This is a genomic window from Shewanella sp. FeAMO (genome assembly GCF_053653955.1).
Genome location: NZ_CM132201.1, coordinates 747,018 through 804,688, shown reverse-complemented (window position 1 = coordinate 804,688; position 57,671 = coordinate 747,018). Strand labels below are relative to the sequence as shown.

Annotated in this window: 44 protein-coding genes; 18 read left to right on the top strand and 26 right to left on the bottom strand. The window is 52.5% G+C overall.

Annotated elements, in window-relative coordinates; genetic code table 11:
- Window positions 1-204: 204 nt before the first annotated feature.
- The 5 genes from ACWAU4_RS03685 to ACWAU4_RS03665 all read left to right on the top strand — a co-directional run bounded on the left by ACWAU4_RS03685 (window position 205) and on the right by ACWAU4_RS03665 (window position 6,798).
- Complete coding sequence (locus ACWAU4_RS03685) at window positions 205-462, top strand: DUF2999 family protein (protein ID WP_025011260.1); 258 nt, start codon at window positions 205-207, stop codon at window positions 460-462.
- A gap of 681 nt (window positions 463-1,143) precedes the next feature.
- Complete coding sequence (locus ACWAU4_RS03680; RefSeq protein WP_208125509.1) at window positions 1,144-1,749, top strand: hypothetical protein; 606 nt, start codon at window positions 1,144-1,146, stop codon at window positions 1,747-1,749.
- Window positions 1,749-4,274 carry a hypothetical protein gene (locus ACWAU4_RS03675; protein ID WP_208125508.1) on the top strand — a complete coding sequence of 842 codons (2,526 nt, stop codon included), beginning with the start codon at window positions 1,749-1,751 and terminating at the stop codon, window positions 4,272-4,274. The genes ACWAU4_RS03680 and ACWAU4_RS03675 overlap by 1 nt, the downstream gene beginning before the upstream one ends.
- Before the next feature lie 213 nt (window positions 4,275-4,487).
- The gene (locus ACWAU4_RS03670; protein WP_107352408.1) at window positions 4,488-6,413 is read left to right on the top strand and encodes a peptidase U32 family protein; all 1,926 of its coding nucleotides are present in this window, start codon (window positions 4,488-4,490) and stop codon (window positions 6,411-6,413) included.
- Window positions 6,414-6,423: 10 nt separating this feature from the next.
- Complete coding sequence (locus ACWAU4_RS03665) at window positions 6,424-6,798, top strand: PH domain-containing protein (protein WP_208125507.1); 375 nt, start codon at window positions 6,424-6,426, stop codon at window positions 6,796-6,798.
- A 12-nt stretch (window positions 6,799-6,810) separates the two neighbouring features.
- On the opposite strand, the gene ACWAU4_RS03660 is transcribed toward ACWAU4_RS03665, so the two are convergent.
- Entirely contained in the window at window positions 6,811-8,502 is a 1,692-nt protein-coding gene (locus tag ACWAU4_RS03660) for an ATP-binding cassette domain-containing protein (RefSeq protein ID WP_208125506.1), read from the bottom strand.
- Window positions 8,503-8,830: 328 nt separating this feature from the next.
- Window positions 8,831-9,862 carry an IS630-like element ISSen5 family transposase gene (locus ACWAU4_RS03655; protein ID WP_208124907.1) on the bottom strand — a complete coding sequence of 344 codons (1,032 nt, stop codon included), beginning with the start codon at window positions 9,860-9,862 and terminating at the stop codon, window positions 8,831-8,833.
- Window positions 9,863-10,168: 306 nt separating this feature from the next.
- Here ACWAU4_RS03655 and hipB point away from each other — a divergent pair, with 306 nt between their 5' ends.
- Window positions 10,169-10,417 carry a type II toxin-antitoxin system antitoxin HipB gene (hipB, locus tag ACWAU4_RS03650; protein WP_025011264.1) on the top strand — a complete coding sequence of 83 codons (249 nt, stop codon included), beginning with the start codon at window positions 10,169-10,171 and terminating at the stop codon, window positions 10,415-10,417.
- The gene (locus ACWAU4_RS03645; RefSeq protein WP_208125505.1) at window positions 10,417-11,718 is read left to right on the top strand and encodes a type II toxin-antitoxin system HipA family toxin; all 1,302 of its coding nucleotides are present in this window, start codon (window positions 10,417-10,419) and stop codon (window positions 11,716-11,718) included. Before hipB ends, ACWAU4_RS03645 begins: the two co-directional genes overlap by 1 nt.
- 140 nt (window positions 11,719-11,858) lie before the next feature.
- Here ACWAU4_RS03645 and ACWAU4_RS03640 read toward each other — a convergent pair whose 3' ends face one another.
- Entirely contained in the window at window positions 11,859-13,226 is a 1,368-nt protein-coding gene (locus ACWAU4_RS03640; RefSeq protein WP_028781110.1) for an L-cystine transporter, read from the bottom strand.
- A gap of 303 nt (window positions 13,227-13,529) precedes the next feature.
- Between ACWAU4_RS03640 and ACWAU4_RS03635 the strand changes: the two genes are divergently transcribed.
- On the top strand, window positions 13,530-15,557 hold the full coding sequence (locus ACWAU4_RS03635) for a S9 family peptidase (protein WP_071237209.1): 2,028 nt from the start codon (window positions 13,530-13,532) through the stop codon (window positions 15,555-15,557).
- 77 nt (window positions 15,558-15,634) lie between these two features.
- Here ACWAU4_RS03635 and ACWAU4_RS03630 read toward each other — a convergent pair whose 3' ends face one another.
- On the bottom strand, window positions 15,635-16,219 hold the full coding sequence (locus ACWAU4_RS03630) for a LysE family translocator (RefSeq protein WP_117200305.1): 585 nt from the start codon (window positions 16,217-16,219) through the stop codon (window positions 15,635-15,637).
- A 108-nt stretch (window positions 16,220-16,327) separates the two neighbouring features.
- Between ACWAU4_RS03630 and ACWAU4_RS03625 the strand changes: the two genes are divergently transcribed.
- Both ACWAU4_RS03625 and ACWAU4_RS03620 read left to right on the top strand, forming a co-directional pair.
- On the top strand, window positions 16,328-16,771 hold the full coding sequence (locus ACWAU4_RS03625) for an Lrp/AsnC family transcriptional regulator (RefSeq protein ID WP_144158747.1): 444 nt from the start codon (window positions 16,328-16,330) through the stop codon (window positions 16,769-16,771).
- A gap of 118 nt (window positions 16,772-16,889) precedes the next feature.
- Complete coding sequence (locus ACWAU4_RS03620; RefSeq protein ID WP_208125504.1) at window positions 16,890-18,632, top strand: sensor domain-containing diguanylate cyclase; 1,743 nt, start codon at window positions 16,890-16,892, stop codon at window positions 18,630-18,632.
- 32 nt (window positions 18,633-18,664) lie between these two features.
- Here ACWAU4_RS03620 and ACWAU4_RS03615 read toward each other — a convergent pair whose 3' ends face one another.
- Complete coding sequence (locus ACWAU4_RS03615) at window positions 18,665-19,867, bottom strand: NupC/NupG family nucleoside CNT transporter (RefSeq protein ID WP_107005583.1); 1,203 nt, start codon at window positions 19,865-19,867, stop codon at window positions 18,665-18,667.
- Window positions 19,868-20,498: 631 nt separating this feature from the next.
- Here ACWAU4_RS03615 and ACWAU4_RS03610 point away from each other — a divergent pair.
- On the top strand, window positions 20,499-21,701 hold the full coding sequence (locus ACWAU4_RS03610; protein WP_045284007.1) for a porin: 1,203 nt from the start codon (window positions 20,499-20,501) through the stop codon (window positions 21,699-21,701).
- 46 nt (window positions 21,702-21,747) lie between these two features.
- Here ACWAU4_RS03610 and mtgA read toward each other — a convergent pair whose 3' ends face one another.
- From mtgA to ACWAU4_RS03580, 6 genes are all read right to left on the bottom strand, one after another.
- A complete protein-coding gene (mtgA, locus tag ACWAU4_RS03605; RefSeq protein ID WP_037475400.1) occupies window positions 21,748-22,464 on the bottom strand; it encodes a monofunctional biosynthetic peptidoglycan transglycosylase in 717 nt (238 codons plus the stop codon).
- Between the two features lie 206 nt (window positions 22,465-22,670).
- Window positions 22,671-23,339 (bottom strand): lipase family alpha/beta hydrolase, encoded by a 669-nt coding sequence (locus tag ACWAU4_RS03600; RefSeq protein ID WP_208125503.1) that lies wholly within the window; start codon window positions 23,337-23,339, stop codon window positions 22,671-22,673.
- Window positions 23,315-23,740: a thioredoxin TrxC gene (gene trxC / locus ACWAU4_RS03595; RefSeq protein WP_028781103.1), complete on the bottom strand. Its 426-nt coding sequence runs from the start codon at window positions 23,738-23,740 to the stop codon at window positions 23,315-23,317. The genes ACWAU4_RS03600 and trxC overlap by 25 nt, the downstream gene beginning before the upstream one ends.
- 80 nt (window positions 23,741-23,820) lie before the next feature.
- Entirely contained in the window at window positions 23,821-24,561 is a 741-nt protein-coding gene (locus tag ACWAU4_RS03590) for a sporulation protein (RefSeq protein ID WP_044733691.1), read from the bottom strand.
- Between the two features lie 253 nt (window positions 24,562-24,814).
- Window positions 24,815-26,005 (bottom strand): class I SAM-dependent rRNA methyltransferase, encoded by a 1,191-nt coding sequence (locus ACWAU4_RS03585; RefSeq protein ID WP_144216899.1) that lies wholly within the window; start codon window positions 26,003-26,005, stop codon window positions 24,815-24,817.
- 163 nt (window positions 26,006-26,168) lie between these two features.
- A complete protein-coding gene (locus ACWAU4_RS03580; RefSeq protein ID WP_208124179.1) occupies window positions 26,169-27,221 on the bottom strand; it encodes an endonuclease/exonuclease/phosphatase family protein in 1,053 nt (350 codons plus the stop codon).
- Between the two features lie 542 nt (window positions 27,222-27,763).
- Here ACWAU4_RS03580 and ACWAU4_RS03575 point away from each other — a divergent pair.
- Together ACWAU4_RS03575 and mgtE are read left to right on the top strand one after the other, a co-directional pair.
- Window positions 27,764-28,420 carry a hypothetical protein gene (locus ACWAU4_RS03575; protein ID WP_107005525.1) on the top strand — a complete coding sequence of 219 codons (657 nt, stop codon included), beginning with the start codon at window positions 27,764-27,766 and terminating at the stop codon, window positions 28,418-28,420.
- Window positions 28,421-28,442: 22 nt separating this feature from the next.
- Window positions 28,443-29,798 (top strand): magnesium transporter, encoded by a 1,356-nt coding sequence (gene mgtE / locus ACWAU4_RS03570; protein WP_096141966.1) that lies wholly within the window; start codon window positions 28,443-28,445, stop codon window positions 29,796-29,798.
- A gap of 57 nt (window positions 29,799-29,855) precedes the next feature.
- Here mgtE and ACWAU4_RS03565 read toward each other — a convergent pair whose 3' ends face one another.
- Window positions 29,856-31,343, bottom strand: a complete 1,488-nt coding sequence (locus ACWAU4_RS03565) for a DUF6892 domain-containing protein (RefSeq protein WP_208125502.1) — start codon at window positions 31,341-31,343, stop codon at window positions 29,856-29,858.
- A gap of 282 nt (window positions 31,344-31,625) precedes the next feature.
- Between ACWAU4_RS03565 and ACWAU4_RS03560 the strand changes: the two genes are divergently transcribed.
- The 4 genes from ACWAU4_RS03560 (at window position 31,626) to ACWAU4_RS03545 (ending at window position 37,871) form a co-directional block, all read left to right on the top strand.
- Window positions 31,626-32,090, top strand: coding sequence for a hypothetical protein (locus tag ACWAU4_RS03560; RefSeq protein ID WP_167716086.1), 465 nt, complete (start codon window positions 31,626-31,628; stop codon window positions 32,088-32,090).
- 143 nt (window positions 32,091-32,233) lie between these two features.
- Window positions 32,234-36,457: an ankyrin repeat domain-containing protein gene (locus ACWAU4_RS03555; protein WP_208125501.1), complete on the top strand. Its 4,224-nt coding sequence runs from the start codon at window positions 32,234-32,236 to the stop codon at window positions 36,455-36,457.
- A gap of 1 nt (window position 36,458) precedes the next feature.
- A complete protein-coding gene (locus ACWAU4_RS03550) occupies window positions 36,459-37,286 on the top strand; it encodes a hypothetical protein (protein WP_208125500.1) in 828 nt (275 codons plus the stop codon).
- A 39-nt stretch (window positions 37,287-37,325) separates the two neighbouring features.
- Entirely contained in the window at window positions 37,326-37,871 is a 546-nt protein-coding gene (locus ACWAU4_RS03545; protein ID WP_208125499.1) for a hypothetical protein, read from the top strand.
- Window positions 37,872-38,018: 147 nt separating this feature from the next.
- On the opposite strand, the gene fdhE is transcribed toward ACWAU4_RS03545, so the two are convergent.
- The 5 genes from fdhE to ACWAU4_RS03520 all read right to left on the bottom strand — a co-directional run bounded on the left by fdhE (window position 38,019) and on the right by ACWAU4_RS03520 (window position 45,936).
- Window positions 38,019-38,918 carry a formate dehydrogenase accessory protein FdhE gene (gene fdhE / locus ACWAU4_RS03540; RefSeq protein ID WP_045284015.1) on the bottom strand — a complete coding sequence of 300 codons (900 nt, stop codon included), beginning with the start codon at window positions 38,916-38,918 and terminating at the stop codon, window positions 38,019-38,021.
- 2 nt (window positions 38,919-38,920) lie between these two features.
- Window positions 38,921-39,544 carry a formate dehydrogenase subunit gamma gene (locus tag ACWAU4_RS03535; protein WP_208125498.1) on the bottom strand — a complete coding sequence of 208 codons (624 nt, stop codon included), beginning with the start codon at window positions 39,542-39,544 and terminating at the stop codon, window positions 38,921-38,923.
- Window positions 39,541-40,446: a formate dehydrogenase subunit beta gene (gene fdxH / locus ACWAU4_RS03530; RefSeq protein WP_144131916.1), complete on the bottom strand. Its 906-nt coding sequence runs from the start codon at window positions 40,444-40,446 to the stop codon at window positions 39,541-39,543. The genes ACWAU4_RS03535 and fdxH overlap by 4 nt, the downstream gene beginning before the upstream one ends.
- Before the next feature lie 2 nt (window positions 40,447-40,448).
- A complete protein-coding gene (fdnG, locus tag ACWAU4_RS03525) occupies window positions 40,449-43,466 on the bottom strand; it encodes a formate dehydrogenase-N subunit alpha (RefSeq protein ID WP_208125497.1) in 3,018 nt (1,005 codons plus the stop codon).
- A gap of 706 nt (window positions 43,467-44,172) precedes the next feature.
- Window positions 44,173-45,936: an alkaline phosphatase D family protein gene (locus ACWAU4_RS03520; protein ID WP_062793737.1), complete on the bottom strand. Its 1,764-nt coding sequence runs from the start codon at window positions 45,934-45,936 to the stop codon at window positions 44,173-44,175.
- A gap of 247 nt (window positions 45,937-46,183) precedes the next feature.
- Here ACWAU4_RS03520 and ACWAU4_RS03515 point away from each other — a divergent pair, with 247 nt between their 5' ends.
- Window positions 46,184-46,603 carry a CBS domain-containing protein gene (locus ACWAU4_RS03515; protein ID WP_025011287.1) on the top strand — a complete coding sequence of 140 codons (420 nt, stop codon included), beginning with the start codon at window positions 46,184-46,186 and terminating at the stop codon, window positions 46,601-46,603.
- Window positions 46,604-46,698: 95 nt separating this feature from the next.
- Here ACWAU4_RS03515 and ACWAU4_RS03510 read toward each other — a convergent pair whose 3' ends face one another.
- From ACWAU4_RS03510 to ACWAU4_RS03470, 9 genes are all read right to left on the bottom strand, one after another.
- Entirely contained in the window at window positions 46,699-46,983 is a 285-nt protein-coding gene (locus tag ACWAU4_RS03510) for a heavy-metal-associated domain-containing protein (protein WP_025011288.1), read from the bottom strand.
- The gene (locus ACWAU4_RS03505; RefSeq protein ID WP_123117165.1) at window positions 46,980-47,297 is read right to left on the bottom strand and encodes a mercuric transporter MerT family protein; all 318 of its coding nucleotides are present in this window, start codon (window positions 47,295-47,297) and stop codon (window positions 46,980-46,982) included. Before ACWAU4_RS03505 ends, ACWAU4_RS03510 begins: the two co-directional genes overlap by 4 nt.
- Before the next feature lie 16 nt (window positions 47,298-47,313).
- On the bottom strand, window positions 47,314-48,456 hold the full coding sequence (locus tag ACWAU4_RS03500; protein ID WP_167716080.1) for a transglutaminase-like domain-containing protein: 1,143 nt from the start codon (window positions 48,454-48,456) through the stop codon (window positions 47,314-47,316).
- Window positions 48,457-48,730: 274 nt separating this feature from the next.
- On the bottom strand, window positions 48,731-49,951 hold the full coding sequence (locus ACWAU4_RS03495) for a hypothetical protein (protein ID WP_025011290.1): 1,221 nt from the start codon (window positions 49,949-49,951) through the stop codon (window positions 48,731-48,733).
- Complete coding sequence (locus ACWAU4_RS03490; RefSeq protein ID WP_025011291.1) at window positions 49,948-50,598, bottom strand: hypothetical protein; 651 nt, start codon at window positions 50,596-50,598, stop codon at window positions 49,948-49,950. The genes ACWAU4_RS03495 and ACWAU4_RS03490 overlap by 4 nt, the downstream gene beginning before the upstream one ends.
- Window positions 50,598-54,269, bottom strand: coding sequence for an ATP-binding protein (locus tag ACWAU4_RS03485; RefSeq protein WP_454290452.1), 3,672 nt, complete (start codon window positions 54,267-54,269; stop codon window positions 50,598-50,600). The genes ACWAU4_RS03490 and ACWAU4_RS03485 overlap by 1 nt, the downstream gene beginning before the upstream one ends.
- A gap of 173 nt (window positions 54,270-54,442) precedes the next feature.
- Window positions 54,443-54,640 carry a YheV family putative zinc ribbon protein gene (locus tag ACWAU4_RS03480; protein WP_025890053.1) on the bottom strand — a complete coding sequence of 66 codons (198 nt, stop codon included), beginning with the start codon at window positions 54,638-54,640 and terminating at the stop codon, window positions 54,443-54,445.
- Between the two features lie 499 nt (window positions 54,641-55,139).
- Window positions 55,140-55,472, bottom strand: coding sequence for an Imm3 family immunity protein (locus ACWAU4_RS03475; protein ID WP_028779714.1), 333 nt, complete (start codon window positions 55,470-55,472; stop codon window positions 55,140-55,142).
- 2 nt (window positions 55,473-55,474) lie between these two features.
- Window positions 55,475-57,439 (bottom strand): deaminase domain-containing protein, encoded by a 1,965-nt coding sequence (locus ACWAU4_RS03470; RefSeq protein ID WP_208125495.1) that lies wholly within the window; start codon window positions 57,437-57,439, stop codon window positions 55,475-55,477.
- Window positions 57,440-57,671: the final 232 nt, after the last annotated feature.

Genomic DNA, 57,671 nt, shown 5'->3' with positions numbered 1-57,671 from the left:
CAAAAGTGCTCGTCGGCTATCGAGTGGAACTGCTTAATATTTGCAATGTAGGCAATTGGTTAGCCACCAATTGCCACTATGAATAGGGCTGATGTAATCGGTATCCTGCTTCATTTTCTTTCACTAGTAAGGAAATACCTATTCGGGTCTGTTTCTTCTGTTAAAATCAGCGCAAATTGAATATTTCAAACCAATGAGGAGCTTATGAATCCTATTATTGCCCTGCTGAAAGAGCACAATATCAGCGATGAACAAATAAACAGCCTGTTCCAGAGCCTGACCGAAAATCCCCTGATGGCCATGGGCACTCTGGGGCAGTTGGGATTACCGCCGGAAAAGCTGCAGGGGTTGATGATGCAAGTGATGCAGAACCCGGCACTGATCAAAGAAGCCGTGGAAGAACTGGGACTGGATTTCTCCAAGGTTGAAGCCGCCAAAGCCCAAATGAACAAGTCTGTTTAATCTTGTGCGCCCTCAAGGCCTGACTCATTTGGCTTTGAGGGCCGATGTCATGTTCTGTCATTCATCAGGTATTAGGCTGACAAATTGGCTGTGCCATCAGCTCAGTTCGCTGCAACGCTTACCATTTTGATAGTTCTCTGAAGCAATACCCGTATCAAGCGCCCGGCAATTTCTGCAATAACTTTGATGCCCGTCCGGATTGGCCGCTGTCACTCGTGCCGGCGTATTACCAAAATCAGCGGGATAGGGATGAAATATATGTTCCTCACCATGAGCCGTTGAACAGTTGGGACACGACTTAAACTTCCGACCGCTTCCCGGCTCCTGCTTACGTAACATTCCGTTATTCAAACGCCCACCACAAAAGTTACAGCTCATCAGCACTCTCCATGTTATTAACTGATATTCAGCATGGCAAACAGCTCACGCTGAGCAAAAGATAACCAAAGGTGTGTTGAAAGCCAATCTATTCCCTCTTGTCTCTCCGCCATCGCCCTCACCTAACACAAGATTGAGACAAACCGTGTGCGCTTAACAAAAACGCTACAAAACGCTACATCATTTGCCGTGCCTCCCATTGAGTCGGCGTGCTTAAGTAGGTGCTCGGTCAATATTCGGCCAAGGAAGTATGGGTCGATGATCGAAAGCTGAATTTATCCCAATCATACAGGAGGTATTACAGTGACAAGATCTCAGTGGTTCCAGCGTCTATCGGCGCTATGTCTCGTCTCAGCCAGTTTGCTGCTGACACCGGCAGCCGTGGCCCAAAAACATCTCAAACAAAATCTCAGTCAATTGACCAGTCAGGCGTCCAGCATAGTCTCGGGCCAAGTGGTGTCTGTGACCGATGGCTTTGATGAGCGCAAACGCCCCTATACCCAGATCACCATTCGGGTAGGTATGGATGCCAAGAACAAACATAAGGCAGGCAGCGAATATACCTTCCGCCAGTTTGGTTTGCTCAAGCCCCGTTCCATGGGTAACGGCAAAGTCTACCTGGGCGTATCTCCCGAAGGCTTCGCCCGCTGGTCGGTTGGCGAGCAGGTAGTGGCCTTTATGAATCCGGATCTCGGTGCAGGCCTGACTTCTACCGTAGGGTTGGAACAAGGCAAATTCATTGTGCAAAACGGCAAAGTCAGCAATCAACTGGGCAACATAGGCCTGTTTGATGGCATGAACACCCAGTCGCTCAGCCCTGAAGAGCAGAGCCTTATCACCACGGCCGGCGCTGTGGATGCCGCCGCATTTATATCTCTGGTTGGCAAACTGGTACAGGAGGCCAAATAATGAAGCTTTCAAGAATTGCCACGGCCTTACTGTTGGGCTCAGTCTCCTCTGCCGCGCTGGCCGGTGGCCCGCTGTATATTCACGAACCCACAATGCAGCCCTATAAGTGGGATACTTCCAAGGGGGCGATTCCCGTCTATACCGACGGCGGCCCAGTGATTAAAAACAAGGATGGGGTTGACGTACAAACCTTCACCATTCTGGAAAAGGGGCAGGTGTTCAATCTCGACATCACACTGCCGGACGGCACTGTTATCCCGGCAGGTACAGTGCTGGACCGGGATTACACCTTCCTCAGCATAGCTCAGGCCAATGCCATTACCGCCAAGGCCGTGGGCGAATGGTCAGCGGTGGAAACCTCCACCTTTGAGATGTCGGTGCAGGGCACCATTGAACAGCAAATCGGCATCCAGGACGTCAATCAAACCAATGTCGACCAGATCTATTCCGCCGTAAACGGCTATGGTTTCTGGGTCAACTATGACACCGACGGCCAGATACTGGAACAATATTTCGGCGTACCACGCAGCCAGGTCCTGGGGATAGCCTTCCCCGAGTGGGCCGATGAAGAAACCGGTGAAATCCTCGAGGCCACCGCCTTGATGAACGGCTGGTACGTGGGTATAGATGACACAGAAGGCGAAATGATTGCCGGGGTATTTACCCATGAATTCGGCCACGCCCTCAACATGTCGCACTCCCAGGCCAATGGTCATCTCAGCTATATGTCGGCCTCTTACAGCCCGCAATATGACGGGGTACCGGGCTGCGCCATCACCAATCAATACACCAGCGCCAGCCAGATAGCGCCGGACACTATTGAAACCATGTTCCCCTTCATCAATGTGTTAGGAGTTCAGGGTGCCGAGCAATCAACGGTCAATGTGCGCGACGATATAGTCAACCTGTCCGACCTCTATCCAACGGCGGAATATCGTTCAGGCTACGGCTCGATTTCCGGCACCTTGTACACCAAGGAAGGAGTGGACTATTCGGGTATGAACATGGTGGCCCGCAACCTGGATAACCCTCTGTACGATGTGGTCACTCAGCAGTCAGGCAACCTGACTCAAGGACTGGTAGGCCCGGATGGAAAGTTCACCATCAATGGATTGACTCCCGGCGGCCGCTATGTGCTCTATATGGAGACCATCAAGGCCGGTGGTTATCCTACCCGACAAACCGCCCTCTTGTCAGAGGCCGAATACTGGAACAGCAATGAAAGCAGCAATCCGGCCAGCGATAGAGCCTGTGATTTCACTCCTATCATTGCCGAAGCCGGGGTGACCAAACAGGCCGATATCTATTTCAACGGCTATAGCGATGGCATCCAATATACCCCACTGGTAAGCGCCTTTGTGCTGGATCATGCCAAGAACGGCAAACGTGCCATGGGGATAACCGGCACTACGCCTTTCCTCTATGACAGCACCAAGAAAGCCCTGTTCGAGCTGCACCCGGCCGGTAATGCCGTGGTTGCCGGACACGCCACCATGAACAAAAACGCCACCAAGGCCGGTGTCATGGCGGACTTCAGTGGCAACGGCATCAGCAATGCCGCCATCTGGGATCTGCGTAGCGACAAGCTGACCTCGCTTGGGGATCTCAACGGTAACAGCTGCGGTGGCTCGGGGCAGTCAGGCACCAACTCCAGCTATGTCTGGGATATGGATGATAGTGGCAATACAGTTGTCGGCACCGCCTATCTGGATACTGACGGTAACGGCGCCTGCCAGAGTGCATTCAAGGACGAGATAGTACCCTTTATCTGGACCAAGAAGGCCGGTATGCAGCAACTGCCTTATCAATTTGCCGAAAAGGTTCAATGGCTGCGTGCCGACAGAATAGCCGGCAACGGCAGTACTATTACAGGCACTTATGATGGCACCAGTCAGGTTGCCTGGGTCGATGGCCGCTTCCACGACACCTCAGCTGAGTTTGGCGCCCAGGACTCCTCGGTGATCTCCAACGACGGCAGCACGGTTGGCTTTGGCACCCGCACCGGAGTCACCCTATGGCATACGGACTCGGGCCAACAGGAGAACATAGGTAGCCTGCGCTGGTGTGAGCAGGTACCTTTCAATCACTTCTTCCTGGGTAATCTGTGTGCCGAAGGTTGGGATCACGACAGCATCAGCGCCGAGTTTGGCGTACCGCGTATGCTGCTGCTTGATGCCAGCGACGATCTGTCGATGATTACTGCTCGCTCCGGCAGCCTGTTTACCGGTTTCAGTGGTGGTATCTACCTGGAAGGTTTGGGCTGGATGAGCACCAGGGAGTTCTTCGCCAAGCAGGGCGTTACCGAAGCCAAGGCGCTGACCATAGATAACCCATTTGCCATCAGTGCCAACGGCTCTGAAATGATGGGGGGTATCGCAGGAGCTGTCTTGTCTATCGATGTCGATCTGAACAAAGCCTTTGTCTGCCGGGATGGCCAGGATGTTCAGCTAAGCTTCCCGAAACAGGTGGTTGCTGCCGTCAAAGACGGAGCCGAGTTTGGTCGCTGTGCCCACCTGAACGATTGATGCAAAGTTGAAGTAAACAACTGCCAACGGGAGCCTCAGGGCTCCCGTTTTTTGTCTGCCTAAAACCTTCCATCATGCGGTTGTTCTCAAGCCAGGCTGCCACTTTCCAACCGAAGAAATTGGTGCATCTGATTCCTTAGGCTTTCATGAATTACTGGCTCTGCTATAATTTGTGCCCGAAATTTTCAGGCATTTCCAGACGAGCGGTAAGCCATGTCCACTACAGGTGTTGAACTCTTTAATCCCGGCCAACAGGCACAAGCCCCTGATGCCGCCCCCAGCCAAGCGGTGCAACTGGCCGACAACAAGCTGGAGTTGATGGCTCCGGCCAAGAATGCCGATTTCGGTATCGAGGCCATTCGCCACGGGGCGGATGCCGTCTACATTGGCGGCCCGGCGTTCGGTGCCCGCCATACTGCCGGCAACAGTGTTGAGGACATTGCCCGCCTGTGTGAGTTTGCCCATAGATATCACGCCCAGGTATTTGTCACCTTCAATACCATATTGCTGGACGATGAACTGGAAGAGGCCAAGCGCCTGATCTGGGCCGTGTACGAGGCCGGTGCCGATGCCATTATTGTGCAGGACCTGGGGCTGCTTGAGCTGGACTTGCCACCGATTGCACTGCATGCCAGCACTCAGATGGATAACAGGGTTCCGGCCAAAGTCGCCTTTCTCGAGCATGTGGGCTTTTCTCAGGTGGTGTTGGCGCGGGAGCTGAGTCTGAGCCAGATTCGCGCCGTGGCCGCCGAGACCAAGATGCGACTGGAGTTCTTTATCCATGGCGCCCTGTGCGTGGCCTACAGCGGCCAATGCTATATCAGTGAAGCCTACACAGACCGCAGTGCCAACCGCGGCGAATGCTCGCAGCAATGCCGGATGCCGGGTAATCTCAAGACCCGCCAGGGCGACATCATTGCCAGCAACGACCATATGCTGTCGCTGAAGGACAACAACCAGACAGATAACCTCGAAGCGCTGATCGATGCCGGGATCCGCTCCTTCAAGATAGAGGGCCGACTCAAGGACCTCAGCTACGTCAAGAATGTTACCGCTCACTACCGCCAGCAACTGGATGCCATCATGGCGCGTCGGCCCGAGTTTGAACCCTCGTCCCACGGCCGCTGCCGCTACAGCTTCACCCCGGATCCGGACAAGAGCTTTAACCGTGGCAAGACGGACTACTTTGTCAATGAACGCAAGGCGGACATCGGCGACTTCCGTACTCCGAAATACTTGGGAGTAGAGGTAGGCAAAGTCAGCAAGATAGGCAAAGACTTCATCCAGGTCGACTCGGATGCCGAGTTCCACAACGGTGATGGCCTGGGCTTCTTCGCCGCCAACTATCAAAAGGCCAGGTTGTCGGATGACAAGCTGACAGGTTTTCGGGTCAACCGCGCCGAGGGTAACACCCTGTACCTGAAAAACATGCCGAAAGATCTCTATGTCGGTGCCACCCTGTATCGCAACAAAGATCAGGCCTTTGAAGCCCTGCTAGCCAAAGAATCTGCCGAGCGAACCCTGTTGTTGGACTTCAGCCTCAGCAATACCCAGACAGGTCTGGCGCTAACCGCCGCCGACCGTCATGGTCATCAGGCGACAGTGACCGCTGACTTCGAAAAACAGCAGGCCAAGGATATTGGCCGCAACCGTGAATCACTCGGCAAGCATCTCGCCAAGCTGGGCAATACAGATTTTCGTCTCGGACAAGTGGATTTGGGCGATGCCGAAGCCGTTTTTGTACCGGCATCCATAATCAATGGCCTGCGCCGTGATGCCATTGCTGCCCTGGACGAAGCGCGCATTCAGGGGTATCAAAGACCCACGCCCTGGGTACGGGACGACAGTGCCCGCTTCCCGCAGCGCAGCCTGACCTATCTAGGCAATGTGGCCAACCAAAAGGCCAAGGACTTCTATACCCGTCACGGGGTGGTATCCATCCGAGATGCCTATGAAGTGCGGCCGGTAAAAGGCGATGCACCCTTGATGATCACCAAGCACTGCATACGTTACAGCTACAACATGTGCCCCAAAGAAGTGCCGGGGATCAAGGCAGAGCCGCTGGAAATGGAGCTGGGTGGCAAGCAGTTCAAGCTGGTGTTCGACTGCCATAAGTGTGAAATGCTGTTGGTAGGCTAAGGAGAAAAACATGGGATTTTTGAACGCCTTGATGGGCAACGCCAGTGAAGTGGATCTGGATAAACTCAACGAAGAACTGACGCCGATTATGGCCGACAGCGAACAGTTGCAGCTGGCCTATAAACTGGTTCGCGACATGTTTGTCTTCACCAACAAGCGCCTGATCTTGATAGATAAACAAGGCATGACCGGCAAGAAAGTGAGTTATCACTCCATCCCCTACAAGGCGATAGTGCACTTTGAAGTGGAAACCGCCGGACGCTTCGATATGGATGCCGATCTCAAGCTGTGGATCTCAGGCCAGGCAGAGCCCCTGGTCAAAGAGCTCAAGCGCGGCACTGATGTGGTGGGTATTCAAAAGACCATAGCCAAATTCACGCTCTGAGGTTAAAAAAGTCTAGGATCCGCTATTTGGCAGGGAAAGCGCTTCTTCAATGCCGGTCTGCGCCACAAACTCCTCATCATGACTGATCAGAATAAAAGCGCCCGGGTATGCTGCCAGTGCCGCGGCCAGACGCGCTTTCGATTCAATATCCAGATGATTATCAGGCTCATCCAGCAGCAGTAAGGGATTGCCCCGCTGATGACTGACATAAAGCATGGCCAGCTTCATCTTTTCACCGCCGCTGAGACAAGCCACAGTGCGGTGCACCTGCTCGGCGCGAAAGCCTATCTGGGCCAGCAGAGTGCGGCGCTGACTGTCATCCATCAGGCTGGGATTCACCTGGTTATGATCAATCGGGCTGCTATCAACTTGAGCACAGCGCTGCAGGGTTTCCAGCAATGTCCACTCTGGCTTGAGTAAGCTGAAATGCTGATCCAGATAGACACTGTGGCCATTGAGTTGCACTTGCCCAGAGCTCAATGCCAGCCTAGCCTGCAAGACCCGAAGCAAGCTGGACTTACCACTGCCATTGAACCCCGCCAGACGCAGTTTCTCGCCACTGCTGAGGGTTAAATTGATAGGCTCTCGACTGCCATAGGGCAAGACAGCATCCAATAGCCGTACCAGCGTCTGCTTCGCCACTGGCTGGCCAAGGGTTTCGCGCCCCAGAGTCAGGTTTTGCCTATGCCTTTGCTCACACTGCTGTTTCAGCCCGGCAAGCTCAGAGTCCAGCAGTCGCTGATGTTGCCGCTCCCGGGTCGCCATGGCCGCCGCATTGGCACCGGCCCGCTCTTTTTGACGGTCGAGCAACACCTTGGCCTGGCTGCCACTGCGCGCCAATTTCTCCCCTTTGGCTGCCCTCTGTTGTGCCCGCTCCCGGCTCAACTGCGCCTGCTTTCTTGCCTGACGCCGGGCCTTGACGACATTCTCCAACCTGCGTTCAAGCGCTTGCTGTGCCAGGGTGTGCTGATGCCAATAGCTGTCATAGTTGCCTCCATAGGAATCGAGCCCCAAGCTGTTGAGCTCCCAGATTTCATCCATCTGTCGCAGCAGATCTATGTCGTGGCTTATCAGCAGGATCTGCCCCGAAAATGCCGACATCCGCTGCCGCAGCCACTGTCTGCCGTCTCTGTCCAAATGATTGGAAGGCTCATCGAGCAGCAACCAGTCGGCCTCGCTTTGAAACAAACGCCACAGTTTCAACTTGGCCTGCTGGCCACCACTGAGGCGTTCGAACTCAAGCTCGGGCTCTGCCGGCAACCCCAGCTCCCGGCAGAGTTCGCAAAAGGTTTGCCGCACCTGCCAGTCGTCATTGAGCTGCTCAAACCAATGACTGTCACAACAGCCCTGCTCTATTTGTGTCAGCGCCTGTAATCTGGTCGCCAAGCCCAGACATTGGCTCAGTCGGCTTCCGGTTTGCATTGTCGGCACTTGGGACGAGGGGCCATCAATCCGGCTTGCTGCGGCCGTTAGCAGCTTGGGTTCTTGCTGCTGCCGGTATATACCGCAAATGCCCCGGCGCTCAACCGTGCCGCTATCCGGCGCTCTCAAACCGCAGAATATTTCGCCCAGCAAACTCTTGCCTATGCCGTTGCGACCAATCAGGCCGGTCATTCTAGCGCTCAGACTACAGCTGATATCGGCAAACAATGGTTCAAGGCCATGGGTATAGAGTGAGATTTGTCTTGCATTAAATGCCTGCATCTTGCCTCCTGCAGACAGGGAGGCACGGCGAGATCCGATCCGGGTTTAAGCAGTCATGATATGGCGAATGAGTACCAACTGACTGCAACAATAAAGACTTGAGCGAACACGCCGACCGACCCTGCCAATCTAATAATGGAAAAGTAAAAAAGATTGGTGATCAGGTGTCAGTTGTTCATTTTGGCGTGAGCTCCAATAAGCGAGGATGGCGGAATTGTAACCGCCTGAGACAACAAAAATCCAGCTTGTCCCCTTTGGGGGGTTGTCCTTTGGGATGAGAGTGCGGCTCAAAACTAAACAGGATGCTAAATAGCTGATCCGAATACTGCTACATTTTCGCGATGCCATGTCCGTTGCCGGGAAAAGGCGAAACGGTTTCCATAAAATGCCATACCTTACCAAGAAGTTCCCGCATGTTTCGGCAACTGTGATTACGGGTTACCGTTTCATGTAGTGCCAACCATAAGCGCTCTATCTTGTTGACCCAAGGTGAGTATACCGGTTGAAACAACAACCTGAACTTGGGGTTGCTCTTGAGCCAAGCCAGTGTTTTACGGCTCTTGTGAATGATGTAATTATCCAGAATTAGCGTGATAGTTTTGGCTTTGCGGTAATGTCGTTTGAGCTTTTCCAGCACCGCAATAAACAGCTCCGATGCCTTGCTGGCGCTGCTCACATAAAGCACTTTTCCTGTCTTGGTATGTAGCGCTCCTGCCAAGTAGTGCTTGCGGTTGTTACCCGGGGTGACAACACGTTTTTGCTGCCCTTTGGGCATCCAGTCCGCCCCGATTTTGGGGTTGAGGTCGATGTCTACTTCATCTTCATAGAATACCGGGTGCTCAGCACTGCACTGTTCAAGTGCCTGATTTATAGCGGCAATTTTCTCAGCTTTGTATGGGTCTTTAATGCGCAACGTCGGGGCTGAGCGGCGCCAGACTATGCCTGCTTCGGGTAACAGGCGGCGAATGGTTGATGCAGCTACGCATAGCTTAAGCTGTGCATTAATCACCTTGGCAAGCAGCTCACTGCTCCAGCGGCTACGCTGGTAACCAAAGTCTTCCGGACAAAGCTGGATAAGCAGTGACAGACAGAGCAATATCGGGTTAATAGGCAAGATGGTTGGCCGCCCCGGCTTCTCTGATTTCAGTCCATCGATGCCACATTGGGTGTACCAGCCCAACCATCGGCCTATGCTGGAGCGGGCTGCGCCGGTGATGTGCTGAACTTGGGTAACCGGCAGCCCTTGATGCAACATCAACATCGCAATAAGACGCCTGGCAAAGTGCTTATCGTTGGTTTTTTGAATCAATTTTTGCATGCGCTTGCGCTCAGCGCGGCATAGTGGTGCTAAGATAGCCATTCTCAGTCCTCGGCGAGTGGTGGGTTTGTTTGGCGATAGATCTGATCGCTCAAACAGGACTGAGTTCCCTTCCTGTGATCTACTATTTGGAACAGCTATTTAGAGCAGTATATGACTCAGCTCAATATCATTGTTCCTTCTGACTTCTATTGACTAAATATCCTCAATAGCGGATATTTAGTCAATTATACCCCAGTGGGTATAAAGCAGCATTTATCCCAACAAAGGGATAAATGCTAGCTAATCCTCTAGTGGGGATATGAGATAACTTTAAAATTCATCTCTAATCATTGAGGGCTGGAACTAATGATATATAGTCCAAAGCAACTCGCAGATATGATGCTACTGATACGCCAAAAGAATGGCTGGACTCAGTCAGAGTTGGCGAAAAAAGTCGGTATAAAGCAAGCAACAATCTCGAACTTCGAGAACAACCCCAACAAAACAACGCTTTCTACCTTCTTTAAGCTTGTACAAGCTATGGATCTAACACTGAGTATCCAAGAAAAAACACAGCTGACTTCACCAAGTGAAAATGATGATGAGAGTTGGTAATGCAAAAGCTAATAGCATACATGAATGGTGAACTTGTTGGCACCTTGGCGAAGCATAAGAACGGCGCTCACACTTTTCAATATGATAAGGACTGGATAACCAATGCAATAGCTCGCCCACTGTCATTGTCTTTGAGGCTTCAATTACCGACTATCACTTCCGATGCCGTTATCAACTATTTTGACAACCTCTTACCAGACAGCCCACAAGTCAGAGATAGGATCGTTGCAAGGTACAAAGCCTCGTCCAAACAACCATTTGATCTCTTGAAAGAAATTGGAAAGGATAGTGTTGGTGCTATTGCACTATTTCCTCCCGAACACCCCTATAAAAAAGAGCCACTCAGCTACGAAATATTGGATAACAAGAAACTAGAAGCCGTTCTTTCTGCATACAAGTCTGATATTCCCCTCGGGATGCTCAAAGAGGAAGAAGACTTTAGGATCTCAGTGGCAGGTGCTCAAGAAAAAACCGCACTCTTATTCATTGATGGACAATGGTGTATACCGAAAGGAAACACCCCAACCACTCACATTATCAAGCTGCCAATAGGCGAAATACCACAAGCTAACGCGACCCTGGATCTCAAAGATAGCGTAGAAAATGAATATCTTTGCATTGAGCTAGCTAAAGCGCTGGGATTCGCAGTTCCCAGCGTCAATATAATCAAAACAGACAACCTTAAAGCTTTAGCTGTAGAACGATTTGATCGACGCTGGACAAAAGACAGAGCAGGCTTGCTACGCTTACCTCAAGAAGATATTTGCCAGGTGTTTGGTATGCCATCATCCATCAAATATGAATCTCAAGGTGGCCCAGGCATAGCACAGATCATGAAGTTATTAATGGGCTCAAGTAATGCACTTGAAGATCAATATAACTTCATGAGATTCCAGGTATTTCAATGGATCATTGGGGCTACGGATGGACATGCTAAAAACTTTTCTATCTATATTGATAGAGGAGGTAGCTATCGACTCACTCCATTCTACGACATTCTGTCGGCCTACCCATTACTTGGAGGAAAAGGACTCAATATTAGACAACTTAAGCTCGCAATGGGATTAAAAGCCACAAAAGGCAAGAAGTATGAAATCAATAAAATCCTGCCTCGTCACTTTTTAGATACTGCTAAAGCTGTGAATTTTAGTCAGGATAAGATGCAAAGAATAATGGATGAAATGAAAGGTGCGTTACCTGAGGCAATCTCGCAAGTAAGGGCGAATCTACCGGAGGGCTTTCCAGAGCATATCTCCAACTCAATTTTTGAGAATGCCAAGAAAATAATTAAAAAAATCTAGCTATAAGATATTAATCTTAAATGATATTTCCATAAGCGGATGCGGGTTAATTTCCTTTTAAAGTAAGATTTTCATTACCTGTGCCAATCTAAAAAAGGATGCCGCAGCATCCTTTTTCTCAAGCCGTTAGCCGGGACAACTTACTGCTGCTCGGCCGTCTGGTTTTCCGTGGTTTGCTTCAATAGCCGACTGGTCATGGTACCGGCGGTCATGGAGCCGGATACGTTCAAGGCAGTACGCGCCATATCAATCAGCGGCTCGATGGAGATCAGCAGCGCCACAATGGCCACCGGCAGCCCCATGGCAGGCAGGACGATCAGCGCCGCAAATGTTGCACCGCCACCGACACCGGCTATCCCGAAGGAGCTGATGGTCACTATGGCAATCAAGGACAGCATGAAATGCAAGTCCAGTGGATCTATGCCCATGCTGGGCGCCACCATGACAGCCAACATGGCAGGATAGATACCGGCGCAGCCGTTCTGACCGATAGTGGCACCGAACGAGGCCGCCAGATTGGCAATGGCCGGCGGCACATTCAACTGGGTCACCTGAGCCTCGACATTCAACGGAATAGTCGCCGCCGAACTGCGTGACGAGAAGGCAAAGGTCAGCACGGGCCAAATTTTACGGAAGTAGTCCAGAGGGCTAACGCCCACCATGGCCACCAGCATGCCGTGAACAACAAACATCAGCAGGATGGCGACGTAAGACGCCAGAATAAAGCCCAACAGGTTGAGCATATCGGCAGCGCTGGAAGAGGCGACCACCTTGGCCATCAGCGCGGCAATACCATAAGGAGTCAGCGCCATAATCATCTTCACCAGGCGCATAACAATCGCCTGCGCACCTTCAACAAAGGTCCGTATGGGGGATTCCAGTTGCTCTTTCTCATGCATCACCTTGCGGGCCGCTATCCCGAGGAGGATACCGAAAATCACCACGGCAATGATGGAAGTGGAACGGGTACCGGCCAGATCGGCAAAAGGATTTACCGGAATAAAGCTCAGCAGCATTTGCGGTACAGTCAGATCGGCAATCGAAGCCGCCTTGGTATCCAATACCGCCATTTGCGCCGTTTCCCGGCTACCGGCTATCAGCCCCTCGGCAGAAATCCCTGAGATGGAAGTGACCAGAATACCTATCAAAGCCGCTACGGCCGTGGTCGCCATCAGAATAAATATGGTCAGGGAGGAGATCTTGCCGAGCGAGCCTCCCTTATCCAACTTGACCACTGCCGCGACCATGGATACCAACACCAAGGGCATGATCACCATCTTCAGCAAGGCCACATAGCCACCACCGACTATGGCTATCCAACTGAGCGTCTCTGCAGTGACCGGGCTGTCCACGCCAAAGTAAGACTGCATCAGGAAACCATAGGCACTGCCGAGGATTAAACCGATCAGCACCAGACGGGATAATTTGTGCTCTTTTTGCTGTTGGTGAAACAGAATAAACAGAACGCCGAGAAATACCGCAATGGATGCGATAACTGCAATAGACATATGGAACCTTATACGGGAAACGGTATATGAAGAGAGAATCTACCGCATAATAAGCGCTAGTTTAAGCACGACAAAATATTAAGTTATTATTCTTTATAGCCTCTGATTATAAATGGCCTGGCTTACCCCCATACAAAACGGCCAAATTTCGCACGATACCGTACGAGCGATAACAGAAAGTTACACAAAATAATCCCATCAAGCCGTGCCCGGATAAGCTTGTTTTCATCATCCGGGGATATACTCCCGAGGCAGCCTTCGCTGCCAAATATAATAACTATCTGTATCTAAAGGAGACTTTCCGTGAAGAAGGTTGGAATTCTGTTGCTCTGCCTCTTGATGCCACTGGCATCGGCGTGGGCAGAGCCGGGCAAGCCCTTGTCGGTTGAGCTATTGTGGCAACTCAAGCGTATCGGCAGCCCGGTAGTATCGCCCGGCGGCGAGCATATCATCGCCCCCGTGACCGAGTATGATGTCAAGGCCGACAAAGGGTCGACCCAACTTTGGTACTTTGATGCCGATGGCAAACATCAACGCCCACTGACTGCCGCCGGACTCAAGGTGAGCAACCCGGTATTTTCTCCCGACGGCAACACTCTGGCCTTTGTCAGCCAGCGCAATGAAGACGATGCCGGGCAGATCTATCTGCTGCCGATGAATGGCCCGGGTGAAGCCCAGCGGCTGACCGAAGTGCCTACCGGCGTGTACGGCATCAAATGGGTAGGTAAACATCTCTATTTCATCAGCAACATCTTCCCCGGGCAGGACTGGAAACAGATGCAAGATCAGCTGAAAGCCGACAAGGACAACAAGACCTCGGCCAAGCAGTGGAATGCCCTGCCCTATGCCCAGTTCGATCACTGGCTGGATGAACGTCGTCAGGCGCATGTGTTCCGAATTCCTGCCAAGGGCGGCGAGATAGAAGCCATTACTCAAACACTGGGCCATGAGCTGCCTCGTTCGAGTCAAAGTGCCGGCAGCTATGATGTGTCTGCCGATGAGAAACTGATCGCCTTCAACGCCTACGGTTCCGACAACCGGGTCGATCCCAAGCTGGACATCTTCCTCGGCAAGATAGGCGCAGACAAGGCAGAAAACCTGACAGCGGACAACGAAGCGCCCGATAGCCGCCCCAGCTTCAGCCCCGACGGCAAGACGCTGGCCTTCACTCGCCAGAAGATCCCGGGTTTCTATGCCGACACCTCCAGGCTGATGCTGCTGGATATCCACAGCCGTAAGCTCAAGACCCTGACCGCCAATTGGGACAGATCTGTGTCTCAGTTCAGTTGGACACCGGATGGTAAAGGCTTCTACGCCGCCATTGATGATGCCGCCACCAGCCGTATCTATCATATCGATGCCAAGAGCGGCAAAGTGAAGGCGATCACCAAGGACACCAACTATGGTCAGCCGCAGATAGGCAAGAAAGGTACTCTGATTGCCCTCAATGACAGCTTCCTTTATCCGGCGCGACTGCTGGCGATCAATCCCAAGAACGGCAAGGGCCAAAGGCTGGAGCAGTTCAATGACGAACTGCTCAAGGATGTGGATCTGGGCAGCTATGAGTCTGTGACCTACAAGGGTTACAACAACCAGGATATCCAGATGTGGGTGCACTACCCACCGGGTTTCGATCGCAGCAAGAAGTACCCGCTGTTTATGCTGGTACACGGCGGCCCACACAACGCCATCAGCGATGGTTTCCACTATCGCTGGAACGCCCAGACCTTCGCTTCCTGGGGTTATGTCACCGCCTGGCCTAATTTCCACGGTTCCAGCGGCTTCGGCCAGGACTTTGCCGATGCCATCAACCCGGACTGGAAAAACAAGTCTCTGGATGATGTCCTCAAGGCAGCCGACTGGTTTGAACAAAAGAGCTGGATCGACAGCGATCGCATGGTGGCCGGTGGTGCCAGCTACGGCGGCTATCTGACCTCCATCATCCTCGGGCAGAAACATCCGTTCAAGGCGCTGTTGATCCATGCCGCCGTGTACGACATGTACTCCCAGATGGCTTCCGACTTCGCCGTGCACAGCACCCGCTTCGGCCACTACTGGGAAAACCCGGAAATCTACCAGTCGATTTCACCCCATTACTTTGCCGCAGGTTTCAATACCCCGACGCTGGTGAGCCATGGTCAGCTGGACTACCGGGTACCCGTGGGGCAAGGTTTTGAGCTGTTCCGCACCCTGCAAAGCCGTGGAGTGGAATCGCGGATGATCTATTTCCCCGATGAGAACCACTGGATCATGAAGCCCAACAACTCCATCTATTGGTATAACCAGGTCAAAGATTGGATGACCCATTATGCCGAGCCGGGCCCACGTTAATCGCCGATAATCGGCATCCAAGCAAGAAGGCGACTCAGGGTCGCCTTCTTTCATATTAATGCCATGGAAAGCGAACATCAGAGCATGGGTACTATGGATGCCAGCAAAAGACCGCCCATCAACAGGTTAAAACCACGGGCGTAGTTGGGCGCCGTCAGCCAGCGACTCAACTGTTTGCCGATAAGGGTCCAGATACTGACAGACGGGACATTGACCAAGGCAAATATCACAGAGATCAGCAACAACTGCTGCCAACTGGCACTCGGGTTGTAAAGACTCACCGCCGCCAGCGCCATGGACCACCCCTTGGGATTGAGCCACTGAAACAATGCCGCTTGGATAAAGGTCATGCTGCGATAACCTTCATTGGTATTTCCCGGACGACTCAAGGCGATTTTCAGCGCCAGATACACCATGTAAGCAATACAGAGCAAACTCAGTAACTGGTGCAACCAAGGATAGGCCTGAAACAAGCCGGTCACGCCGATCCCCACCAACAACAGCATCAGGCTGAACCCAAGTACTATCCCCAGCATATGCGGTAAGGTGCGAATAAAACCCACATTGGCACCTGAAGTCATCAACATGATGTTGTTGGGCCCTGGGGTCACGGTTGAAACAAAGGCAAACATCACCAAAGGCCATAGCAGATTAGGCTCCATTCTTGCTTTACTCCTGAAATAAACAGTCAGCAAATACTAGATGGATTGGTACGCAATTTTGTGCTTATATTTGCTGTTAAAGCGAAAAGTAAGCAACAAAACATCAACATGGATAGATTTGACGAAAGAATATTGCAAGAGCTACAGAGTGATGGCCGGATCTCCAATGTCGAGCTGGCCGAGCGAGTGGGATTATCTCCCTCTGCCACCCTGAGGCGGGTACAGGAACTGGAGCGAAAAAAACTGATCAAGGGCTACCGGGCCGTATTGGACAAGAGCCAACTGAACATAGGTTTTATTGCTTACGTCGCCATAGGCCTCAACAGTCACAGTAAACAATCCCAGTTGGGCTTTGAAGAGCATATCCGCTACGCCAGGGAAGTGGTAGAGTGCCACAATATCACAGGCGCCAACGAATACCTGTTGCGGGTCGAGACCAAAGATCTCAGCAGTTATAAACGTTTTCATGCCGAAGTCCTCGGAGAATATCCTCAAGTCAAATCCATCACCACCATGGTGGTAATGGATTCACCGAAAGATCAACGTCAATAATTGTCTGCGATAAACCGCATGTCGCATGGTATTGCTGGCGACACTTTTTATCCTTGGGTACCATTGAGCAATAAAGAGGCGCCTGGACATGCCGGCGCCAGGGAAGATGGATACCTGAATGGAATTGAGATATGCGTTGCTGTGCTTGTTTTTGCTGCTAACCAGCCTAAAACTATTTGCATTAGAGCAGGTTAAGCTTCCCATTGTTGACATAGAACAAAGCAACGTCGCGCTTGATGAATTCAAAATCGGCTATTTTGTTGATGACAGCAAGAGCCTCGGTTTTGAGCAGGCAAGCCAGAAGCCTTTCGGCGTAACCAATAATGTCACCACCTTGGGCACCAATGCCAGGGTCACTTGGTTCAAGCTGATACTGCACAATAAGCTCTCGCAGGAAAAGCCGCTGTTTTTACACCTGCCCCATGCTTACCATGTGCAGCAAATCGACATCTATGAAGAAAGCGGCCAACAACTGCAACGACACGAGCAGTTGGATCTCGAACAGGCCGCCGACAACCCACTCATGTATCGGGGTACAGTCGTCTACCCATTGAAGCTGGCCCCAGATCAGATAACAACCCTGTATATTCGTAGCCACGCCTACTCCCATCAATGGTTTGCCATGACACTGATGGATGAGGAAAACTCGCGGCGGGCCCTGGTGAGCACTCACTATGATATTGCACTTATGGTGGGCATGTTGCTGGCACTGGTGTTCTACAACTGCCTGCTTTATTTCGCCACCAGTAAGAAAGAGAACATCTACTATTCGCTGTATCTGATCTCGGGTCTGGTGTGGATTGCCCTCTCCTATGGCTTAGTTGCCAGCGTGTTCAACGCCTACGGCTCGAGCGTCTTCATGCTCAATCTGTCGCTGATCACCATGCCGATTTTCCTGCTGCTGTTTATGACGGCCATCTTCGAGACCAGGCAGCTCTACCCCACAGAGCACAAGGCGTTGCAGCTGATGTTGCTGTTACTGCTGGCGACCCTGTTCTGGGGCTTATTTGATATCTCAGCAGCACTCAAACCCGCCAGTAGCCTGGCAGCACTCATGATGTTGGTGACCTTCTCTGTGAGTATCTCCCTATATCGCAAGGGCAATCCACTGGTGAAGTACTTTCTGGTGGGCCACAGCTTCTTCGTGATCTTCAACGGCATAGCCGTGCTCTTCTACAAGGGCTTGATCTCTCCGAGCTATCTCAGCAGCCACGGAGTCGGCATAGGCATTATGCTGGAAGCCCTGACCCTGGCGTTTATCATCTCCTACAGGATCAAAATTCTTGAAGATATCCGCGCCTCGCAGGAAGAGCTCAAGCGCCAGGCGGCCACAGACCCTCTGACCAAACTCTATAACCGGCGCTATTTCTATTCTGAGGCCGACTATCAACTTAAGCTGGCCGGCCGCAATGGCGAAGCTATCTCTGTGCTTATTCTGGATATAGACAGTTTCAAGCAGATCAACGATAACTTTGGTCACCACTTGGGCGACAGGGTGATAGTCGCCCTGGCCAAATTATTGAAGCAACACTGCCAAGGAGCCGAGATGGCGGCCCGCTTCGGCGGTGAAGAGTTCGTGATCTTGCTGCCGGGAGCCCCACTAAACCAAGCCTTGCAGCGAGCCGAGCAGCTGCGCCTCAATGTCGAAGCGATGCAGCTAACCGCCGACACGGGAGACAAGATAAGTTGCACCATAAGCTTGGGCATCGCCGAGGTTGAAATTGCAACAGAATCGATAGAAGCGGCCGTAAAACGAGCCGACCGCGCGCTATACCAAGCCAAAAACAGTGGCCGCAATCGCATATGCGCCGACACGCCAGGGGCGCTAGAGAGCTTACCGGCTGCCGCTGACTCGGTTTGAAAAAAACCGGGGGAGCCTCGGCTCCCCACTGCTTAGAGCATGATGCCTGCAATAACCGCCGACAATAAGCTCACCAGAGTCGCCCCGTAAACCAGTTTGAGACCGTAGCGGGATACTACAGCACCTTTTTCGGGGCTGAGCGCCTTCACCGCGCCGGCGATCATTCCAATTGAACTGAAGTTGGCAAAAGACACCAGGAACACCGACAACACTCCCGTGGTATGAGCCGACAAGGCCCCCTCTTTGACCATTTTGCTCATATCTATCATGGCGACAAACTCATTGGTTACCAACTTGGTGGCCATGATACTGCCCGCTTTCATCGCTTCGCTGGCAGGAATACCTATCAACCAGGCCAAGGGATAAAACACATAGCCCAATACCTGTTGGAAATTGATACCGAACACCACCTCAAACAGATAGTTGACCAAGGCAATCAGGGCGATAAAGCCAATCAACATAGCCGCGACTATGACGGCAACGGTAAAACCGGCAATGATATATTCCCCCAGCATCTCGAAGAAACTGACCTTGCCACTACTCTTTTTATCGGCACTCATCAGTTGGTCTGTGGTCGAATTATCCACTTCATAGGGGTTAATAATATTGAGCACCACAAAGGTACTGAACATATTCAGTATTAAGGCGGTCACCACAAAACGCGGCTCTATAAGCTGCATATAGGAACCGACAATCGACATGGATACTGTGGACATGGCTGTGGCAGATAGGGTGTACATCTGCTTGTCTGTCATGTGGGGAACCAGGTTCTTGATGGCAATGAAGTTCTCTGACTGGCCCACAATCATGGAGCTCACGGCATTGAATGACTCCAACTTTCCCATACCGTTAATCTTACTGAGACAGATACCTATCCCCTTGATGATCAAGGGCAGGACTCTCAAGTACTGCAATATACCTATCAAGGCAGAAATGAAAATAATCGGCATCAGCACCATGAAGAAAAAGGTAAATCCCCCCTCATTGGTCACACTGCCAAATACAAAATCCGTCCCTTGCTTGGCAAACTCCAGTAACTTGGAGAAGGCGGCGGCAAAGGCTCCCACTATTGTCACCCCAACAGAAGAGTTCAACAGGAACCAAGCCAGCAACAATTCCACCAGCAGCAGTTGTATCACGTAGCGGATTTTTATCTGGCGCCAGTTATTAAGGTTAGCCAATAGTGCCAAGCCAAGAATGGCCAACATACCTACAAAAAAATTTACATATTCCATAGCATCCACCTAACGCTGTTTTATTTTTAGCCACTCAAAATTTAATTCAGTAGAAACTGAATATGAGTGTGTTGTGATTTTAATAATCTTGAATAAGTTAAAAACAATGTGATCGGCAATAGTACAACAGTGAATTCAAGCAAATTCATGAATATTAATTAATAATAGATTATTAAATCTATTCATAGTGTTATCGATCAAGCTTGATAAGAGTAAGTTCAAAAAACAAACAATCTTCTTATTAGCAATAAAAAAACAAAATATATAGCAACAATTCAAAACACAAAACCAATCACAAAAGCCAACAACTGCAACCTGAAAACAAGCCATACCACCAAAAAACAACAAAAAACCGAAAAGCGAAAACGGATTAAACACAAAAATTAATCATGCTTTATATTCCACTTTTCACTTAAGTGTAAAAACCTACTCAAAGGAAAATACAAAATACCGATAATTAAAAGGTTAGAGAAAAACAACCATTATCAACGTAGATTAAAACCCATCAATAATTTAGCCACAGAACTCGGCAACAAGTGTTAATTCCACAAGAGCCAGAACAAACCACTTTCAAAAAGAAAAAGCCTCAATAAAATCCGGATAAAAATAGTGAGAGTGAAACAAAAACAAGATGAAAGGTTCAAGTCCGGCAATTAAACCCATAGCCTTATTGGTCATATCAATATTGGCAAGTTTTACGGCCAGTGCCGTCGAAATCTATGGCGATGAGAATAACCAGGTGATTGTAGGCGGTAGGTTGCAACTGCATGTGATCAACACCCAGGGAAAAACCGAGATGGCCAATGCCGGCTCCAGAGTACGCTTCGGCTTCGACCATAAGCTCAATAACGGCTGGGTCATAGACACCCTATTCGAATGGGGCGTCAACGCCGTTGGCAAAACCGATTTGGTATACAGCAGCGACAGTGCCTTACATGCCGAAAGTGACGATTTTCTCAGTAATAGATTGGGTTATGTCGGCTTCAGCCATGAAAACTATGGCCGCCTCTCCTTCGGTAAGCAATGGGGGGTATGGTACGACGTTGTCGGTGCCACCAACCAAGGCATGGTGTGGGATGGCAACGCTGCCGGAGTATTCAGCTATAACAAAGGCGATGGCGCAATCAATGGTGTCGGCCGCGGTGACAAAATCATGCAATACCGCAACAGCTGGGGAGCATTCGAGTTGGCTGTTCAGGCACAAATTAAAGATGAATTAACCAAACTCAAGGCCAGTGGTGACCCAATAAATCCTTTCCCTCCGGGTTCCATGTTGAATGACTCATTCCATGACACTCAAGTGCGAATGTACAACACCTACGGAGTTGCCCTTGGCTACCAGCTGGGCGGAGGTTGGAAACTCACCTTGGGTGGCAACACGGGTGATATAGATATCATACGTACCGGCCAACGGCAGCAACAAGAGACAGATTACATCTATGGCATGGGAGTCAGCTATGGTTGCTTTGGCTGTGACGGCCTGTTTGCAGCAGCCAACTACAATCACAACGCCTGGCACGATACCGATAACTTGGGGCGCATGTTGCCAAAATCCCAAGGTGTGGAAACTTGGATATCCTATCAATTTATCAATGGCCTGCGTCCATTCATCTCCTACAACATGCTCGATGCCGGTGCCGAATATGCCAGCGCCTATGGCGGCGATGAATTCAAGCGGCAGTTCGTATTTGCCGGATTGCATTATCAGCTGGACCGCAGTGTGACCCTATTCCTGGAGGCTCGGAAAGACTGCAGTGAGATCCATTCCAGCCTCGCCGGCATGGCCGACTCAGAAGATGACGGCGCAGCCATAGGAGTGCAATACAACTTTTAGACCTGTTCTCCCTTTGCAGGTTTGCCCGTTTGACCAGCGGGCTTTTTTATTGCAATTGCTTCAGGGTTCCGCTTCCCAGTTGCCGCATCTGTTGCTGGATCCAGTCGGCGCGGCGGTTCATGTAAGCGCTGGGGGGATTGATTTGATATTGCCAGGGATTGGGCAACAAGGCGGCCAGCAAGGCTGCCTCGCGGGACGACAACTGGGCGGCGCTCTTATGAAAGTAGTGCTGCGCCGCCGCTTCGACGCCGTAGATCCCCGGGCCGAATTCGACAATATTCAGATACAACTCAAGGATCCTGGGCTTATCCAACACCAGCTCCAGAAGCAGGGTGAACCAAGCTTCGGCCCCCTTGCGAATAAAGCTGCGCGAAGACCACATAAACAGGTTCTTGGCGGTTTGCTGGCTCAAGGTGCTGGCGCCTCTGAGACGCTCCCCCTGGAGCTTTTCCTCTATGGCATTCTGAATCGCCTTGAGATCAAAACCGGAATGAAGGGCAAAACGCTGATCTTCACTGGCGATCACCGCCAGTTGCATATTGGCAGATATCTTAGTCAGCGGCTGCCATTGATGTTGCACCTGATGTTGTACCTGTTTGACCGGCGCAGGCGGAAACCAATAGCGTTCAATACGCCAACTCCACAGCGGTGGGTTAACAAACTTAAGGGTAATCACCATCAGCAGGGACAGTATCACCAGCCCCAACAGCAGTTTTATCAACCAGGCTGTCAGTCGCCTCAACCATCCTTTTTTCGCGGCCAAATTCGCTCCTGATAAATAAGCTCCCCCAAACTGAGTGAGCCTGGAAACCCTCTGTGAATAATAATTGAGTATTTTGCAAGGTGCGAACCCGGTCCGGAATGACAATCTGTAAGCTTATCCGGAACACCCGGGAGACTCAGTGGCACTTTTCTTTAGCCAGTGCCTATTAACCAGAGCCCTTAACCAGTGCCGATTACCAATGCCCGTTAGTCAGCGCCGAAGCGGCCGCGCTCAAGAAAACCCTGTACCGCCGCCAGCGTATCCTGATGCCAATGTATGGCCTTATGGCACAGGGGCAACACCATCCAATCATTAGCATCATCACAACGGGTGGACGCCAGGGATACCCGGCCATCGGACTCGCCGTCAATCAAGGTACCCAAGGGATCCTGAGTCCCACTGCCGGCGATGATCCCAAGATGAGCCTGACTATCCTCGCGCCAACTTGCCCAGCGCTGCCCCGGCAGCAGAGATTGCAGCGGCTGAAATAGCCTGGAATATCCCGGAAGCTTATCGGCCAGGCTCGCCAGTGGTGAACCATCATGGGGCGTGGCAATAAACACACTGTGGCCCAAATTGTCGGGCGGCTGCTCTGCCAGCAGTTGCCGGACGATTAAGCCTCCCATACTGTGAGCCACAAAGTGCACCCTGGGATACTGCTGCCAATTCTGCTTATCCAGCGCCTGGCGCAATGTCGCTACCGCTTGTTGCAGTGAGCCGAAACGGGTGGGCAATCTGGGGCACAGGATACTGTATTGCCGGGCCAAGCCTTGGGCCAGAAACTCCATGTCGCGCTCATCTTTGTTGAAGCCATGAACCAGCACCACCAGAGCTTTGCTGTTATCCAGCCTCAAATTGGCTGGCTCTTGAGCCATTGCTGGAATGCCTGTTTGGGCATGGCACCGGCCTGTTGGGCTATCACGCGGCCATTTTTGAACAGCATTATGGTCGGAATGGAGCGGATCCCATACTGAGCCGCCAGCGCTTGCTGAGCCTCGGTATCCAGCTTGCCGAAACGAAACTCCGGCTCCAGCTCGGCGGCACTCTGCTCGAATATGGGGGCAAACTGTTTGCAGGGGCCACACCAGCTGGCCCAGAAATCCACCACCAACGGCAGCTCTGACTTGTGGGCATGGTTGGCAAAGTTGGCGCCGGTCAGCTCAAAGGGTTTGCCCTGAAATAAAGGCTGCTTACAGTGACCGCACTTAGGGCCTTGAGACAGCCGTTCTTCCGGCACCCGGTTCATTCCAGCGCACTGGGGACAAGCAATCAACATAGAACTCTCCTCTCAAGCGGCGTTATCGCCGCACATTGTGAGATATGGGGATGACTCACGCCAGGCTCAAGCCAGTCGACTCAAACCAGATGAGGCTGCAACGCGGCCAACACCTGGGGATAATCGGCCTGATTATCCAAGGTCAGACTCAGATAGCCATCGCCGCGAAAGGCCCGGTCCAGCTCCAGCAAGATATGGGTTTGCTTTCCGGCCGGTACCAGGGTGAGCTCCACTTCACGCAAAAGGCGGATCCCAAGCCCTGCGGGTACAAACTCCAACTCTTGATAGCAGCCTGAACCACTGCGAAACCCAGAGGTGTTGATATAGCCTTGCTCGACATCGGCTTTTTTAAGGACAAAGCCCAGCTCCTCCATGGCCTGCAGCAGGTGCAGCAACAGCTGGGTAGGCTGGATCTGCAGCAGATCCTGATCGCCCGGATCTATGGCGTAATCTATCGCCAGCCCGGTTTGCAGCCAGACCCGGCATTGATTGTTACGCACAGGCAACTCGGTAAATGGGGTCTCAGGATGCAACTGACCGATGAAAGGCAGTTCTCTCACCTCTCCGGCCTGAAGTTCAAAGCCCTCGCTGATGCGCCAGCTGGCCAGGCAATGATTGATAAAGTGGCTGCTGTCGCCATCACTGACTTTAACCCGGGTCATTAGGGCCAGCTCCAGGCCGGCAATACTTTGGCTTACCTCGCCGCCTTTGAGCACGATTCTGGCTTCAAAGGTTTGCCCGGGTTGCAGGCTGGCATTGAGCAAGCGGGTATCTACACTGGCACCACCAACGCCAATTGCGGCAAGCAGTTTCTTAAACATCCTATGTTCCTGTTTACTTAATAGACCTTGCCGCATTTAAGCCCCTTTTCCCCATAGAGTAAAGGGCGCCAGTATGCTTGATTTCACTTGGAAGACATCAGTTACTTTTCCCCATAGAGTAAAGGGCGCCAGGGGTTAACCCAAGACGGCAACAGCACAGATAGCGGTGGTTGAAAAAGATTAGGAACAAAAAAGGGAGCCAGGCCCCCTTTGTTCTTTGTTGATCATGCCTGGTTAATCAAAGTGGCCTGAGTTACCAGACTCTGGCCACCAAACCTTTGAGATAAAAGCCTTCCGGGAAAGCGCCACCTATGGGGTGATCCGAAGCCTGTGACAGGCGCTCGATAAACTGCAACTCACGCTTTGCATCCAACGCCGCATCGGCCACTATCTTCTGGAACAGATCCGCCTGCATCAGCCCCGAGCAGGAGAAAGTCAACAGAGTGCCGCCCGGCTGCAACAGCTGCATGGCGATCATATTGATATCTTTATAACCGCGGCAGGCACCGTTGAGTTGCGCCTTGTTATCGGCAAACTTGGGCGGATCCAGCACTATGACATCAAACTTACGCCCTTCATCGCGATATTGTCTGAGCAGCTTGAAGACGTCGGCCTCATGGTAATGCACATGGCTGTCGTCCAGTTGATTGAGTGCCATGTTCTGCTTCGCCGTGTCCAGCGCCAGCTTGGAAACATCGACATTCTCAATACTGGCGGCGCCGCCCTTGGCGGCATAGAGGCCAAAAGTGCCTGTATAACAGAAGCAGTTGAGCACAGACTTACCCTTGACGAAACGGGCAGCCATGGCACGGTTGTCACGCTGATCCAGATAGAAACCCGTCTTGTGACCCTTGGTCACATCCACGGCGATCTTGATACCGTTTTCCTCTATCACCACAGGCATGGCCGGCAATTCGCCATGCAGCAGGCCGGTAACCAGCTCCAGGCCCTCTTTTTTACGTGACTCGACATCGGAGCGCTCGTAGATGGCGCAGTCCGGGTAGAGCTCAGAGAGCACAGAGACCAATGTATCGCGCCAATAGTCGGCGCCGGCCGACAGCAACTGACACACAAGCACATTGGCATACTTGTCTATGGTGATCCCGGGCAAACCGTCCGACTCGGCGGCAATAAGGCGATAACCTGTGAGCCCCTTCTCGGCAATCAGGGCATCACGCCCCTTTTGGGCCCGCACTATGCGGCGTTTGAAGAACTCCCTGTCTATCTCTTCATCGCGATTAAAGCTCCAAACCCGCACCTGGATCTGCGACTCCGGCGACCATGAGCCCCGCCCCAGCCAGCGGCCATCATGGGCAACAACTTCAACCGTTTCGCCCATTTGTGGTTTGCCTTTGATATTGTGAATACCGCTGGAAAAGACCCAGGGGTGATGCCGCAGCAGGGATTTTTCCCGGCCGGGTCTAAGTTTGATTTTGAGTACCATGATGCGCCTGTCTGGAGTGTCGGCAACCGGGTCCTGATGACCCGACTGACTTTTCAAGGGGCGAATAATAGCCTAAAAGTCGGCTCACCACAGGAGTTTTCGACAACTTTTTCGCGCGTTTTTGGGACTTTTGGCCGTTTGATTAGCCCACCTGAGTGCAACGTCAAGGATGGCGTAAACGGACTTCTGCCAGTATTGGTGTATGGTCGCTCGCCTGTGCATCCTGCTCAAACTGCGGCCGCAGCAGATGTTTGTCATAGACCCGATAATCCACCACTTCTGCCAGGCTATGCTGGCTACGGGCATCAAACTCCTGACTCAACAACAGATAGTCGACCACACTGCCTTGAGAGCCGTGAAAATGGGTCACGGGGCGAGTAGCTGTCACTTGATCGCCAGTTTGCTCAGAGACTTCTAGCCAGAGCTGCCAGGCGTCAAGCAGCTGAAAATGTGCCAGTTGCAGTTTCAACCTTTCATCAGGCAGGCCGTGAAGGCCTGCAGCGCGAATATCCCCGTTGTAGAGCTGTCCGGCGCCCACCAATAGGCCCTTGAGTTCACTGGAATCTATGCCGGCGTTGAAATCCCCCATCAGCACCACAGCGTTGTCGCTTTGCCGGCGCCGCTTGAGTATCGCCTGATACAACAACATGGCCTCACTGCCACGCTGCAAAGCAGCTGACCACCGTCCCAGCGCACTCTCGGCAAGCAGCCCGGCGGCACCTTGCAACTCGACCGCGCCCTTGGGCAACTTGTTGCGAGGTGATTTGAAATGCACCACATAGGTATCACAGTGGCCGATCCCAGGCAGCATCAAGGTGGCTCTCAGTATCTGACGACTGCTTTGAAACTCATCCTTGAGTCCCAGTGAAAATGCCAGTTCGGCATCCAGCGCTACCGCCGCCAAGGAAACAATCGGAAAACGGCTTGCCAGAGCCACCACACTCTTGCGGGCAACAAAGCCTTCTATGACCGGCGAATCCACCAGCGCAAAATGGGCAAGACCGGCAGCCTGACACAATTCGCGTAGCGGCTCGGGGCTGAATACCTCCTGCCAGCCCACCAGATCTGGCTGCGCCTGCTGCAGCCAGCGGGCTATCCAGTCGCACTTTTGTTGCCACTGTCCTTGGGTATAGATGTTGTTGAACTCATGAAACGCCAGCGGCGGCATGGCAAAGTTGAACAGATTCAGGCTGGCGATGCGGATATTGGAAGACATGAAAAGCGTTGCGGCTCCGGTAACTCTGCTGAGTGATAGTGTTGATATTAAGCCGCTGCTGGGATTTGTCCAATAGCGCCCCAAAAACAACCTTACGGCTACCCATTCCACTCCAATAACCCAACAAATAAACAACATACCGCCGCTATTTGTGACTCAAAAACCCTGTTTGGCAGGCTTTTTCAATCTCCCGCTTGACTTGTTTGGTTTCGACCATACAATCGCCGCTGAATTAACCATACGGAGACCCACTGTGGACACACACATAGGTGACAGTAGATGCCCTGTCAGTCAGACAGGATTATTTGCCCGGCACTAGTCTGCAGCTTCGCAAACTACTGCCAGGCCTGGCAGTAGCGTAGTAAAGAATCCCTTTTCCGTTACTCCCCATTAAAACCTTTTGAGCTTTGCATGCGCGAGCATGCCGCAGCGATCCCCTGTGGCTGTCAGCTTAATGCGCTTGCACCAACACAGGTTTGCTTCGGGTAGCCTTGCTGCCCCATCTACGACCTTGAGTGTTCCCCCACACAGGAGGAACAAACATGAAACTCAGATATACCAATGCGCTGCTGCTGGGCGGCCTGCTCTGGCATGGACAACTGCATGCCGGCATTCAGTTACTGGAAGATCCCGATATTGCCGCTGCCACAGAGCTCGCTGTCGACTGGCAACGACAAGCGGGCAACAACGGCTTTGCCCTGGGGCTCAACCAAGCCGTCTTTGGCGGCGAGTTGGCGCTGGAACTGCAAACAGACAACCGGGATGCCCCCTGGGACAGGCATGAGAGCCGCGGCTGGCAACTCGGTTACAAACAACCGCTGGCCACAAACGGCTTATCTCAGGCTCTGGCACTGGAGCTGGAGCTGGGGCGTCATCACAGAGATGGCTGGCAGGGTCACGCCCTGGTCAGTACCGATCTGCCGATTGCCACCCAAGGCTTCTTTGTGCGCAACAACTTAGGGCTGAGCCTGGAGTCGGGTGAAGGCCCGGCGATGATTTTTGGCCTGGGAGCCGGCTTCAAAGTTCAGCAGCAAACCCTGCTGTTTGAAAACCAGTATCTGGGCCAAGGCGACTATGGCTACCAGCTACTCTGGCAAAACCAACCCAGCGCCCATTGGCAGTGGCAATTGGGTTATGGCAATCAGTATGGCGGTGGCGCCCGCCAATTTGGCGCCGGCATACAATTTTTCTTTTCTTGATAGCTCATTGGGAGAATGACCTATGAACAGCAACAACATCATACTCAACCTGCACCTTATTCTGGCCAACAAAGACGCCAAGGCGATGCAGATGCTGGCATCCGAGCTGCACCCGGCGGACATAGCCGCCGTGCTGCCAGCTTTCGACAGCCAGCAAACGGCCTCAATACTGACCCTGTGCCAGCCCAAAACCGCGGCGGCGCTGCTGCGATATCTGTCCCATCAGCAGCAAAAGCTGCTGGCGGAAGCACTGGATCATCAAACCCTTGGGAAAATTATCATGGAGATGGCGGCGGACGAACGCGCCGACCTCTACAACGAGTTGGAGATTGAGCAGCAGGCCCTGCTGCTGCCGACACTGGCCAAGGCGGAGCGCGAGGACATGCGTACCCTGGCGGCCTATGATGACTCCAAGGTCGGCTCCATTATGACCTCTGACTATGCCCTGCTGCGGGTCAATCAAACCGCAGAAGAGGCCATAGACAGCCTGAGGAAAGTGGCAGCGGATCTGGAAACCATCTACCAGACCTATGTGGTGGATGAGCACGGACGCCTGATAGGCAATGTGTCGCTGCGTCAGCTCATCATCGCGCCGCCCAAGGCGTTGGTGAAAGACTTTATGAAAGAGCAGACCATAGCCATAGAAGCGGAAGCCTTCAAAGAAGAAGCGGCGCAGATGATAGCCCACTATGATCTGCTGGCGCTGCCCGTGGTCAACGGCAACGACCAACTGGTTGGCATAGTCACTTATGATGATGCCATGGATGTGGCCAGTGCCCAGGCCGATGCCGAATTCAGCAAACACGGTGCCGTGGGGCAGTTGGCATGCTCTTTCAAGGAAGCCAGTATTGGCATGCTCTATCGTAAGCGAGTCTTTTGGCTGGTGTTGCTGGTGTTCGGTAATGTGTTTTCCGGCACAGGGATCGCCTACTTTGAAGATACCATCACAGCCTATGTTGCCCTGGTGTTCTTCTTGCCACTGCTCATCGGCAGCAGTGGCAACGCCGGTTCGCAGTCTGCCACCTTGATGGTCAGGGCGCTGGCCACCGGGGAGGTCGTCCTCAAAGACTGGCTGTCGCTACTGGCCAAAGAGCTGTTTGTCGCCGGCTTGCTGGGTGCCACCATGGCCATTGCGGTATTTACCCTGGGTTATTGGCGCGGCGGTGATATCGCCCTGGTGGTCGCTCTGACTATGCAACTTGTGGTGATTATCGGCAGCCTGATAGGTATGTCCCTGCCCTTCTTGCTAAGTAAGTTCAAGTTGGATCCGGCCTCGGCCAGCGCGCCGCTGGTGACTTCGATAGCCGATATCATAGGTGTCATCGTCTACTTCAATGTCGCCACCGCTATTTTGGATTTTCCGCCTGTCAGTGGTTAATTGACCTTGGCACAACCTATGCTGAAACCAAGCCAGGTTGTGCCATCCCCAAACGGCTTAACTCCACTCTTCGACAACTTTAATGCCGTGTTTTTCGGCTGCCGCAATAAAACCTGCGCTCAGGTTGTTAAGGTCAGTAGTGGTGATCAATTTAAGATTGGGAAGCAGGCTTAAGTCTTCAGCCGCGATATCCTTCACCGCCAATATGCTGTCGCCGCATCCGGGATCCCAATAAGGATTGATATTGTAATAGACCTCAGCCCCACCGGATAAACCATCGTCCTGATAGAGCTCGGTTACCTTTGCCAGTTCCGTATCGGCAATATCCAGCGCCTGATAAAAATCTATCACCTGTGGTATCTCCCCGGCATCATTGCGCTCAATTTCGCCACCACAATACTCTGCGGCAAACTCCGCCAATGAAAACTTGGGCGAAAGCGAGTCTTGTCTATACATAAGTTCTTCAATAACCAGCAACTTCAACCCGAAATCTTTAAAACTATTCACCACAGTTGACGCGGGGGCAAACTTTTTCGGGCCTTTGGCAAAGCGATTGGCCTCGAGCAGTAGCTCAGACAGCTGTCTGGCCTTGTCATTGATGGCAGCATATTGCCCGGCAACGCGGCAAGCAAAATCATAAAACTTCCTGGACACAGCCAACTTGCGAACAGCCTCCTGGCGATTGAGGCTAATAAACTCCGGATAATGATGCTCAATATACTCGGCCTGTTGCTTATAATATTTTTTATCCGACTTGTTCTTTAACACCTTGGCAAGCCTATGATTCGATTCGATTAACTCTGCCTGGCTGCGCATTTCCAAATCAAGAGGCTCAAGGAGCAAACTTTCAATAAGGTAGCCGAGTTCAGATGCATCCCAGCTCTCTTTGAAGGAGATAACTTTCTCAAAGACTTTCAAAGAGTGCTTATACAAAAAGCCTTTGTATTCACCGGCCGCCAGCATATCTCCGGCAATATCGGCTATTGCAGGACAATGCTGATAGATGTCACGATTGAGCATACAGGCATATATCACCCTCGCATAAAGGCTCTCGGCTTGCGGATGACAGGAGATACACCCCAGCGCCAGGGAACAATCAAGGTTAGGGTACAACTCCAGCATTTTTACTACAGTCGGAGCTATCGAGGCGCGGGTCTGTGGGTCAGCATAGCTATGATAGAAATAAAGCTGGCACAGGGTTAGGGCCAGCTCTACCGAGCTGAAGTTAGATTTGGGATCAGCGATAAGCTCACACTCCCCTCGGTCCAGGAGAGTATTGGTAACGGCGATAATCTCGGGGGATTTGGCAGAGATGATGCTTGAAGCAATGGATATTTTTGATGAACACAGGGCAACGGCAACCTTGGCACACAATTCGGCTTCAGCTTGATTGCTCCAATCAGTCGTTTTCAATAGAAAAACAAACTTATCCAGGCAAGGCTTCACATTGTTCCCCGACCAGATTTTTCTGGCTCTATCCAGAGCAGACTTGTTACGGAACTTGGCCTCGGCCACTAACTTGAAACCTTCCTCTATTGCTTCCATGCGCACCACACTACCTCCCATACTCGTGTGAAAAAGACGAAATAACTGCACAGATGCCTGCATCGGCAGGCTCTGTCACTGCGAGATGTTACCGGAAAACTCTGCTTCAGAGGAAATCGAGTAAACAATGGGCAACCTCAAAGATTTACCTTTGCAAACTTTGCAGTAAAGCAAGAGAGTGGGATAATCCCCGGCGGCCATTTCGCTGACAAGCCCAACCCAGGCAGGCTCAGCGGGATAAATCACAGGACAGGCCTCTAGGCCGCCATGACAGGGAAACATATGCAAGGTATTGCACAGTGGCAAAGCGCCCAACCCACCGACAAAGTACAACGCTATCTCAATCGACTCGACGACTATGACGCTCCTTATATGCTGATTATCCAGCTGAATACTGAGGTGGCCGCGTCAATCGAGATACTCAATACACTCATTACTGAATTTGAGCTCGACGCCGAATGTGTCGAAAAGCTCAGCGATTCAGTGCTTTTCTTAGCGCTTGAGTATTTATCCGGCGACGATGAAGCCGGGCAGATACAGGCATTTGCCCGGGAGTTTCAGACCCGGCTCACAGCCCTTGGCATACTCAGCCACGGCGCCATAGTGCACCATAACTGTCTGGGCCAAGCAGAGCAGAGCTTTCGCGACTGTTTGTCACTGGTCAAACGAATCATTGACGGCGCGGCAAACCAAAGCGAGCTGGCCATCATGGATTTCGGTGATAACAGCCCCAGGTATATAAAATAAAGACGACTCCAAATGGCGCTAATGCTAGGGGCAATCTCTCACACTTGTTGTCCCTTTTGTCCGGTTTATCAATGGACTTAGACCCTTTAGTGTAATCACGCCCGCAAGGCGGTGATGCAGTTACAACATCAAGAGACTAATCAATGGAACATTTCACGGAAGACAGCCGCAGCTTAGGCGGTGCGCTCAAGGATCACATTCTCAACCAGGATCTGGTGGCTATCAGCCAAATTGTCAGCACAGACAATGTCGATCACAGCCTGGTTCAGGACGGACTTCGCCAATGCAGGCCACTGGACTTTGTGCTGGAACAGGCCGATCCCAAGTTTGACAGAGTCGTCCAGCACCTATTAAAACTGGGCGCCGGTATTCGTCACTTGTTGGATAAAGAGCGTAAACCCAATCATCTGCTGCAACGAGCGCTGCGCTCGGCAGAGATGGTGCAGATGCTCAGCGAGCAAGAGGTTAATCTCAATATACTGTGGCAGGGTGAATTTAACCTCTTGTCATTGGCCACCTGCCGCGGTGACTATCGTATGGTCAAGGCGGTGTTGGAACAGCAACTGCCGCTTTTGGATGATGAATGTTTCTTCTGGCACTGCTTCAGTCGTAACCCGGCGCTGGAGCAACAAACTGTGCAGTTACTGCTGTCTCACGGCATTGAATATCAAGGCAGTGAAGAGCGCGAATATTGTGATTCACTGCTGTTTCAGCTGTTCAACTCTCCCATGCCAGAACTGAAAATACTCTCCATTTTCAATATGTTAACTGAACAGCAATACGACTGTGACTTAGAGCGACGTTACTCTGGTAACACCTTGCTGGCGATGACGATAAAGAATGGTCAACGCCTGTTGTTGACTCGCCTGGTAGAACTGGGAGCGGATATCAGCCACCATCAGCCGGAAGTGGCGCGCATGCTGCTGAACAAGGAGAAGCTGCAGTCCCGTCTGGTACTGGATGACAGCCTGGATCTGTTTTCTGCCGATGCCGCCGAGGTTGAGCGTTATCTGACAACCCAAGCAAATTTCACTGGCAAGTCGGTTATCGGCCCTATCCTGTGTCACACCAACCTGTCATCCAGCCAACGCTGCCGATTTGCCGAGTTGGCCATTGCCAAGGGCGCCGATGTCAACCAGGCATTCGCTTTCACCACGGCCGGTGGCACCGAACTCTTCTGCACGCCTCTTTATGCCTTGTGTTCCATGGAGCAGGACAGACTGGATGAAGTCGCCCTGTTGCTGCGCCACGGCGCCGTGGATCCCGTTGAGAATCGCAGTGCCCTGTTTCTGACTATCAGCCAGGCCAGGCTCGAACTGCTCAAGGTATTGTTGCAAGGTGGCATCAACCCCAACTTTGCTCTGCGCGGCGAGCCGGTGAATGAAAACTGCCGTATGGATGATGAAATGTGGGTAAGCCATTTCTATCCAAGCCATCTCAGGGTTAAGCCCAACCCGGCGCAAAAGCGTGCCATGTTCAGCATGCTGCAGGAGGCAGGGCTCAGCAGCCTGCTACAGACAGATTCCGCATGGACCGCTCTGGATATCGCCTTGCTTCGCAGAGATCATGAGTTTGTGCAGCAGATGCTGGGCGAAGGTTTCCGGCCGCCCTTGAGCCCAAATACCCTTAACTGGGCGTTCGAATACTGCAGTGACCTGGCCACGCTGGAAACCTTAATTGCCTTGAGTGATACCCAGGTTGAAGTCACAGAGGAGATGGTCTCAGGTTATTTCCACTGTTTCGCCAACAAACCCGAGGAAACCTCTCAGGATCGCGAAGCCATTTTTGAACTCTTGCTGCGTCTGGGATTGGATCTGCAACGGCAATATGACGGAGGTTCACTGCTGGAGCTGGCGATACGCACCCGCAACGAGCCTGTAATACGGCGCCTGTTGCAGCTGAGACAGCAATTCCAGATCCCGGCCGATGCGGTCGCCTGGGCGGTACACTCACTGCAAAGTCCGCAACTTGTGGGCGATATCGTTGCCCTGTTCCCGGATTTTGAACTGGCCGATGTGCATCAGAGCTTCTCCGGCAACCACAAAGCCCCGGCAACGGCAATTACCCTGGCACTGCATAAAAAACGCTGGTCTTTGGCGCAATATCTGTTGCAACGTTTCCCGACTATGCGCGCCTGGACCGAGGTGCGTTGGCTGACCGAAGATGTACTGTGGGAGCTTGAAGAGGACGGCCTGGAACTATTCCGGCTCCTGATAGAGCGCGAACAGGATCTGGATCGTCTCTGTTTGGATGGCAATGATGCCTGTCGTTGGAGCCTGTTGTATTTCCTCTGTTTCCGCTACGCCAAGCTCAAACAACACAAACAACTCTATCTCAGTGCGGTGGAAATTCTGCTGGAGGCGGGAGCCGCTGTGGATCAGCCCTACTCCCTGGATGTGGAGCGCACGCCAACCAAACCGGATATCACCCATATTTTCTCCTGCATTCTCTACGATGCGGAAAACGACTTTGAATACTGCCGCCCCATGTTTGATCTGCTGATCGACTATGGTGTCGACCCGACAGTGCCCGTGGGACAGTTCCACGAATCCGGGGTGATGAGCACGGTTCAGAGATATCATTCTATTATCAACGAAGAAACCAGTCTCAAGTTTGTCCGCTATCTGTGGCAAAGAACCGGATTCAACATCCATGAAGTCAACAATCTGGGCAATAACCTGATCTTTGCCGCCGCCATGCCGGGACGCTCGGAACTGCTGCGCTGGTTTGCCGAGCACGGTGCTGACATTCATCATGTCGGCGGCTTCGATCATTCCAATGCCATGCATAAATGTTTGTCCAACTATTCGGACATCAATCCAATCGATCGCGCCAAGACTGTGGCTGCCCTGTTGGATCTCGGAATGGACATAGAGGTACTGGATCCGGATCCCGACTCCAGGGCAACGCCGCTGATGACGGCCTGCACCTTTGGTATTCAATCCTGTATCGACCTTTTGTTGAGCCGCGGGGCCAATATCAATGCCGTCTCGCCTTTGGGCGACACCCCACTGCTGGCGGCCATCATCAGCCAGTACTGTTACGATGCCCACTCTTCTGTCGAAGCCAGCAAGAAGGGGCTGGTCACTCAACTGGTGCAACAGGGAGCCAAGATCAATCAACTGACGCCCGGGCGCAGCCATCCCTTGCTCGAGGCCGCCTTCGCCGATCGCCCCGGGATCTTCGAGTGTTTGCTGGAACTGGGGGCCGATCCCTGGATGCTGGATCCGAATCTCAAGTCAGAATCCTCGGGCAGCATAGGCTTTGTCAAACCGCAAACCCCGGATGCCGATGGCATGAATCCATTGGGCTTTCTGTTGATGCATGGTGAAAAGGCCAGACAATATCTGCAAATAATTGCCCGTTACTATGGTGATGACGTCATAGTCTCGGCAATTGCAGACCTTGAAGCCATGCGGCCACCGGTTTGCCCGGCGCAGGCAGCGGCCAAACTGGCGGAGCTTCAGCAGCCAAAACAACAGCCATCCCAAACACCTCAGGCGCCGGGGGCCGAAATTGAGCCAAGTCTTACCTTTAAAGATAACGAAACCCGGCTCAAATTCCGTCGCATCATCCGCCAATCGGTTACCTTGCAGGGTATCAGCGTTAGTCTGGATCTGGCATTTGAGGAGACCCGCGCCCTGGGCGCGGCCATCGAGGCCCAGTGCCCTGGTGCCAATATGAATAACCCCGTCAACTGGCAACGCTTTATCTGTGCCGTGTTCAATCAAAGAGCACCTGAGCTGGCGCAAGCGCTGCAGGCCAAGGATGATGAAGGTCTATGTGTCTTCGAGGTAGAGCCCGCCAAGGTATCAAGCCTGACTCAGATGCAGGCCTTGGGGCAGTTGTTCCGAGAACTGTTTGCCACCCCGAGAGCTGTGCTGGGCGCCCTCGAGGAAGTACAGCATGAGATTGAATGGCAAGCCGCCAGCGCCGTAACTTCAGCCGAGGGCAAGACCACAGAAGATTCTGCACAAGCCCCTGATGAGGCCGTACCATTGGATCTTCGCGATCTGTACCAGATCATGGCCAACTTCGGTTTTGTCAACGTGATCTTCAAGCTGGACTCGACCACTATGAAACAGCTGGCCGCCAGCGTGCAAAGCCTGCTGCCACTGGAGATGAACGCCGAAGACTGGAGCAGGATCATCCAGGCCATCTGCCAAAGCCAATTTGGCGAACAGACAGATCTCATCTCCTTCGAGGCCATAGGCAACTACTTCCGGGTGGTGCTTGAGGATGAACCCGGGGTCAAACATGAGCTGGTGAAAAACTTCCGTCAACTGCTGCGGCAACTGTTCCACACAGAGCAGAGCTTCATGCAACAGGTAATGGCCGTACGCCAGCATCTACCGACCGAGGCCTGACTTGAAGGCCATCAACTGGCTGCTGTATGCCCTGCTGATGTTGCTTAGCCTACCGGTAGTTGCACGCTACTACTTGCCGGCCAAACTGGCAGGGCTCAAAGCCACCTGGATTTGTCGGCGCCATTTCGGCGCCGACCTCAGAGTGAGTGACTGCCGCCCCTTTTCTGTCGGCGGCGAGTTGGTGCCCCGTAAGGGGCGCTACAATCTGGAGCTCTACAGCCAAACTCTGGGTGAATACCTGAATCTGTACCAGCTTAAACGCGAAGAGATATCGGTTGAGCGCTTGTCGCAGGCGCTGGCAAAACAGCGGCAGCAGGCCCAAGCCGAGCGGGCGAGGCTCAAAGAGCTGTCCGATCTGCTCGGCGGCCCACTGTGGCTGTTTCGTCATCTTCGCGCCAACGAGCTCCACCAGCAGCAACTCTTGCTGGTGATACCACCGGAAGACGACGAGACCCTGACGCCTTGGCTGCAACGCTTGACCCGTCTACTGCTGGATAACCCGGATTGCTGCGCTTATTTGATACCCAAGGAGCGGCAAGCCAACTTGGCAAGCGAGTTGGCGCCGACCTTGCTGCCTGAGCGGCTCGGGGACAATGTCCGCCTCAAGTTAGGCCTCAAGGAGTGCAAATTAAATTCGGCTCTGGCGCCATATCAACTGTTTGAGGCGCGGGCTTGCCTCAAAATCTATCGACCAAGGAAGTTTGGCAAGCTGCAGCCGGAAACACAGGGAATAGTGCCCCAAGCGCTGTCTTTGGACAGCGAGCTTCTGAGCCGGGCCTTTCCCTCACTGGTCTTCTGGCCACTGCCGCAAAACCGCCAAGAAAATTGAATTTAACCATCAATAGCTTACACCAACCAAGAGGGACCTATGCCTACAACCTTTATATCCAGTCACAGACTGGGCAATGAAGCTTGCCCCGAAGATTTGGCCTTCCTGCTTAAACATTGCCGAGACTGGCTTGAAAGCGAGCTGTTCGTCCGCTTTCCTGAAGATGAAGATTGGGCGCCGTGGGAGGATACCAGTTACCTGAATGAAGATGACTGGGCCGACCCCGAAATAGCCGCCAACGTTAAAGCCATTAGTGATACCTGCAAGCACATCGCCTTTGTGGCCGAACTGCCCGATGGTGAGTACCTGGGTTACTGGCGCGGTGAAGCCAAGCGCCTGATAGCCGAGAGCCCGCTGGTCAAATACAGCAATGACGGCTGCTTCAGCCTCTGGGGCACGAGTATGCTGCAAGCATTGCATTTCGACATGGAAGAAGCACTCTTGGATGAACTGCGGGAAATCGCCGAGCGGGCAGGATGGCAACTGAGCCAAGCCCACTTGAGCGACTACTGCGAGAGCGAAGCGCCGGACAGCCCGGATGAGTTCCATCAGGCCAGATATCAATTCCATCGGCAGCATCCCTGAGCAGGGAAACGACTTTCTGAGTCGCCAGGCGTCAAAGGGCAAGAACTAAAAACAAGGACAGCCCTGAGCTGTTGTGTCTCAGCCCTGAGCTGTCCTTGTTGCTATGAGCTTAGTTCGCGTTTTTAGCCATTCACACCAATAACCAAACTAATCAGAGAGCTCATCTGCCAGCAAAAACGGATTTACCGTAGTAGCATGAAAGCCTTTTTCGTTTAACTTGGCATCCAAAGCCATAGAGGCAATATCGTCCGCAACCGCATCCATCCTGGGATCTAGGTTCATAAACAGCATCTTGCTGTAGCCGTGGCAATCATCGCAGCTTTCAATGCGAACCGGCGTCTGATATTTGTCAAACGACCACAAACTCATCTCTTTTGCTTGATTGCAACTGCTGCAATGCGCCCGAATAAAATGCCATTGTGTTTCACACAAACTACAGTGCAAATAACGCAGGCCTTCACGAGGTTTATCAACCACCACACTGGCTACCGGATGGCTGCCACACACAGGACACATGGATTGCTGTTTAATCTCAGTGGTATCCATACGGCTGGCTACGGCCGCTGCCCAATGACTCCAATAAACAGATAACGCAGCCCACAAAAACAAGCGGTATTCTGCCGGTACCTGGCTGAATCGGCCATCCAACAGGCTGCCAGCCCACTGTTGCAGTTGCTCGGGTGTTTGACGCATCAACTGCCGTATCACTTGCGCCACATTGGCAGGCACAGTATCCAGCAGTTCACTGAGCAGTTGTTGCAACAGTGCTATCCAGTAGCCATTTTTCTGGATCCCGCGCAGTGGCATAGTGGCGCCGGTGTCGATATCCGGTGCAGGCCCCATTAGGGTGTCGCATAGCTTATGCTGCACCAACACCATGGAGCGACACAGCGCCAAATAATCTTCCAGCGAAGAATCCTTGGCAAGCTCGGCCAAGCGCTCCGCGCGGCGTAGGTAAACCTCTTTGGGATCGGCCGTGATCAGCACTTTCAAAGCCAAAGGGGAGCTGTCGGTAAAACTTGATGGGATCTCGCCGGCAAGACTCATGGTCAGTTATCCTCGTGTTCGTTCAACATGGCCGGATGGTGTTTGCGGGCCCAGGCCTTCGACACTTTGCCGTACAACATGCCAGTGATAGAACCTTCAATCCAACAAGCCATCCATACATGCACCACCAAGGCTATAAGCATCAGGATGCCGCAGGCCGAGTGGATCAAGGTGGCCCAGTTCACCGCTTCGGCAGAGAACATGGGAGCAAAGTAGGGCTGCCACATCATGAAGCCGGTGACGATAAACGCCAACACGAAAACCACAAACGAGCGGAACAACATCTTTTGGCCAGGGTTGTAATGACCAACTGGAGGAATGTTTTCCTCTTTCTGAAGCAAAACCCACACAATGGCCTTCATCCACGGCAGATCATACCGGTTCCATTTGTTGTGGTTGTAGTAGCGCAGCAGCATCACTGCCAGCAGCACACACATAGCTATGCCAAAGAAGGGATGCATCACTTTCGCCAGTTGTGGCGCACCCACTATGCCACTCAGCCACTGAAACGATGGAAAGAAGAAGGCAAACCCGGTCAGGAAGGTGACCAGGCCCACAAAGACAATGACCCAATGGCAGATCCGGTCAATGAGCTTATGACGAACAATCATCGGCTGGTTACTCATTGTTTTTCCTCCTCTGCTTCGGTGACAGGCTCTGCATATCCGGGCTGATCTTCCTCAACGATATTGCGACCCACGGTAATCCTGTGCAGCAAGGCAATACCCGCTGTGGCCAACAGGCCGGCAGCGCCCAAAGGCTTCAACCAGTCCTGGCGGATTTCGGTTGCAACCGGTACCCGGGGTTCTATCGGCATGCCATAGGTTTCCGGCTTATTGATATTGTGCAGAATCATCATGTAGTGACTGCCGCCAACCCCTTCAGGGTTGTACAGGCCCGCGTTGGCATAACCCCGCTCTTTCAACTGTGCGACCCGCTTTTCTGCGTAGAACAACATGTCTTCGCGGGTTCCAAATCGCAGAGCCCCTGTGGTACAGGTCTTCACGCATGACGGCTCCAAACCCACGGCGAGCCGGTCTGAACACAGAGTACACTTATAGGCCTTGTTATCCTTTGCGCTCACTTTGGGCACATTGAATGGACAAGCGCTGGCACAATAACCACAGCCGATACACTTGTCAGAATCAAAGTCCACAGTGCCGTTGGCGTGTTGCACTATGGCCCCGGCGGTTGAGCAAGCTTTTAAACAAGCCGGGTCGGCACAATGCATACAGGCGGTATGGGTAAACTGCCAACGCAGTTGGTTGTCATCCACAACTTCGTGATATTGCATTATGTTCCAGCTGTCCGGAGACAGAGTCATAGGATTCTGGTAACTGCCCTGGAAAGTACCAACCTCTTCACGCAGGTCGTTCCACTCTGAACAGGCAACCTGACAAGCCTTACAGCCGGTACATTTGGTCGCGTCAAACAGCTTGGTCACTTGTTGTACCGCGCCGATGCGGGCATGAGCGGCCGGAGTGATATCTGCGGTACCCGAGCGGCGAATAATATCCTGAGAAGCCATAATCAAAAGCCCTCCGCTTTAGAAATATTCACAAGGAATGCTTTATATTCAGGAGTTTGCGTATTGGCATCCCCCACTGCAGAAGTCAGCTCATTGACGATATAGCTCTTTTGCGTCAGCGCTTCATAACTGCCATGGCGTGGAATACCTATGGTGTGCACAGCTTTACCTTGTACCATCATGGGTTGCAGACGCTTGGTCACATAAGCCTTGGTGATGATATGGGATCGTTTGGAGGTCACTTTCACCCAATCCCCATTGGCAATACCCTTCTGAGCCGCCAGGGTTTCATCGATTTCGATAAAGTGTTGTGGCTGGGTAATGGCCGCCAAACGGCAGTGAGTCGTCCAGTTGTTGAAGTGCTCTGTCATTGAGTAGGTTGTGCCTACATATGGGAACTCTTCATTGGTCCCGAAGGTTTCACGCATTCCCTGGAACATACGGGCCACTGGGTTATTGGTGACTTTGGGATGCAAGGGGTTGCTCGCCAGCGGTGATTCAAAGGGTTCGTAGTGTTCAGGGAAAGGACCATCTTTCAAATCGCGCAGTGCAAACAAGTGCCCCACCCCATCGGCCTGCATGATGAATGGGTGTGCCGAATCCTGAGCATTCAACTTGGCATTGAAGTCAGGCACATCTATGCCTTGCCACTTACCGTCTTTGTACTCGAGCAATACGCGGCTGGGATCCCTTGGCTTTCCTTGCACATCGCATGAAGCACGGTTGTACAGAATGCGGCGGTTGGCAGGCCATGCAAATGACCAGTTGGGCGTTATCCCCTTACCCGATGGGTCACTGTTGTCGCGGCGGGCCATCATGTTGCCCCGCTCTGTCCACTGACCTGAGTAGATCCAGATACCGCAGGACGTTGAGCCGTCGGCTTTCAATTCAGTGAAACTGTTCAGCAGCTTGCCGGTTTTAAGATCGTAGCCGTTCATCTCTTTCGCCAGCTCTTCCGAACTTGGCTCATGTTCGATGGCATAATCCCATTTGATTGCTGCTATAGGCTCTGGCAAACGGCCGCCTTCTTCACGATACAAGCGTTTCAGTTCCAGCATGATGCCGGAGAGAATGGCAGGATCCGACAGGGCTTCTCCCGGTGGATTGGCACCTTTAAAGTGCCATTGCAGCCAACGGCTGGAATTGGCAATAGAGCCGCTTTCTTCGGCAAAACAGGTGGTTGGCAGACGGAATACTTCGGTTTGAATATTGGCGGTATCAACATCGTTGAACTGCCCCGCATTACGCCAGAAACTTGAAGTTTCATTCGCCAAGGCATCCAGAATGACCAGAAACTTCAGGTTTGATAAACCTTTGGATACTTTCTGTTTATCTGGTTGAGAGTTCAGGGTATTGATACCTTGAATAAAGTATCCATTCACTTCACCGTGAACCATCATGTCTATCTGTTTGTTGATATCGTACTGTTGATCCCATTTGGGCAACCAGTCATAGCCGTAATCGTTTTCAGCCGTGGCGTAATCGCCGTAGAAAGATTTCAGCAGCGACACAGTAAAGGCCGGGTAGTTATGCCAGTAGTTGGTTGAATTGGGACGCAGCGGTTTGGGCGTGTAATGGTTCAAGTAGGTTTCAAGATTAATATCCTGATCCTGTGGCAGTTTCAGATAACCAGGCAGACCTTGGCACAGCAACGCCAAGTCAGTAGCCCCCTGCACGTTTGAGTGACCACGCAGCGCATTGACCCCACCGCCCATGATCCCCATGTTACCCAGCAGCAACTGGATCATCGCCATGGTACGAATGTTCTGCGCGCCGACACTGTGTTGCGTCCAGCCCAGCGCATACAGGAAGGTGGCCGCTTTGTTGTCGACATGGGTTGCCCCAAGCTGTTTGCATACATCCAAATAGGCTTCTTTGGGGGTACCTGTGATACTCGAAACCGTATCCGGGTCGTAGCGTTCAACGTGCTTTTTCAACAGTTTCAACACACAGCGGGGATGCTGCATGCTTGGATCGACTTTAGCGTAGCCTTCATCATCCAATTCATAGAACCAGGAAGACTTGTCATAGGTGTTGGCCGTTTCATCAAAACCACTAAACAGTCCCTCGTTGAAGTCAAAGTCTTCACGCACGATAAACGAGGCATTGGTATAGGCTTTAACATACTCAAGGTTGATTTGATTGGTGCTTAGCAGATAACGGATGACCCCGAGCAAGAAGGTGATGTCTGTACCTGATCGCAATGGAGCATAGGTATCGGCCACAGCAGCGCTGCGGTTAAAGCGAGGGTCCACCACAATCAAGCGCGCATTATTGTGCTCCATCGCCTCGGTTACCCAACCAAAGCCAACCGGGTGTGCTTCAGCCGCATTTCCCCCCATGACAATCGCCAGATCGGTATTTTTCATATCGGCCCAGTGGTTGGTCATGGCTCCGCGGCCAAAGGTCGGTGCCATGGCGGCCGGTGTCGGCGCATGGCATACCCTGGCAATGTTATCCAGGCCCAGCATGCCTATGGCACGACCAAATTTATGGGTCATGAAGCAACCTTCGTTGGCCTGCGCCGACGAGGTCATCATCCCCAGACTGGTCAAACGGTTTACAGTTTGGCCCTTGGCGTTTTTCTCAACCAGGTTCGCGTCACGCTCATCCTTGACCAAGCGAGCGATGCGTTTAAACGCTTCCTCCCAACTGATACGTTGCCATTTATCACTGCCGGGAGCCCTGACTTCAGGGTATTTCAGTCGATGAGGACTGTTCACGTAATCCACCAACCCGGCCCCCTTGGGACACAAGGCACCACGATTGATTGGGTTATCGGCATCACCTTCGATGTGGAAGATGTGCTGCTCGGCATTCTTGCCATTACTGCTTTGGCTGTACATCAATAAGCCACAACCTACTGAACAATAGCAGCAGTTATTGCGCGTCTCTTTCGCCCTGAGCAGTTTGAATTGTCTGACTGCAGCAAATGCCTTTTCAGACATCAATCCCAGTGCAGAGATTGCAGATGTTGCAGCTCCGGCAGCACAGAGTTTGAAAAACTGTCGTCTGTTCATTGTCATTTCACACACTCTCTTGTTATGTGCAATTTCCAACTGCGGCATGGGTGCCACAGACTCGAGTCAGGTAAAGTCCTTACTCACAGCAGGAGTATCCTAAGAAATGACAATAAATAACAAATACAGACATGTGATCAGCAACACACTATCACAGCCACAGAAATTAAAACCAAAATTAATTTATGAAAAAGAATTAAAAACCAAAAGTCTATTTAAAAACACAAATCAACAGAATTTAACTCCAAATAGCCATTGGTCAAATTGTCTGGTCAAAATGACCATAATGTATAACTTTGATAGCGAAGCAATTAATTAGCGTGACATACATCACCAATTAATCAATATAGAGTCTGTTAACAGAGCTAAATCAGCAAAAGCTTATTTGTGACCTATTTCTCACTTCAAGGATCTTTAATTTCATTAGAGAGGGGAAATTCGCATCAAACAGCAGAGAACTGCTAATTAAGTACATGGTGATACTGGGTAAATTGGCTGGCAAGAAAGCACTGATAAATGAACCTGGCAGACTGAAATGATTTAAAGATTCTGGCCATATTTTGAATCGAAAAAGGACAGTTCTTGATCTGTCCTTTTTTCAGGTATGACTTTAAGTTTTCGTTTGGCACCTATTTCAAACCCAACTCATCCAAAAAGGTGCAAACGCCTCAGGCATGTCTGAAACTATCTATACCTGAAGCACTTGTCAGCCAAGCAAGATCCCCGGCTTTCCATCCAAAGAACGGGCAATGGCACGGCGCCCCTCCGCTTCAGTGAAATCTTTGCTCAGAATGCTATCCACATAGAACCACTCGCTGACCACCTCTTCGCTGCTGAAGGTCAGCGTCATATAACCCCGGTTCAACAGGTTGGCGTATTTAAGGTCATCCACCAGCCCTACAACGGCCGCCTCTGTCGCCGGGATCTGCTCTGAAGGCAGGTTGAGGTAGTACTCAAGCCCAGGGGAGGAAACCGAACTGGTGGCAAACTCAACCCCAACCATGTTGCCGTCTTTGTCCTTGAGATCATTGGCCCAGGCATTGTGGGTATCACCGGCAATCACCACCAGGTTTTTACCCGAGGCCCGGGCAGTGGCCAGCACGACTTCACGCTCATAGGCATAGCCATCCCAGGCATCCAGGTTGTAGGGGATCGACGGCAGTTGCAAAAGTGCCAGCACTTCCGGCGTCAGCTTGGCCTGGTTGGCCGCCAGATAGGTCAGTTCCGCTTGGGTCAGTGTCGGATCGCCGGCCTGAGCACGAGCCGCCAGCTGGGCCAATGCCGCCAACTCGGCAAACTGCGGAATAGACAGCTGCTGAGTGGCTATCGCCGCCGGCAACATCATCCGCCCCATCAGTATCTGCTGCCCCAAAAGCTGCCACTTGGCGCTGGATTGCAACAGTTTTCCCTGCAACCACAGCAGTTGGGTCTGGCCCAGAAGCGTACGCTGAGTGTCGGTCACGTCGGCGAGAAACTGCTGATCGTTGAAAGCGCCGGTAGCCGGATCCAGATAGTTGCCATAGTCCAACTGTTTGTCACGGGCCAACACCCGGGTATCCAGCATATGCAGATCCAGCAGATCGCCGAAGCTGAAACTGCGGTAGATCTCTTCATGATTGCCCTCGCGCCATGGGCGGATAGGCAGCCATTCGAAGTAAGCCTGCAATGCCGCCTGTTTACGGGCGTCGAAGTCCCCTTCCCCTTGGTTATGGTTTTCGGCACCATCCTTCCAGGTGTCGTTGGCCACTTCGTGATCGTCCCAGACGGTAATAAACGGCAGCTTGGCGTGCAGCTTCTGCAAACTGGCATCGCCGCGATACTGGCCATAACGGGTACGGTAATCGCTCAAGGACAGCAACTCTCCCGCGGGTAGTACCTCACGGCCCAGCTCGGCGGCATGTTCACTGGCATAACCACCACGGCCATATTCATAGATATAGTCGCCCAAGTGCAGCATGGCGTCGAGATCGTCCCGCTGCGCCGCCAGTTCATAGACATTGAAGTAACCGGCCGGGAAATTGGCGCAGGACATAACCGCCAGTTTGACCGAATCGACCGCGCCCTCGGGCAGGGTCTTGGTCATACCGACTGTGGATGTCTTGTCACCCGTCATAAAACGATAGAAGTAGCGGCTGCCGCTCTCCAGCCCTATGGCATCGACTTTAACCGTGTAGTCACGCTCGGCATTGGTCACCATTTCACCTGTGGTCACCAAGTCGCTGAAGGCACCATCACGGGACACCTGCCAGGATACTCTGACATCCCCCGCCGTTTGCGGCGTTACCCGGGTCCAGATAATCACGGCATCCTGAGTGGGATCACCGCTGGCGACACCATGAAGAAAATCGGCGGCGACTGTATTGTCATCATTGTCACTGGAGCAGCCCATCAGGCCATATGAGAGTACGGCAGCGCCAACACCTTTGGCTGAGAGGGCAAGAAAGTCACGACGGGAGAAGTTGCGGGTCATTGTTATTATTCCTTTAAAAACGCTTCATAATGCTGGTATGAGGTCGGATGTCCAGATTGTGAAGTCAAACTATTACACAATTGTGACAACCAGGTAAACATCTGTTGATATTCAAACAAATTCAGTCGGTTAAACAAAATGACGTCCGCTTTAGGCCAAGGCACTTGCAGCCTGAAGTGACAGGGGGCAAAATGCCTTACAGGACAGAGAATTAGCCCTCTCAGGGCCCAGGTGAAGGAACAAGACAATGAAAGTCAAAGACATCATGAGTACCCAGGTGGTGTGTATCAGTGACGGCGCCAGCGTCAAGGACGCCCACCAACTGATGCATTCCCGGGGCGTGCGCCATCTGCCGGTGATATCAGAAGCCAGCGGCACTCTGGTAGGGATACTCACTCATAAAAAGATGATTGCCACTGTAGTCAATCTGCTGACCCGCTACGGTCAGGGGGCGCTGGAACGAAAAGAACGCGGTACCCTGATAGCCGATCTGATTGAAACCGACTTTGAACCACTCAAGGCCGATGCCCCACTGACCCAAGTGGTGGATTATTTTATTGCCAACAAACATGGCTGTCTGCCTGTAGTGGACGAGCACAACAAGGTGCAGGGCATAGTCACCTCTTCTGACTTCGTCAAACTGTGCCGAGCGTTGCTCAAGGCTTGAACCCATCAAAAAAGCGTGCTTAGAGCACGCTTTTTTGGACAGAGCTTTTGCTTTTGGCGCAAGCTGAACCTATTGAATGAACCGGGTCTTAGAGCTTAGGCCTCTGGCTCTATCTTATTGATACTGCCCTTATAGCCGGTTTCATCCACCGCCTTTATCAGCGCATCCATATCAAAGCCTTCAGGCACTATCACTCTGGCCTGCTGGGTCTTGAGCGAGGACTTGGCCTTAATCACGCCCTCTGTCTTGCGCAGCGCCTTGTTGATTACCGTGACACACAAAGGGCAGGTCATGCCTTTGACATCCAGGGTGACCACCAGATTCCCCGCCCAGGCAAACGGCGTGCACAGCAGCAGTAAAACCAGTAACAAGCTTCTCATTCAAACACCTCTAACAGCCAAGGTAATACAAAAGGGTAAAGCTGAAACGCCAATACCACAGGCACGGCCAGCCAGTAGAGCAGCAACATTCTGGTGCGGCTCATGGTCGCGGTGCACAGAGGCCTTTTGGAAAAATACAAACGCCAAAAGCCCAGCAGGATCAACAGAGTCGACAGCGCCAGCATGGGAACTTGCAGCCAGCCCAGCTGTTCAATGCCCGACAGCGAGGCCGCCGATACCCCAAACACCAGATAGATCAGCGGCCCAATACAGCACAGACTGGAGGCGACAGCGGCAACAACTGCAGCCACCAGTGTCGCCAAAAAACCCTTAGAGCTGTTCTGTTGACTGGAAATCATAGGCGAAAACTTTGGGGTCATAGTAGTTCACAGGGTCGCCATCCACTTCGGCATAAGGATAGCCAAAGTTGTTCAGCGGCGTCTGCTCGGCCATGGGCGCCAGATCAAAGTCACGACCGAAGTTGAAACCAACCCAGTTCATTTCCCAGTTACCGAACAGATAGTCGTTGACCGCCTGCACATCGGGATCCTGGTGTTGCTTGTTCTCGGTCAAACGCATCTTGGTCACATCCGCAGGGTCGGCCGGCAACCAGCCGTAACCCGCCAGATAGAACATGGCACGGCAGTGCTGACCACCACTGACCTTGGCCAGGCCGTTGGCATCACTGCTGCCGAAGGCTTTCTTGGAGTATTTGCCCATCTTAATAGCCTGTCCAACACGGATCCCGAACATCTCCCGGGCAGGTATGCCGGCGGCGCGAGCCAAGGCCACAAATACCGAGTTGATATCAGTACACTTGCCACCCAGTTTGCCGCTCTCGAGAATAGTGGCCACATCACCCGTACCGCAACCGATAATATCGTTGTCGCGGAACATATTGGCGCTGACCCAGTTGTAGATGAGGCGGGCCTTTTTCAGCGGGTCGGTTTCCTTGCCAACAATCTTGTCTGAAGTCTGCTTCACTATGCCATCAATGGGCATATGCTTGGTGGGCAGCAGATAGCGCTCCACATCCACCGGATACTGGATGGTTTTTGGGGCGCGATAGTGTTCGAGTTCACCGTTTTTCAGCGGTTCCCAGTCGAGGGTTTCCAGCTCCATGACCAACTGCAGCTCCATCTTGCCTTTGGCATCAGGCCAGGTGGCAAACAGAGTCTTGGCACCATAGCTGTTATCGGCAGTGATATAGGCGTCCTGGAAATTGCCTTTGAAGTTCAGCTTGCGTAGCTGCTGAAACTGGGTGTCTTCCACCAGCGGGATCCACAACTTGACCACGCCCTCTGAGCCCTCGGGTGCGATCAGTTGGTAATCTTGAGTCAGAGTGAAATGTCTGCGGCCGTCGGCGGAATAATGCTCGACGGCCTTGGTCTTCGATGTGGCCGCCATCACAGGGCTGATGATACCGGCCGTCGACAAAATAGCCGCAGTTTTTAAAAAATTGCGTCTTTGCATTATTCGATTCCTTACGTTTGATTAACAGACGAGTCAATGAGGTGCCCGCTGGCGGGCCGAAGCATTATAAGTGGCGACCCCTGGCACCGCAACAAAGCCGCAGACACAGGGTCAGAGCAGCCAGAGTCGCCAGCAAGGTGGAATAGTAAGAAAAATTAACAAGTTTGCGAGACAAAACAACCATATTGGTCATCTTGTCTCGCCTTACGTTTACCAATGTAAAGCTGGTATGGCAGACGGAAAAACCGGCGCCGGATCACATTCTTACCTGGGCTTATCTCAGCCCCACTTCCACGTCGCGGATAATGAAGTTACCCGAATAAAGCGGATGGGGTTCACCCAAAGGCTCCAGGGCAAAGAAGCGTTTGTGCTCTTCACTGAGCCCCTCGAAGCCACCTATCACCTGATAGAGCCAGCTTTCCGGATCCCAGGACAGCTGTTGCTGCTGCAGATATTCCAGCGCCGAAGTGTTGCGGCCCGAGTCAATGACGGCGCAGAAGTACTCATCTACCGCCTCTTTGAGCGGGTTATCAGGAATATCAAAGTCTTCCTGAGGATTAACCGCAACCGGCACATCGTGCTCCTGCAACCTCTTGGGCAGATGGTCACGACTGATGGCCTTGATACGGGCCACCATCTCCATCAGTTGCAGTTCCTGACCGCTGTTGTTCACATCCACAGATGCCGGTGCCAGCAAGGCCTCAGCATGATTGAACAGCACAGGCACCTGCTTGTGCGCCACATGGTCGGCCACCTGGTAGTCTGGGTGCAAATCTGTATACAGCAACCAGCCTTTGAGCAAACGGGTACGACCGCGGATCTGCCTGAAGCGTCCCAGCAATTCCAGTAGACGCCCCTGCACCACGCTCAGCTCCTGGGTGCAATCACTGAGAGTGTCCTGCAACATGGTCACCAGCAGGCGGCGCAGCTCACGGATATCACCGGCAATTTCGCCAAGCTCGGTAAACTCAAACAGCTCCAGGCCGTTAAGCAGTTCCGATACCTGGCTCTGGGCCAGCTCGTTTTCACGGATCTTGGCGTTAATTGAGCCCACATAACCGAACTCATTATTGATCCGGCCCCAGAGCACACGAATGGAGTAACGCAGGCTCTCGGTGAAGCTGAATACGTGTTCGGTCAAGTCCGCCAGATAGGCCTCGGCGGCGCTGTAATCCACACTGGCACGCGCCTCACGGTAGTGATTGGCCAAGGTCTTGATGGTGGCCAGGGCCGAACCGACGTTGGCGTTGATCTGGCGGTTACGCTCATCCTTGAGGCCCTCTTCCAGCAGGGCCCTGACATTACGCGACAACCTAAGCGGTTCGTCCGGCTCGGGACGCCAGAGAATACCGTTGTCGGTAAGCTTCTTCAGCAGCGCGGGTTCCTGCCGGGTCTCGTCCAAGCTACCGGAAAGATAGGCGTCCATCACCAGTTCGGCGTTACGCCCAAGCAGCCTCAGCAGCTTGACCCCGGCCTGATGCAGGTTGCTGCTCATATCAGATCCCTCTGGGTGGCGGTTTCAGCCTGAGCCTCCAGACTGAGGCCCTCGGTTTCATCGATAAAGCGGATCACTTCGTAGAGGTAATCCAGCTTGCCGGTGGCGATATAGATCTGTTTTTCCGGATTCGGCCGCACCAGATAGCCCAGCTCCTGCAAACGCTTGAAAACCAGTTTGATCTGACCATCGACACTGCTTGAGCTGGAGCCGAACAAGCGATACTGGCTCAGCTTGGCCAATTGCTCGCGAAACGCCGGCGTATCCTCAATGCGGCTCTGCAATTCGGTAAGCCGCACCGCCGCGCCTTCGGTCAGGGGCGCGTCCTGGCCGCTGGCTTCCTGCACCAATACCAACCATTCCACCATGGGGATCAACGCCTGGCAGATATCGCGAAACTGCGCCGAAATCACTTTGCGCTCGTCCTCTCCCAACTGCAGATAACCGCAGAAGAAGACTTCGCCCTCGGCGGCCTGGGCCACAGTGCGGTTGATTTGGTTGAGATAGGCCTCGACTCTGTCACGGGTGGCCGGGCTCTTGAGTGAGCGCCAGCCTTCCTCATCCGTGGTGCGGCAGATAAATTCACCCTTGAGCAGGCGCTCAATCAGGGCGCCTGAGCCGACGATAGTGCTTTGCAGTTCGCTCATTACACCGCCTCCTTGGCCAAGCGCTCAGAGAGCTTTTGCGCTATGGGATCGACCTTGGGTTTAACCACCTGCAGTCGCTTGGTCTGCTTGTTGATGATGTAGCGGTTGGCAAACAAATTCAGTACCTCGGACTCAGGGTTGGGGAAAGCACCCAACACGCTGATATTGTTGTTTTCACAGGCATCGAAGATCTTCTTCACGTTAGCGTGGTGCAAGGTGCCCAGCTCATCAATCGGCCAGTGCACAGTGACATCCGCCTTGCCCCGCAGCAAACGGGTAAAGGCCAGCAGAAACTTACAGAGGATCAGATAAGCCATACCATGACTGGATGACTCGTTGAGCTGACGGTCGGTGCGGATCACCAGATCCGAGTTGCCCTCTTTGAGGCGCAGCTCAATCTCCAGCAGCTTGGCGATGCCGCCGGTCAGGGCCGAGCGGCCTATGATATCCAGCGCCCGGCGCATGCTGTTGGTATAGTGCTCATCCGGCAGGCCGGTGAAGCCTTCGGCCTTCCAGGCGCGGAACGCCTTGACGAACAGCTCAAGCTCAGGCCAAAACTCAAGTTCGCTGATCCGCGAGCGGATCCTGACCGCAGATTCAGATACGCCGTCGAGGAACAGCTCCTCCCCGACTTCGCGGGTAATACGGGCGCTCTGGGAGGCAATACGGCGGTCGATATCGGCCAAAACATCGTAGAAGGCGGTCAGGTCGACACCGAAGATTCGGCCCTGTTCACGCAATGCGGTAATCGACTGCGGCACCATCACATTGAGCAGTTGGGCCAGATGCGGCACCAACTTGCGGTAATCCAGCAGGCGTATGCCCTTGTCATTGACTGAGCTGGACTCTTCACGGGCCTTTTCCCAGAACTCGGATAGGCTGGAGCCTGACTTGCTGGCAATCACCTGATCGAAATGATCCACATACTGCCTGACCGAACCCAGCAGATGCTCGCGCTTGAGCAACAGCTCCTCGCCCTGACGCAGACGTTCACCCAGGCTGCCCTGGGGCTCTTCATCGTTGCGCGGCAATTTCAGCTCGGCCAGCTTACGCAGCAAGGCGCGCAACTTGGTGAGGTTTTCCGAGGCCTCTACCTGAGCGGCATCGGACTGGCGCCTTTGTAGCTCCAGTTGCTGGCGGGCATGTTTGACTTCGTTGGCCTTGGTCTTCAATTGCTGATCCAGCTCGGAAGCGGCGCGCTTGACTTCGCCCAAGTCGGTCACCAACTTGGGTTTACGCACCAGCCAGGTATGCTGATACCAGTCGTCATAGCGCAGCACTTCACTGCGGCGCTGCTCGGCGGCGGCAATGGCACCTTCCAACTCACGGATCTCCCGCTTGAGGGCGAGAATTTTGTCTTCATCCACCCCGCGGGACTTAAGCTCGTTCTTGTACCACTGTTCGCAGGCTTTTTGCTCCTCTTTGGTACGACTGCGACGCTGATTGATGCTCTCTTTGAGCTGTTCCAGATGCTGCTCCAGCGCGCCGACCACTTCCTGCCAGTAGGCGTTCTTTTCCATTCTGGCATCCAGCGCCTGCTCTTTGAGCTCCTCCAACCATTCCAGGTGCTGGTTGCGCAGCTGTTTCATCTCCTGATCCAGCAGCGTCAGGCGTTTACCGGCCTGTGCCTTACGCTCAGCCAACGCCTTATTGATCTGCTCCTGCACAGTGCGGCGCTCCTCGAACAGACGCCGCAAATCGTCACGCAAATTCTTGTATGCCGTGCGGGCAAAGGTCAGCTCACGGCTCAGTTTATCCAGCGCTTCGTTGGCCTGCACCAGGCGCTCTTCCGCTTCTTCCTGCAGCCCATAGGCGTTTTGCAGCGCGTCTTCGGCCTTGGCCAGCTTGGCCCTTAGCTCAGGCTCTGAACTGGCGTATTCGGGGATCTCCAGCACCTTGAGATCCAATGAGATCCCGAAAAGGCTGTCACTTTCGGCGCCGACATTGGGGTGCAAGTCAGTGCGGTGCAGCAAGTCGGGATGTACCACCTTACCCAGGTGCTGCTCCCAACCCGGCACTTCTTTTCGCAGAAACTCCAGCAAGGTGTGGGACTGGGGGAACAGCATGTGTTTGAGATCGTCCAGATCGCCCTGGCGCTCCGTGACTCTGAGCGCGGCAATTCTGAGAGATTCACTGGCCTGATCCCTGAGTGAGCGCTGCTTACGCTCTTCGCTCATCAGCCGCTCCACCTTGGCGTTGGCAGCCTCCTGCTCGGCATCGGCACGGTCGATACGCTCGTCGAATACCGCCAGGCTTAGCTTCTCCTCCTCGGTATAAGTCACACTGTCGACCTGCAGCTTGAGCTCGGCCGCATTGAGCTTGAGCTGGTACTCCTGCTCCTGGAATTTGGCCTTGCCGTTTTCCTGCTGCTCACGGAATTCGGCATCGAGGCGCGCCAAGTCTTCCCGGGCCACTTCACGCTGCTTGTCGCGGGCCTCGCGTTGCTTATCCAGCTCCTGCTGCAGCTTTTCCAGCTCCTTGTTGAGCTGTTCACCAATCTTGCTGCGGCGGGCGTTATAGGCGGCTTCTATGTCCTGGTGTTTCTCTGTTTGCAGCTTGTGTCTTTCGCTGAGGTTCTCAAGATCGCTACGCCACAGCGGCAGCTGTTCCAGATTGGCCTTGGCCTGTTCAATATCGGCATCGAGAAACGCCGCATGCTGGTTTTCGATGGCGTCGAGTTCATACTCCAGCTTGGCGACATCGCCCTTGGCGGCAGACAGCTCCTGGTTAAGCTCGTCGCGCTGCTCTTTCCACTCATCGTCCAATGCCTTGAGACGGAAGTTCAGCTCCCGCGACAGGGTCTGATTTTGCTCCTGACGCTGGGCCTCCAGCACTTCGTCATTGCGATAACCTTTGGCCAGGCTGCCAAGACGCAGTTCGGCCGACAGCAGCTCGTTGAACTCCTGCTCCAGCTTGTCTAATTCGGGACGGATCTGCTCAAACCCGGCGATCAGCTGACTCTCGCGGATCCAGGCCTCGACGCGTTGTGGATTGAGCCTTGATGCCGGTGGGTTAACGCCATCTTCTTCCAAAATGGCGGCGATCATCGACTTGACCGTTTCCATTTTGCCTTCTTTGGAATGCACCGCCTTGGCCAGCTTTTCGATATGGCGCAGTGAATGGTCGGCCTCGCACAGAGAGAACAAACGGGCATAGCTGCGCAGCTCAGTGCGGCTGGTGCCTGTGTTGAGCAAGGTGCGGTCATTCTGGATGATGGCGCGAAACTCTCGGGTATTCAAAAGCTTGGTATGGTTCACTCCGGCGCGTTTCATCTCACGGCCCAGTTCGGCCATGGTATGGCACAAAATAGTGTCGCCGTTTTGGGACTTGATATAGTCTCCCAGTTCAAATCCCTTGGCGATAAAGCGATAGTTGACCCCTTTGCCATCGCCGGCCGAGGCCAGCACCGCCTGATACAGCAAGCCATCACTCTTTTGGTATTCGTAAATGATATAGCTGGATTCTCTGGGCAGATACCAGCGCTCGAAGCTGTCACGGGTCGAAGGCACGACCCGGCTGGGGTATTCACCATAAAACACAGGCACCAGACGCTGCAGCGTGGTCTTACCCGAGGCGTTGGTACCACAGATATTGGTATGGCCATCGAGCTTCAGTTCCACCACGCCCGGCAGATGGGTGTCGATCAGCACTATTCGAATCAAGCTTGGCATATAAATCCTTATGCAGACAGCAAGCACCAAACGGCCAGAGGCCCCGGCACTCGCGGCAACAGGCGGGCAAACCGCCTCAATACAGCAAAACCCTTAAATTAATGGAAAGACCCACCCTTGGCAATTGAAGGGCCGGTAAAGAAAGCGGGATCCGCTGCGGGTTTCAAAGAATATTATTCAGGTTTGAACAGGCCTATCACTTCACCTGTCGCCTTGTGGCTGACCTTGTCATCGGTCTGCTGCTCGCGGTAATCACACTCGACACACTCGACCGTTTCTATGCCGTTCTCCTTGAACAGCACTATGCTGTCCTGAGCCTGACATTTGGGGCATTTGGCACCGGCCACAAAGCGTTTCTTGATCCTGTTCATCTTCTGAGTCTAGTTGATAAGCAATGGCGCTATTTTGCCATATCTGTGGCCGCTGTGGCGCATTTTAAACAGCATTACGGCAATGTTTGCGCCAAGGCGCTGGAAAAGCGGGGGATCCCTGTGCCGGATGATGACGTTAGCAAAACGGGCTTACTGGCTTTGTCTTAGCCATGCGCAGTTACTGTTCAAGGGTGAAACTCGGTACAGTTTCGTTTCCTGCCAATAGAACCACACATTCTTCTGAGCCTATCTATTAGGGATGAAGTGGGATTAACTGTTAATGATATAGAATCGTGACCGCCCCATGGACACATTACTTGATGGGAAATCAATTCTTGTAGATGAACGGTTAGCTCAAATTTAATCTGACAGGCCTCGATGAAAAGGAGTAGCTGTCAGATAAGGTCTGAAGCACCACAATTTAGGAACAGCTATTTAGGCTGACTACATTTTCAAGCTCACTGTTTGGAACAACATACCCGCCACTGTCGGGTTCGCTTTATGCAAGAAGAGAAGATATTCGATTCATATCATCTCTTAACCTACACTGTTCATCATCACTAAGTTGTTGATCACACCGTTCAAGATTAATCCGCTCTAACAATTCTAGAGTTTGCTCCTTGATATCATCCCTGAGAAATCCATGCATTAGGCCTTCTTCACACAAAACCATATAAATAATTAGCTTTTCTAGCTCACCACTCTCAATTGACTTCGCATACTCAACCTGTACACGTGAAGAAGCTTGTCGAATATCGAGCCCATCGCGCATAAACTCTTCAATATCCTCATGGATAAATTCTTGAAGTTCTTCGTATGACCATTTGTCCATAATTATTCCCCCGCAAACACGTTTAGCTGAATATTAGGATAACGAGCTTTAAAATCGAAAATAACATCAGTGCAACTGGTACAAGTTAACCTTTCTGTAAACAGGTTTATTGAGCCTGTTGCATTTCGATTATTTCCAAGCCTTAAAGCCACATCGTTCAAGATCTTAAACTCCGTATCCCATTGTCTTGTATACGCGTCTGGCGTACCCACTCTAACATTGTCGGGATCGACTGCCTTCGGTTTAAAAATCCAATCAGATTCATCAGCTAAATGCACAAACCCATCAGCGCCCTTATCGGTTGGATAGTTAATACGACTATGAGCCTTCAACTCTATTGGCAATCCTGGAATATCAAGCTGAGCAACTCCAACATTGCCGCTACCTTGAAGCTTTTTAGGTAGCTCAGCACGAATATCTTCAACTCGGGTTTGTAGCGCCTTTTGGATGTTTAGTCTTTCAGCTTTAGTCAACACTTGCCTGTTTGGAACATCTTTATCCGCATTCTTCCGACTTTTCTGGGGAGTGTCAACATCACCCTTTGGTGTCTTGCTATTCAGTGGAGTCTGGTGTTTTCCGATATAAGTTTGAACTGCATGGTCGTTCCGAACCGCCTTTTGCGCCTTGGCGATATCTTCCAATACGCTACTGGCCGGGCTGATAATCCGACTGGCCCGTTTCTTGGTCACAACAAGAAACATCAGGATCACCCCAAAGACGCTGCCAACCAGCGCCGCAAGCAGGACAAGAGACATCTCCAACATGCCATCCAAACTGACCCGGCTATGCATATAACCGGCTATTTCGGCCAGCTTATCTTTGGGAAGGGCGTCCAGATAACGCAGTGGCAGTGATTGCAATAAGGCGCGGACATACTCGTCTTTTAACAGCAAGATCAGCATTTCCATCGCCTCACCTGTGGCCTTCAAGCCATTTTCACCACGGGCACGCCATTGAGCCAGTTTGCTCTCCAGAGCATCGACATCGCCTGTCATTATCGCCTCGAGCAACAAAGAAAGACTTATCTCTGCTTCCTCGAGGAATGCCATCAAGCCACTAAAATCCAGCAAATCGTCCATGAAGCTGGCTGTTCCCTGACTCAGCCCCTGTGTATAAGCCTGGCCAGTCTGCAAGGCTTGTTGCCAGATTTGCTGTTGGTTGAACTGCTCTCGCTGAGCCGTCAGCTCCGCCAGTTGTGCATCCACTTTTTGCCTGAAGCTGTCACTGACTTGCTGAACATCCGCCTGAGCGGCCAACTGTTCGCTTTTCTTGGCCATTTCCGCTGCCGCAGTGTCCAGCGACGCCGCCAACTGACGGTAGAGGTCGGGTAACCTTTGCTCTGCACTTTGGCGCTCAGCCTCATCGCCGAAGATCACTGTGGCTTCCCCGTTGGGGCAATCTTCCAGGCAGGCCCAGCCCTTGGCATTCAATACCCCGCTCTTTTGCGAACCATCACTGAATTCGACTCTATAGGGCACCTTACCGGCCGCCGTCTCCTCTTTGTCATCGTAAACCAGTTCCAACTCCAACCTGCGTCTGGCTTGAGCGAACTTGGGGCTGATTTTGGCCGTTAGCGCCGTGGTGGGCGCAATCTGAGTAAGGCTGGGATCCGGGCTGTAAACAGGTTCGATGGCCGGGGCCAGGCTGCCGGTGGATGTCTTAAAGTGGGCACTGCTGCCTGCAGAGGCAAAACGCTTTTGGATCTGATTAACGGCGTGAGGGGAAATACCTTCTTGAATGTTGGTAACCCACTCGCCTGATTGATAACGAAATAGTGGCAAGATTGGAGTATCACTGAGGATCACTCTGCTGCCATCGGCCAGTTCCCGCTTGAGCTGCTCGAGCGAGCGCCCGGACGGCGCCAAAGATACCAGCTGTTCATTGCTCAAGCTTTGCCAGTTGGCCTCAATCTGCCCGGCATCGCTGAGATGCAACTCAGCCATGCTGACTACGCGGATTACGCCCATCTACGACTCTCCCTGTCTGCCCCAAGGTAATTAGGTTACCCCTTGGTAAAACTCCTTGTTTCCTGTGGCGCTTTTTTGAGCGCGCCTGGATGGTACTGCAACTTTTTACAAAAAGCAGCTCAGAAATATCTGAAACTTTGGCTTTTTCCGATATTTTTCGCGTCGTTAGCCGTAAAACTATACTTTTGAGGGGAGTCTTTCATTCGAAATGATGAACTACTTTTACACCCAG

Bases quoted from the DNA above. Each gene is read 5' to 3' on its own strand.
- ACWAU4_RS03685 (WP_025011260.1), top strand. From the start codon at position 205: ATGAATCCTATTATTGCCCTGCTGAAAGAGCACAATATCAGCGATGAA.
- ACWAU4_RS03675 (WP_208125508.1), top strand. From the start codon at position 1,749: ATGAAGCTTTCAAGAATTGCCACGGCCTTACTGTTGGGCTCAGTCTCC.
- ACWAU4_RS03670 (WP_107352408.1), top strand. From the start codon at position 4,488: ATGTCCACTACAGGTGTTGAACTCTTTAATCCCGGCCAACAGGCACAA.
- ACWAU4_RS03665 (WP_208125507.1), top strand. From the start codon at position 6,424: ATGGGATTTTTGAACGCCTTGATGGGCAACGCCAGTGAAGTGGATCTG.
- ACWAU4_RS03660 (WP_208125506.1), bottom strand. From the start codon at position 8,502: ATGCAGGCATTTAATGCAAGACAAATCTCACTCTATACCCATGGCCTT.
- ACWAU4_RS03655 (WP_208124907.1), bottom strand. From the start codon at position 9,862: ATGGCTATCTTAGCACCACTATGCCGCGCTGAGCGCAAGCGCATGCAA.
- hipB (WP_025011264.1), top strand. From the start codon at position 10,169: ATGATATATAGTCCAAAGCAACTCGCAGATATGATGCTACTGATACGC.
- ACWAU4_RS03645 (WP_208125505.1), top strand. From the start codon at position 10,417: ATGCAAAAGCTAATAGCATACATGAATGGTGAACTTGTTGGCACCTTG.
- ACWAU4_RS03640 (WP_028781110.1), bottom strand. From the start codon at position 13,226: ATGTCTATTGCAGTTATCGCATCCATTGCGGTATTTCTCGGCGTTCTG.
- ACWAU4_RS03630 (WP_117200305.1), bottom strand. From the start codon at position 16,219: ATGGAGCCTAATCTGCTATGGCCTTTGGTGATGTTTGCCTTTGTTTCA.
- ACWAU4_RS03625 (WP_144158747.1), top strand. From the start codon at position 16,328: ATGGATAGATTTGACGAAAGAATATTGCAAGAGCTACAGAGTGATGGC.
- ACWAU4_RS03620 (WP_208125504.1), top strand. From the start codon at position 16,890: ATGGAATTGAGATATGCGTTGCTGTGCTTGTTTTTGCTGCTAACCAGC.
- ACWAU4_RS03615 (WP_107005583.1), bottom strand. From the start codon at position 19,867: ATGGAATATGTAAATTTTTTTGTAGGTATGTTGGCCATTCTTGGCTTG.
- ACWAU4_RS03610 (WP_045284007.1), top strand. From the start codon at position 20,499: ATGAAAGGTTCAAGTCCGGCAATTAAACCCATAGCCTTATTGGTCATA.
- ACWAU4_RS03600 (WP_208125503.1), bottom strand. From the start codon at position 23,339: ATGGCTCAAGAGCCAGCCAATTTGAGGCTGGATAACAGCAAAGCTCTG.
- trxC (WP_028781103.1), bottom strand. From the start codon at position 23,740: ATGTTGATTGCTTGTCCCCAGTGCGCTGGAATGAACCGGGTGCCGGAA.
- ACWAU4_RS03590 (WP_044733691.1), bottom strand. From the start codon at position 24,561: ATGTTTAAGAAACTGCTTGCCGCAATTGGCGTTGGTGGTGCCAGTGTA.
- ACWAU4_RS03585 (WP_144216899.1), bottom strand. From the start codon at position 26,005: ATGGTACTCAAAATCAAACTTAGACCCGGCCGGGAAAAATCCCTGCTG.
- ACWAU4_RS03580 (WP_208124179.1), bottom strand. From the start codon at position 27,221: ATGTCTTCCAATATCCGCATCGCCAGCCTGAATCTGTTCAACTTTGCC.
- ACWAU4_RS03575 (WP_107005525.1), top strand. From the start codon at position 27,764: ATGAAACTCAGATATACCAATGCGCTGCTGCTGGGCGGCCTGCTCTGG.
- mgtE (WP_096141966.1), top strand. From the start codon at position 28,443: ATGAACAGCAACAACATCATACTCAACCTGCACCTTATTCTGGCCAAC.
- ACWAU4_RS03565 (WP_208125502.1), bottom strand. From the start codon at position 31,343: ATGGAAGCAATAGAGGAAGGTTTCAAGTTAGTGGCCGAGGCCAAGTTC.
- ACWAU4_RS03560 (WP_167716086.1), top strand. From the start codon at position 31,626: ATGCAAGGTATTGCACAGTGGCAAAGCGCCCAACCCACCGACAAAGTA.
- ACWAU4_RS03555 (WP_208125501.1), top strand. From the start codon at position 32,234: ATGGAACATTTCACGGAAGACAGCCGCAGCTTAGGCGGTGCGCTCAAG.
- ACWAU4_RS03545 (WP_208125499.1), top strand. From the start codon at position 37,326: ATGCCTACAACCTTTATATCCAGTCACAGACTGGGCAATGAAGCTTGC.
- fdhE (WP_045284015.1), bottom strand. From the start codon at position 38,918: ATGAGTCTTGCCGGCGAGATCCCATCAAGTTTTACCGACAGCTCCCCT.
- ACWAU4_RS03535 (WP_208125498.1), bottom strand. From the start codon at position 39,544: ATGAGTAACCAGCCGATGATTGTTCGTCATAAGCTCATTGACCGGATC.
- fdxH (WP_144131916.1), bottom strand. From the start codon at position 40,446: ATGGCTTCTCAGGATATTATTCGCCGCTCGGGTACCGCAGATATCACT.
- fdnG (WP_208125497.1), bottom strand. From the start codon at position 43,466: ATGAACAGACGACAGTTTTTCAAACTCTGTGCTGCCGGAGCTGCAACA.
- ACWAU4_RS03520 (WP_062793737.1), bottom strand. From the start codon at position 45,936: ATGACCCGCAACTTCTCCCGTCGTGACTTTCTTGCCCTCTCAGCCAAA.
- ACWAU4_RS03515 (WP_025011287.1), top strand. From the start codon at position 46,184: ATGAAAGTCAAAGACATCATGAGTACCCAGGTGGTGTGTATCAGTGAC.
- ACWAU4_RS03510 (WP_025011288.1), bottom strand. From the start codon at position 46,983: ATGAGAAGCTTGTTACTGGTTTTACTGCTGCTGTGCACGCCGTTTGCC.
- ACWAU4_RS03500 (WP_167716080.1), bottom strand. From the start codon at position 48,456: ATGCAAAGACGCAATTTTTTAAAAACTGCGGCTATTTTGTCGACGGCC.
- ACWAU4_RS03495 (WP_025011290.1), bottom strand. From the start codon at position 49,951: ATGAGCAGCAACCTGCATCAGGCCGGGGTCAAGCTGCTGAGGCTGCTT.
- ACWAU4_RS03490 (WP_025011291.1), bottom strand. From the start codon at position 50,598: ATGAGCGAACTGCAAAGCACTATCGTCGGCTCAGGCGCCCTGATTGAG.
- ACWAU4_RS03485 (WP_454290452.1), bottom strand. From the start codon at position 54,269: ATGCCAAGCTTGATTCGAATAGTGCTGATCGACACCCATCTGCCGGGC.
- ACWAU4_RS03480 (WP_025890053.1), bottom strand. From the start codon at position 54,640: ATGAACAGGATCAAGAAACGCTTTGTGGCCGGTGCCAAATGCCCCAAA.
- ACWAU4_RS03475 (WP_028779714.1), bottom strand. From the start codon at position 55,472: ATGGACAAATGGTCATACGAAGAACTTCAAGAATTTATCCATGAGGAT.
- ACWAU4_RS03470 (WP_208125495.1), bottom strand. From the start codon at position 57,439: ATGGGCGTAATCCGCGTAGTCAGCATGGCTGAGTTGCATCTCAGCGAT.